Genomic DNA, 57,671 nt, shown 5'->3' on the forward strand with positions numbered 1-57,671 from the left:
GAATAACGCACTCTAAAATATGTCGTTTATAATATTTTTCATCGAACCAGTCTTCATTATGAAATTTATGCATAATTTCATCTTTTTTAAACTCGCTATGCATAGCATGATCAACCGCACTTTCTAATTTTTTCAGACTTTCCTGTGAAAAAAACACGTTTTATCTCCGTTATATTTAAATTATTATCCAAGTATTAAATACTTATTTAGCTAGAATTAAGATTGTTATTAATTAAACTTAAAACAAGCAAATATTATGTTTAAATATATTTTATAAAATGTCAACAAAATATTATTTTTTAGAATTTCTAATTAAAAGAAGTATTATTAATCAAAAATAAAATTAATAAATTAAATTAACAATCAAACAACAAATACTTTAAAACAAATGAATAAATTCCTATTAATATCCATCACCAACAAAATTTAAATAACTTATACTTCATGGAAAAGAAGGAATTTAACAGGGCTATATTATTACAAAAAATAATGTAGAATCCTTGTGCTAAATATATGGAAAAATTAGAAAAGTGAATAATTTAATTATCGGAACCCTATTTGCGCTCTGTGCAGCTGCACTCAATGCCTCTATTGGTGTGATTAGCAAATTACTCATGCATAGTGGTTTAAACCCACAAGATATTGCCTTTTTAAAAACCATTATTGCCTTTTTCTTTTTAAGTGTTTTTTTATTTAAAGTCCCTGTCCGCCAAAAGATTGCCTACATTAGTAGTATTCCGAGCAAGCTCAGTGTTTTTGCTCAAATTGCGATATGTGCTTTTTTAGGGATTTTCTCTCTATTCTTTTTCGAGACCATTGCCTACAACCACGGTGCTGCGGCCAATGTGGTCGTGGTATTAATGGCTTCAGCAGCTATTTCAGCTTTATTTTTTGGCAGATTAGTTTTAAAAGAAAGTATTTATATTCATTCAATTATTGGAACATTATTAGCTGTAACGGGTATTAGTGTAATTTCATGGAAAGGTGAAAATAGTTTATTAATGCTTATCAATGCTTCTATTGCAGGTATTGGCTATGGTTTATTTTCAGTATTAATTAAAAAATTCAGATTAAACGGTGGTTTATTTCTAACCAAATACTTATTACTTTTTGGTAGTGTTTATCTTGCTGTTCCCTTTTTAATCAACTTTCATAGCATAAACTTTAACACTGACATTATTTTAGGTTTGGTTGGCTTAGCAGTCCTACCTACCATTCTAGGCTTTTTCTGTACCACCAAAGCTTTGTCTTACATGAGTGCAGCAAAAGTACAAGTGACTGAGCTTTCTGAACCAATTTTTGCGGCACTCATGGCTTGGGTCTTCATTCATGAACAACCGACTTTATCTTTTTTATATGGCGCGATTTTCATTATTTTAGGCATCTTCTTAATGAATAAAGCACCTAAATCATAATCTGACTAATTTCATTTATATTGCTCTGCGTGATGGCAAGCCACTTGCACCACACTGGCAAAGTTAATTGCCATTTGTGAAGGGGCATGTTTTTTATATGCAAGCGCTAAACCCACCGTAGGTACTGGCGCTTGTAACGACCGATAAGCCACACCCTGTATTTGCAATTGTTTGGTCGACTCTGGAACCAAAGATACCCCCAAGTTTGCAGACACTAACGATAAAATTGACACAATTTGCGGAGCATTTTGTCCAATTTTAGGTTCAAAGCCACAGTCTTGGCAGGCCTGTCGAATCGCATCAAAAAGCCCTGCACTAATTGAAGGTGGAGAGACAATAAAATCAAGCTCTCGCAGAGAAGCTAAATCAATTTCTTTTGATGACTCGTCTAGTTTAAAAGACTCTGAAGGTAAGGCTGCAATTAAAGGTTCAGCCAATAACTCTTGAAGGATTAAGCTCTCTGGAATGTGACTTGGAGGCCGAATAATCACGACATCTAAACGATCTTCAAGCAGTAAATCGATAAGCAGCAAGGTATTAGCTTCTTCAAGCTTTAAATTCACTTTAGGATATTGCTGCTGAAAATAGCGAACGCATTTAGGAATGAGAGGATTCAACATTGAAGTGCCTGTAAAACCTAGTCGTAATTGGCCGACTTCGCCATTAGCAACCTGTTTGACCAAATTTGCTGCATCTTCTACACGCTGCTGTACAGGCTGAATGGCATTTAAAAAGGCAAGCCCAGCTTCGGTCAGTTCCACCCCATGCGGAGAACGAATAAATAAATCCGCGCCGAGTTCTTCTTCTAAGTCTCTTATTTGCATGCTTAAAGGCGGCTGGCTCATGTTTAAGCGATGCGCCGCTCTGGTAAAGTTTTTTTCTTCTGCTACTGCTAAAAAGTAGCGTATATGTCTTAATTCCATCGCTATATATAAAACATATCATGATCCCTTGTTAAATATATTAGAAAAATACCATCTAAATTGCTAATTTTAATTTATCGAATTTTCTCGATGCAGCACGCCTAAGGGCTGTACCTCTTTTCTGTCATGGTCATGATATGAGCTCTTCATCTACATCCAGTACCTTAAGCACTGAAGCAACTTCTGTTCTTTCCCGCGAGTGGATTCACAAAGGTACTAAAGCCTATAAACATGCAGGCTTCGCTTTATTCTTGGTAGGCTTTGCTAGTTTCTCTCTGATTTATTGCGTACAGCCGCTTCTGCCAGCGTTTAGCCAAAGCTTCCAGATTAGCCCTGCAAGCAGCTCTTTAGCCTTGTCTTTAACGACCGCCTTTTTAGCGATTTCAATTGTACTATCGAGCGCTTTTTCACAAGCGATTGGCCGCCGTGGTGTGATCTTCAGCTCAATGCTGTGTGCAGCTATTCTTAATATTGTGGCGATGTTTACACCTAACTGGCACAGTTTACTGATAGCGCGAGCATTAGAGGGTCTGTTACTCGGTGGAGTACCCGCCGTAACCATGGCTTGGATTGCTGAAGAAATCGCACCTGAACACCTTGGTAAAACCATGGGTTTATATATTGCAGGTACGGCTTTTGGTGGAATGATGGGCCGTGTTGGCATGGGCGTTTTGATTGAATATTTTTCTTGGCGCACTGCTTTAGGCTTACTTGGGGCAATCTGTTTTATTTGCTCAATTGCTTTTTTGAATTTACTTCCCCCTTCGCGTAATTTCGTCCAGAAAAAGGGTTTGAATTTAGATTTTCACATGCAAATGTGGCATACCCATTTAAGTAATTTCAAATTGCTACGCCTGTTTGCAATTGGTTTTTTGCTCACGAGTGTATTTGTTACCTTGTTTAACTACGCTACTTTCCGTTTAAGCGGTGCGCCTTATTCACTGAGTCAGACGCAAATTAGCCTTATTTTCTTGTCGTATAGCTTCGGTATGGTGTCTTCCTCATTAGCAGGTGGCCTAGCCGAACGCTTCGGTAAAAAAACTATGATGATGAGTGGCTTTGCCTTAATGATTGTGGGCAGCCTCATGACACTACTCACCTCTCTTTTCGGTATTATTATCGGCATTGCATTTATTACCACGGGTTTCTTTATTACCCACTCACTCACCAGTAGTTCAGTAGGCGCTGAAAGCAAACAAGCTAAAGCCCATGCCAGTTCACTGTACTTACTTTTTTACTATATGGGTTCGAGCATTGTCGGTTCGGCTGGTGGCTGGTTCTGGTTACACGGTGGATGGAGTGCCATAGTGGGTTTAACCGTTGTACTGTCGGTACTTGGAATATTTTTAGCAATTTATACATCACAAGCGAAAGCTCATTAATTTAAAGGAACCTCACATGTCGAGTTTATTTGTTTATGGCACATTAGGCCCAGGGCGACCTAACGCTCATATCCTTGAAAATATTGGCGGACAATGGGCAGAAGGCTGGGTAAGTGGAACCTTACGTAACGAAGGTTGGGGCGCAGATTTAGGCTATCCAGGCATTGTGCTCGATGATGGTGCTAATCAAGTTCAAGGTTTTGTTTTTAGCTCGGAGCATTTAGATTCGAACTGGAAATTGCTTGATGATTTTGAAGGTGAAGAATATGAAAGAGTACCTGTTCAAGTCACTTTAAATAGTGGCGAACATATTGATTCTTTCATTTATGTGTTGAAATCCTAAGTCATTTTTAAGTCAAACTGCATAAGCATTTAAAAATAGAACAAAAAAATTTAAATGCTCATTTTTTGGCTTGTATTTTTTTTAAGAAACTGTAAAATTCATTCCACATCGCCGGCATAGCTCAGTTGGTAGAGCAACTGACTTGTAATCAGTAGGTCCACAGTTCGAATCCGTGTGCCGGCACCATCATTAAACCTCATGAATATTTGATTTATGGGGTTTTTTGTTGCCTGTAGGTTTTGAAATACACAAATACTTATAAGTATTTCCAAAAGAATAGAGTGCAGACGACCTAGTGATCTACACCCCTCAAATTATTTTTCATATTTCTGCAATTCAGTAACCATCTCTTTTGCCGTTGCTATAATTTTAAGCAAAACCTATTAATAATATTTTAAAGAATATCTTTTCGAGAAAAAGATCTTGTCAAAAACTTTATTTTTTAAATTCGATAAACTCTTATTATAAATTTAAACTTCAAAATAACTTTCTAAAACTAATTTATTCTTTTAAAAGCGAAACATGATGCCGCTAATTTATTAAAAAGTATAGGATTAAAATAAGAAATATTAAAAAGATAAGATTATAATGCGCCCCCAAATAAGGTCATGTTAATAAGACCTATTTTATAAACTTTAATTCATTACGATACCAACAAGGAAAAATATGAAACTCCGTTTTATTTTACCTGCTTTATTTCTAACGTTGCCTTTAACAGCATATGCCCAAGACACCACATCTCAAATTCAAAATGTTGCAAACCCACCAATTTGCTTAATTGAGGGTACTCCTTCAGCAGAACACTATAAATCTATTAAACGAGTCAAAGTCGCGAAAGGAACATATGGTGGGTTTGAAGAAATAAAACCTAAATTAGCCATTGTTGCCCGTAAATATGGTGCAGATGTGGTGATTAATTATCATCAAAGCCAAAGATTTGGTTTCTGGCCGTGGCGTATTGTTCGTCCTGTACTTACAGGAACTGCCGTGAAATGGAATACGCCTGTTGATTGTGCAGCCTTAGGTGGAAAAGAAATTCGTTAATACAAAATGAAAAAAGCCCAACATCCTGTTGGGCTTTTTTCGTATTTCGTCACTAGGTACACTTCCTGTAATACCTCACGTCCTGATGCTTAAACTTATTATTGTTGTTTTACGTTTTGGAACTTCCTGTTCCCGTTAAGTGCATCATAGGTAATTTATGAAGTCATAGAAAGACGCAAATTTCCCGAATGAATGTACGAAAAAGCGTACATGGTTCTTTTAAATTTAAAACTCGATTTACCTATTAAAAAAACTGAAAATATGAATTTTCAAAAAGTTCAGTTCGTCAACTAGATAAGAAAAATATATAATGAACCTTTCACTTTATTTCTAAAATAAATTTAAAAACAACAAGGAACGAGATGTGTACTCTACCATCAAATCTTTTTCAACCTTTAGTGATCATACTTACATGCCTAATTATTGTTGTGAGTAAAATGCCTCAGCTAAAATATAGAAAAACTATATTATTTCTAGCGATGAGTAGCGTTATTTTAATCTGTATTTTAGGAATATTTGGCTTCTTTAATTAAGTTTTATTTCTTGCTCTTCTCTATCATTTTTTCAAAGTGCCTAAGGTTTGGGTTGAGCGTATCCCAATTATAGGCTTGGCTCACAAAGACTTCCGCCCTAGGCTGATAGAGACTCGGATCATCCAAAGTACCTGCACGTATTGAAATCATTTCAGGCGCAATTTCAGGTAAGCCAAAAAGCTGAGAACCACAAGTCGGGCAAAATGCTCTTTTAATAGGTCGGCCAGAAGATCCTAAAGTCTCAAAATATTTAAGCTCGCCACTTACTTTCAATTCAGATTGGTGAAAAAAAGCGATTGGTGCATATGCCGAACCCGTCGCCTTCTGGCAATCTCGACAGTGACAATTAAAGCTATAACGTGGCTCCGCTTCGCTTTGATAACTTACAGCTCCACACAAACACGATCCCTGATATTTGGCTGACATAGCTCATCCTATTTTTTTATTGCTGTGATTTGAATATAACGTACATATCCAGCTTGGTAGAGTTGTTGGCATAACTTTGCAGTCATTTGAATTTTAAAATTTGCCAACCCGCCGCTTTGGTTTTGGCCTTGTTGATTTTGAATATATTGCGAAAAACCGAGTAATACAGGTTCTGATAAATCTTCAATTTGAATATCGACAAAACCTTGTTGTTCTAAAGCATTTCTTAGCGTTTTCTCGTTTGGCACATTGTCCCAAACCACGTCTGCCGCTTTAAGCAGATAGCGATACTTTTGTTCTTGTAAGACTGTCATGTTTTGACATGAATCAGCTTTCATTAAGTAATGAAAACCTAAACGTGCATTTGAATTTAAAACTGGAGTGACTGAGTTAAGAAATGAATTTAAAGAACTGTGATAAGCCGCGTCGATACACAACACGACATCGAAGCGTTGTTTGAATTCAAATTGTTTTAAATTTAAAAATGAACCGTAGAAAATTTGGCTTATTTCAGGAATAAGTTTTTGAATTTTATTAACACATTTAGATTGTAGTTCAACTGCACTAAGGCTTTTGGGCTGATAGTGTTTTAACCAGTGCAATAAACTTGCACCCTGTCCACAGCCTAAATCTAATAAATTATCTTTTGAATTTAAATTGACAGCTTGTGCCAAATAGTCGGCCAATTGGCAACAAGCTTCACGGTAGTTTTGGGTGTTTTTCCAAAAACCCAAATTTGTCCAAGCAAGCTCTCCATCATCCCCCAAACTTGATGCATCAATTGCATATTTATGGGGGATTAGTTGCGAGAGTATTGCCCGAACTTTTGTTTTCACAATTTTAGTAACCGAGCTCAGGAGCAACTTCAACCTGAGGCTTTAAACCTATAAATGGTAAAGGTGCACCTAAAATTTCAGCAATGTGCATTGCAGAAGTCACTGCTGACTCTAAAATTGGCAAGCCATCACATGACCATGAACCACAGTAGAATACTTTACGGTTTAAGTCTAAATGACGTTGTTGCAATTCTTTATTTAAAGCAATTGTTTGCGAGTCAACTACTGCACGCGTTAAGGTCACTTTTGAAATAACTTTTTTAGGGTCAATATCAGTGACTGGACGCCAAGTCTGGAATACAGGATTTTTACCAACCAGTGTTGGTTCAACTGCATTCATCCAAACTGTGAATTGCTGACGCGTAAACTTACGATCCATCATATAGCTAAGCACCGACCAGTCTTTACGGCGTGGTGGCATTACTGTGGCATCTGTATGAATCACAAGATCGCCTTGCTCAAAACGGAATTGCTTCAGCAGCTTCATATCTTCAGCAAATTGTTCAGGGTTTAAAAACTCATCAATTTTAGATGTTGGCGTTGCAACAATCACACGATCAAATAAATTCTGTTCACCTTGGCTGTTTTCAACCAGTACTTTTTCGCCTTGTAATTCAACTTTCTTAATCGCGGATCCGCTATGGATGTCGATATCTTTAATTAAGCTATCTACAAATGCAGGTGTACCACCTTTCATACGTAACAGCATGTCGCCATCAGTTAAGTGACGTAAAAACTCAAGTAGATTTTTTGCAGGCCAGTCGCCAATTGTTTTTGGGTTACAAGTACAAATGGTATATAGCACTGGCATTACAACACCATGCCAGAATACTTCTTCTATATCGTTCTGATTAATAAATTCAGCGAGAGTAATATCTTGATTTTTAGATTTGAAAAACTGGTGGATTGCAGTTTTTAATTGCAACATCCCTTTTACAAGACGCCAGCCATATTGCTGGATACCTTTACGGTTATTGATAATCGGGAAATTACCAATACGGCTACGAGATGTGGTTAACCATGTTTCCGTACGATCTTCGAATAACCAGCTACATGACATATAAGTACGAACTGGGAAAGTTTTAATGCCTAAATGAGCAGCAAGACTGAGCGTGTTCTTCCACAAATGTGGATTCATCACACGCAATGGAGCATCAATAATTCCACCGTCGAACTCAATGCTATGGCTATCCATTCCCCTGCCAGGAAGTGCTTCAAATATCGTGATCGTATGCCCTGCATCTTTCAGAATTCTTGCTGCCGCAAGACCTGCCATTCCACTGCCAATAATTGCGATATTCAAAATGATGTCCCATTCTTTGAGAATTTTTTTGATTATCACTCATACCCTAAAAAAACACCGTATTAAAAACTACCAGATTTTTATTTTTTGCATCAATTTATATAGAAAATATTTAGTTTCTCGCCCCACTCATTTTTTATATTTTCTTACAATAACAATGAAACACATAAGACCTTATATTTTTTGAAAATTTAAAAAAAATCTTTTAAATAAAATAAGATAATTTAACTATATTTATATCATTCGTTTTACAACTGTTATTTTTTGGGATATCATTACCCCATAATAATGAGAAGCAAGTCACATAAAACAATGCCGAGACAACAATGACAACCATCATAAAAACAGAACCTTTACAGCGAAAAAGCCCGCTATTCACACTTGATAGCGGGCTTTTTATTACTTTGCTTTAACGGCTAATCGAGAGCAATTTATCCTTCTTGCATGAGTGAACCAAATTTTCCACGATTAAAATCATTAATCGCTTCCATAATTTCAGATTTGGTATTCATGACAAATGGTCCATAACCTTCAATTGGCTCATTAAGCGGTTGACCTGTTAACACCAAAAATTTAGTGTCTTCTTCTGCATTTAGGGTGAACTCAACGCCTTCACGAGATAAAATCGCAACAGTTTTACCTTCAAGACGGTTTGAGTCATTAACCACAATGGCCCCTTCTAACACCACAACAAGCGTCGTATGACCTTCAGGCACATAAAGGGTATGTTTTTGGCCTTTAACCAATTTACCATCCCATACATTTAATGGACTAAAGGTAGTTGCTGCACCTTGTGCATCTGCATATTCACCTGCAATAACACGCAAGTGACTACCGTGCTCGTCTAGTGCAATGTCTGGAATATCTTTGGCTTCAATCGCTTGGTATTTTCCAGGAGTCATTTTTGAATTGGCAGGTAAATTTACCCACAATTGCACCATCTCAAAAAGACCACCATGCTCTGCGAACTCAGGAGAATGGAACTCTTCGTGTAACACTCCTGCACCCGCAGTCATCCATTGCACATCACCAGTTTTAATGGTTCCGCCGCCACCGCTTGAGTCTTTATGCGTAACTTCACCTTGGTAGGCAATTGTTACCGTTTCGAAACCACGGTGAGGATGCGAACCTACACCTTGCTGCTCAGTCGTTGGTGAGAAGGTATAAGGCGCTGCATAATCCAGTAGCAAAAATGGGCTTAGGGTTTGGCCTAAACGGTCATAAGAGAACAGGTTATATACAGGGAAACCATCACCCACCCAATGCATCTGGTTATTTTGATATGCACCAAGAAATTTCTTCATCTGATCTCTCCTATATATGTAGGATTTTCTTGAACTGGGATTGATTTTACGCCTCAATAATTGCAGTTTATAGATCAGGATTAGCAACACATTATTTCATCTATGAGACAATCATGTCTTTTCAGAATATGTCTCGGCTATCGTCCTATTTTTAAAATTCTTAATCCTATTTTTTAGACTTAATCACAACATAAAACTCAACTAGCATAATTTTAGGCAATGATGACCTACTCAATAATTTTTCATCATTCATTTTGATAACATGAGGAAATAAAAAATGGCTCAAGATTACGTGCGTTTAGATAAGGATAATGCCGCAGTTCTTTTAGTTGACCACCAAGCAGGTTTACTTTCTTTAGTTCGAGATATCGATCCGGATAAATTTAAAAATAATGTATTAGCACTTGCAGATGCTGCGAAATATTTCAATTTACCTACTATTTTAACGACCAGTTTTGAAAATGGTCCGAATGGTCCTTTGGTTCCAGAGTTAAAAGAACTTTTCCCAGATGCGCCTTTTATTCCACGTCCTGGTCAAATTAATGCATGGGATAATGAAGATTTTGTAAAAGCTGTAAAAGCGACAGGTAAAAAACAACTGATTATTGCAGGTGTAGTGACTGAAGTTTGTGTAGCATTCCCTGCTTTAGCTGCGTTAGCAGAAGGCTTTGAAGTGTTTGTGATTACTGATGCTTCTGGTACTTTTAATGAATTAACCCGTGATGCTGCTTGGGACCGTATGTCAAAAGCAGGTGCTCAGCTTATGACTTGGTTCGGTATGGCATGTGAGTTACACCGTGACTGGCGTAATGATGTAGAAGGTTTAGGTGCATTGTTCTCAAATCATATTCCTGATTATCGTAACCTGATGACCAGCTATAGCTTTAATACATCGCAAAAATAATGACATGACCAAGATTAGAATGCTTAAGCATTCTAATCTTCTATTTAAATGGATTGATCTGACATTGATAAGCTCTTTTGATGATTTTTATTATTTCTATTTGGTCGTAAAACACGGCGGCTTTAGTGCGGCCAGCGAAGCCGAAAACATTAGCAAATCAAAGCTCAGCCGACGTATTATTGACCTTGAAAATAAATTTAATGTGAGCCTGATTCAAAGAACAACTCGCCATTTTAAAGTGACCGATTTGGGCCAAGAGTTTTATGAGGAATGCTGCAAAGTTATTGCTCAGGTTGAATGTGCAGAAAACGTTTTGTTAAAGCAAAAAAGCGAACCTCAAGGGTTGGTAAAAGTGAGTTGCCCACCGCTTATGATGCATTTTCAAATTAGAAAAATTTTAAATCAGTTTTTAAAAACCTACCCTAAAGTTGAAATATCACTCGAGCTTACAAGCCGTCGAGTAGATATTTTGCATGATGACATCGACCTTGCCATTCGGACCAATTTCGAACCCAATGAAGACTCGAATTTAATTGTTCGTGATGTGATTAAAACTGACCATTGTCTAGTTGCTGCGCCTGAATTGCTCCAAGGTCGTACGATTGAACATTATTCAGAATTACAGGACTTTCCAAGTATTAGTTTGGGTACTCAAAAGCAAAATTATATCTGGCATTTATGCAATATCCGTAATGGCGAATCGGTTGATGTGCCTTATCAACCACGAATAAAAAGTAATGACTTGGCAGGTGTCTATTATGCCGTTATGGATGGTTTAGGAATTGCAGACCTTCCCTTTTTAACCGTTGAATCTGAAATTCGTAAAGGCAAACTTATTCATATTCTTCCTGACTGGAAATCGAATATTGGCATGCTACAACTGGTTTATGTGTCTAGAAAAGGCCAGCGTCTTGTGGTCGAGAAACTCATTGAAACGCTGATTGGAGAACTTCGACGTTTGCCTGAAAGCACTCAAGGTTATTCATTTTCATAATGCATTGAGTACTTCTTTTAGTAGAGCACAGATGCATTCTGTTTAAGTCCTTTAAACTTTTCTACAAGAAAATCAATTAACAACTTTACTGAAGGCAACAATCCACGCCTGCTTGTATACACCAAATGAATCATTTCAGGAGGAAATTGCCATTCAGGCAATACATTCACGAGTGTTCCTTTAGCCAGATCTTCATAGACCACAAGTTCTGGTAATTTTGCTACTCCTAATCCTTGTAATGTGGCGTTTCTTAAAGCTGTTAAATCTGTAGTGGTGAACCGAGGATGACATTTGACTGTGGCTTCTTGTTGGTCTTGAGAATAAAGATGCCATGCATATTCGGGTGCAAAAGTTTCCATCATTAAAATCGGCCAATCGGCTAATTGCTCAGGTCGTGAGATTGAAAAATATCGACTGGTTAAGTTGGGGCTAGCAACAACAAACTGCCTCGCCAAAGCCAGCTCACGAACAATAGAATCACTATCAGGCAAAGGTAAAGGCCGAATTCGAATGGCCAAATCAAATCTTTCATCAATCAGGTCGACTCTTCGGTTTGTCGCCTCTACATGTAGTTTAATTTTAGGATAAAGCGCCAGAAACTCATTGAGCATTTCACTTACATTAATGTGCAGCAAGTTTGTTGGACAAGACAATTTAATTAGGCCACGTGGTTCCGCTGTTAAATATTCAATCGCCTCTTCTGCTGCCTCTGCTTCAATCAGCATTGCCTTACAGTGCTGGTAATAAATCTTGCCGACCTCTGTAATCGAGACTTGGCGGGTTGTTCTATTGAGTAACTTCACGCCAAGCCGATTTTCTAGCTCTGCCATACGTCGGCTTAATAAAGACTTGGTCACCATCAGCTCGTGACTCGCAGCCGAAAAACCACCGCAATCAATAATCTTTACGAAAAAAAAGAGGTCATTTAAGTCTTTCATTTTGCAATCCTCATATTAATCACAGTGTATTTCAGCAAGCTGAATATAAAACATACCATGTTGTTCTTTATGCATGACAATGATTTCTATTTTAGATATTTTTCGCCATTTATCCTATTTGTAATATGAATTACACCCTCATCAAAGAGCACATAACAATGACAACTCCAGCAAACTTCAATGGTCAGCGTCCAGTCATCGATCCAGATGATTCAGTCATGCTTTTGATCGATCATCAAAGTGGTCTATTTCAAACTGTAGCAGACATGCCAATGACCGAATTACGTGCCCGTGCAGCAGCATTGGCTAAAATCGCAAGCTTGTCGAATATTCCAGTGATTACAACCGCTTCTGTTCCACAAGGTCCAAATGGCCCCCTTATTCCTGAAATTCACGCAAATGCACCTCATGCACAGTATGTTGCCCGTAAAGGTGAAATCAATGCTTGGGACAACCCTGAATTTGTTGCCGCAGTAAAGGCTACTGGTCGTAAGACTCTTATTATTGCAGGGACAATTACCAGCGTTTGTATGGCTTTTCCAGCAATTAGTGCGGTTGCAGAAGGATATAAAGTTTTTGCAGTGGTTGATGCTTCAGGAACTTATAGCAAAATGGCGGAAGAAATTACGTTAGCGCGTGTTGTGCAAGCTGGTGTAGTTCCTATGGATACGGCAGCAGTTGCTTCTGAAATTCAAAAAACATGGAATCGAGATGACGCACTTGAATGGGCACAAGTTTATACTCAAATTTTCCCTGCCTATCAGCTACTGATTGAAAGCTATACCAAAGCTCAAGAAGTGATTAAAAATAGCGAAGTTTTAGATTCAGCACTCTAAGTCCAGATCTTATCTAAAAAAAACCGGTCATGAATGGGCATGACCGGTTTTTGTGAAACATCACATACAGCATAGCTGCATGTTTTCGTTCAGAACAAAACGAACTCGCTTTGTTCCTTACTCAGATAAGTCTACGCAGAGATATTTCATTTCAACATATTCTTCAATGCCGAATTTTGAACCTTCGCGGCCTAGACCAGACTGTTTTACACCACCAAACGGAGCAACTTCATTTGAAATTGCGCCCGTGTTAATGCCGACCATACCGTACTCAAGTGCCTCACCAACGCGCCATTGACGAGCTGTGCTTTGAGTAAACAAATAAGCAGCTAAACCGAACTCGGTATCGTTCGCCATTGCCACTGCTTCATCTTCAGTTTTAAAGCGGAAGAGTGGTGCAAGTGGACCAAAGGTTTCTTCTTTTGACACTTTCATGTCTTGCGTTACGCCAGTTAAAACTGTTGGTTCAAAGAATGTGCCACCAAGTGCCGAGCGTTGACCACCAATACGAATTGTTGCTCCTTTCTCAGTTGCATCTGCAATATGAGACTGAACTTTTGCAATCGCATCTTCATCAATTAAAGGCCCTTGAGTTGAACCTTCTTGGCGTCCATCACCAACTTTAAGCTTAGACACCGCTTCAACCAAACGCTCTGCCAATGCATCATAAATACCGTCTTGAACATAAATACGGTTAGCGCACACACAGGTTTGACCGCTGTTGCGATATTTGCTTGCCATAATGCCCTGAACTGCTTGTTCAAGATTGGCATCGTCAAAAACCACAACTGGTGCATTACCACCTAGCTCGAGTGAAAGCTTTTTAATGGTTGGCGCACATTGTTGCATCAAGATACGGCCAACTTGGGTTGAACCGGTAAAGCTTAACTTACGAACGATATCGCTTTCACATAAGGTTTTGCCCACTTCAACCGCATCACCACTAATATTAATTAAAACATCAGCTGGTAAGCCTGCTTGTAATGCCAAAACTTCAAGTGCATAAGCTGTTAACGGCGTTTGCTCTGCTGGCTTAACCAACATTGAACAACCCGCAGCAATTGCCGGACCTGCTTTACGCGTAATCATGGCAGCTGGGAAATTCCACGGCGTAATTGCAGCAGTGACACCAATCGCTTGTTTAATTACTAAAAGACGTTGGTTTGGCAAGGTTGGTGTTAAAACCTCACCATCAACACGGCGAGCTTGCTCAGCAAACCAGCGGATGAATGATGCTGCATAACCAATTTCACCGCGTGCTTCAGCCAATGGCTTGCCTTGTTCAGCCGTTAAAATCTGTGCCAGATTTTCTTTGTGCTCAAGCATGAGGTTGTACCATGCCAATAACACATCAGCGCGAGCCAAGGCAGTTTGCTTTTTCCAAGCAGCTTGCGCTTTTGCTGAACGGTTAATTGCGGCTTCAACCCCTGCGCGGTCATAGGTTTTCACCCATGCCAAAGTTTCACCCGTAGCAGCATCATTTACCTCGATATAATCATTTGATGCAGGCGCTTCTAATGAAATATCAGGATGTTTTAATAAATACTGCAAATTGTTTTGAATCATGCAGATTGCTCCATTGCTTTTGCACTACCTGCCTTGAGTGTCGCAAAACCTTGTTTCAGGATATCAAGGCCTTGACGGAATTGCTCAGCAGGAATGGTTAATGGATATAAGAAACGAATTACATTACCGTATTTACCACAAGTAAGAAGTAACAACCCGTTTTCCATTGCATAGTTTTGTACAACTTTTGCTTGCTCAGCAGTTTCTAGTTCTACTGCAACCATTGAACCTAATGCACGAATATCAGTCACTACATTGCCTGTTGCTTGCTGAATGTCTTTAAGTGAAACAACCAACTCAGCGCCTAGCTCATTTGCACGGTCGCATAAGTTTTCTTCTTCAATCGCATCAATCACTGCGTGCGCAGCAGCAACCGCAATCGGACTACCTGCGTAAGTACCACCTAATCCACCTGGGTTTGGTGCATCCATCACTTCTGCACGACCAACCACACCCGAAATTGGGAAACCACCACCTAAGCTTTTCGCCATCGTGATCAGGTCAGCTTTAGTCTCATAATGGTTCATTGCAAACAATTTACCAGTACGTGCAAAACCAGACTGAACCTCATCTGCTACCAATAAAATACCGTGCTTGTCACAAATAGCGCGTAAACGTTTTAAGAACTCAGCTGGCACAACATGAAAGCCGCCTTCACCTTGTACTGGCTCAAGCACAATCGCTGCAACATCATGTGGTGCAATATCTTCACTGAAAATATCTTCAACGCTTTCAATTGCCGCGTCTACTGAAATACCTTTTGCAGGCACAGGGTAACGTGCGTGGAACACACCAGCTGGCATCACACCAAAATCACGTTTGTAAGGCGCAGTTTTACCTGTCATTGCCATCGTCATGAATGAACGACCATGGAAACCATTACCAAAAGTGATAATGCCGTGACGACCAGTGTAACAACGGGCAATCTTCACCGCATTTTCAACTGCTTCTGCACCTGTTGTGAAAAAAGCAGACTTGGCAGGTCCTGCAATTGGTGCACGCTCATTAATACGCTCAGCTAAAGCGACATAGCTCTCATAAGGAGTTACTTGATAGGCAGTATGAGTAAATTTAGTGAGTTGTTCAGTTACCGCTGCAATCACTTTAGGGTGGCGATGGCCTGTATTTAAAACCGCAATACCACCAGCAAAGTCGATAAATTGATTGCCTTCCTTGTCCCAAAGCGTGGCGTTTTCAGCTTTTTCCGCATACCACTGACACATCACGCCTACACCACGTGGAGTTGCTTGCTGTTTACGTGCGTTAAGTGCAGAATGTTGATTATCCATTTGATTCCCTCATATTTTCATCATCAGTTGCAGCTTTGGTTTTTACATCCTGTGCTTAATTTTCAGGGTGCTTTACAACAACTGCCTATGCATGTAATTTCGCTCGTCTGGCGGCAACTGACGAGAGCCATTTTTTAACTGTAGGAGAGAGCCAATTGCGTAGTTTACTTGGAGATCATTTGTTACAACGGCTCCAACAGGACATCGAGGGTAAACTCCATCAGCGACTTTTTCGTTGTCTACGCGCTGCCATTATTGATGGAGTGGTTCAACCAAAAACGCGCTTGCCCGCTTCACGGGATTTGGCCAGTGAAATTCATGTTTCGAGAAATACAGTTCTTACTGCCTACGAACAACTACAAGCTGAAGGCTACTTAGAAGCACGGACAGGCCATGGCACCTGGGTTGCAGAGAAACTACCCGAAAGCTTTTTAAATACAAAAAATGAAAAAAAGAACACTAATATTCATAAGGTTCAAAACTCTTATGCGCTATCGCAACGTGGTTCAAATTTATTAGGCTATGCAGCAGCCTCTCCACATCAATGGGGGGCATTTGTACCAGGAGCTCCTGACGTTACCGAGTTTCCACATCATATTTTTAGTCGTATTCAAGCAAAATTAAGCCGTGAGCCAGACATTAACCGCCTTATCTATAGCAACGCGGGCGGATGTATTGAACTTCGAAGTGCATTGGCAGACTACTTACGGGTTGCCCGTTCAGTCCAGTGCGATGCCGACCAGATTATTATTACCGAAGGTATTCACCAAGCGATTGATTTAGTCTCACGTGCGCTCAGTGACATTGGTGACCGGATCTGGATTGAAGATCCAGGCTATTGGGGAATGCGTAATACTTTACGTATTAATGGCGTTGATATTCAACCCATGCCAGTCGATGCCGAAGGCATTATCCCCGAAGAAAATCCGGTTAAACCACCTAAACTCATTTTTGTCACTCCCTCACATCAATATCCACTCGGTTCACATTTAAGCCTAGATCGCCGACGCAAATTGATTGAGATTGCCCGCCAGCACAATAGCTGGATTGTAGAAGATGATTACGACAGCGAATTCCGTTTCTCAGGCCAGCCGTATCCATCTTTACAAGGTTTAGAAAATGATGCGCCTGTGCTGTACATGGGCACGTTCAGCAAAACCATTTATCCATCTTTAAGAATTGGCTATTTGGTGGTGCCTAAGCCGCTCTTTTCACCCTTACGGATTGTGGCAGCTGAACTGTATCGTGGTGGGCATTTGCTCGAACAAAAAGCTTTAGCTGAATTTATTCGTGAAGGTCATTACGAGGCACATATTCGTCGTATGCGTCTGCTCTATGGCAAACGGCGTGATTACTTGGTGAGCCTGATTAAACGCTATCTAGGGCCTGAATTTATCCACGAATACGATGAAGCAGCAGGGTTACATCTGGTTTTAAAACTACCAAACTCTTGCGATGATGTCGCGATTGCAGCGACCGCGCTCGAACGTGGTGTCAAAGTTCGCCCACTTTCACAGTATTACATGCAATCACATGCCCACGCGCAACGTGGGTTGCTCATGGGCTTTGCCTGCGTCAATGAAAAAGACATGGTGATGGCTTTTGGTGTCCTACTCCAGTGCTTACGTGAAGCAGGTGTATCAACCCTCAATTAATTCTTTTTTCTGCCCCCAATCAATAAAAAAGAGCCTCATAAAGAGGCTCTTTTGGTTTCTAAAATATTAAACTAACTTTTCTTCTTGAGTATGAGTGAGATGGGTCGTTCTACGGTCTTTACCCCAACCCAGTTTTTCCGACAATATTCCAAAGAACACAATAATACCGAACAATGCTGTGGTGTAAATTACTTCTTTGAAATATGTGCCTTCAATCAGCATGGTGAGAATTGCCCCAATAATTGCAAAGATCACCACATAAGTCAGATAAGGGAACATCCACATTTTAAAGTCAATTTTCACCCCTTCAGCTTCTAGTTTTTTACGCATACGAAGTTGAGAGTAAGCAATGGTCAGGTACACATACAATGTTGCCGCGCCAGTCGTTAGCATAAAAAAGTCATAAACATCCATACTCTTGGTTGCAGTTAAAATCACGGCAATCACAGAGAAAAAGCATGACACAATCACACCAACCCACGGGCTGCTTTTACTGTTCACAGAACCAAAACTTTTCGGTGCATCACCACGTTTAGCTAATGAGAACAACATACGTGAACACGTGTAAAGTGCTGAGTTAAAACAGCTACATACCGACGTTAACACCACAAAATTTACAATATGGCGAGCCCCCGGAATACCAAGTGCACTTAACGTTACGCTATAGGTTCCCCAAGTCGAATCTTTCAAAAGTTCATTGTTGTGAGGAATTAAACATACCGCGACAAACATTGATCCCACATAGAACAAAATAATTCGCCAAACTACTGAGTTAGAAGCTTTACGAATTTCTTTAGAGGGATTTGCCGATTCTGCTGCCGCTACAGTAACAATTTCAGCACCAATATAGGCAAACATGACCCCAAGCAAGGCGGTAATGACTGATGATCCTCCATTTGGCATAAAGCCTTGAGAGGTTAAGTTACTAATACCAGAAGCAGCCGGATTACCCCAAGGCCATAAATGCATGATGGCTAAACTACCGATCACAAGGAAAATAACAATCGCGATAACTTTAATGAGCGCAAACCAGAACTCAAATTCGCCATAGTTTTTCACGTTTTGTAAATTGACTGCGACCAATGCGACAATGACCACGACCATATAGGCCCAGATTGGTATAAATGGGAACCAATTATTTAGAATTTTACCTGCCACATAGGCTTCCCACCCCATGAGCATTGCGAGAGTACACCAGTACAACCAGCCAATTGAAAAGCCTGCCCAACGACCAATCGCGCGGTCTGCATAAGTTGAGAAAGAGCCACTGTCTGGGTTTAAAACGGCCATCTCGCCTAACATCCGCATGATGAACCAAACGAGTAGACCACCTAAAGCATAAGTTAGAAAAACAACAGGGCCCGTATTGTAAATAATGCTACCTGAGCCCACGAATAGAGAACCACCAATAACCCCTGCAATTGAGATCATCGTTAGGTGGCGTGATTTAAGTCCATGTTTTAAACTTTGGGAGTGATTGGCTTCAGAACCACTTTGATGAGCTGCCATATCATTTTCCTTAATATATGGAGGATATCGGCCAATCTCGGAAATCCTCCGAAGCCAACTATATCCCCTAAAAATTTAGCCGTTTTGCCCAATTCCTAAAACAGAAAATTCACTGAGCTTATCCGGCGCTTCCGTATGCATACTTCCAATGGCTTTAATTTGTCGTTTCGGCCCTGAAGAAACGAGAGCCATTTTTGTAATAAAAGAGAGAGCCAATTGCAAAATTTATACGCAAAATTGGCTCTTTTTAGATTGCATGTGGGTAATTGGTTTTTATTTTTTATTTTAAAAATGAATAAGTTTTACTTTAATTAGATTGGAATTATTTAGTTTTGCTCAGAAATTAATAAAGCTTTTGTCCCTTTTTCTAAAGCTCTGAATATATGTTTCTGGTCAGCAGGGTAACAAATATAGTCTCCAACACTGAGTTCAACGGCCTCATCAATTAGACCAACCAGAGCCTTACCTTCCACCACAATAATATGCTCCACAGAACCAACGGGGTGTGGCTCTGAAAGACGGTCTTCACCTGGCTCAACAATGAGTAAATAAACATCTCGACGCGCATGTGGCGGACAAGTCGCCAACAAAATCGCTTTGTAATTGGCAATTTCAGAGCTAACGGTTGGACCATCTCCACAACGAATCACTTGCACCTGATTGCTTGGCTCTTCCATCAAACGCGCAAAAGGAATATTTAGTGCAACACAAAGTGCCCATAAGGTTTCAATGCTTGGGTTACCTTGCCCCGCCTCTAATTGTGAAAGAGTAGATTTTGCAACGCCTGCACGACGAGCAACCTCTGCCAAAGAAAGCCCTGCTCTTTGGCGTTCACGGTTTAAACCTTTGGCAATAATTTCAATTGGCTGAGACATTCACCACATCCGTTCTATAAAAAAAACGATCGTTCGTTTTGACAAAACAATCAGACTTATTCATTATAATGGAAAATCGTTCGTTATATCATACTATGACCACCTACTCTCTCATTAAGAAACTTAGTAAAGACACTACCCGCTCGATTTTCTTTGTGTGTCTAGCGACGAGTGTCGTTGGTATGTCTTTAGGTTCACTCGCAGCAAGCTATGGCTTAGCGCTCTGGATCCCGCTTTGTCTATCAATATTTGTGCTCGCAGGAACTGCTGAATTTATCTTTATTGGTTTTTTAGCGGTAGGTGGCAGCCCGATTGCTGCTGCAATTGCAGGACTATTGGTCAATTTACGGCATTTACCTTTTGGAATTGCGGTTAATGAACTAATCAGAGGTAAATTCTCTCGATATTTCGGGGCTCATATCATGAACGATGAAAGCGTTTTGTTTGGCATGGCACAGCCTGATTTTGAGACTAAAAAAGCTGCTTACTGGTTATGTGGTATAGGCATCATGCTGAGCTGGCCTCTCGGTGTAACGGCGGGTTATTTTATTGGAACCGCTATTCCAGACCCAAAAACATTTGGTCTAGATGCCATTTTCCCTGCCATTTTAATTGCACTTACTTTTAATGCTTTAAAGAATAAATCTACTCGAAAAGCTGCATTTGCCGGATCAACTTTGGCACTGATTACCACACCCTTTTTGGCCTCAGGACTTCCAATTCTGATTTCACTTTTTGGCTTAATATTTGGTAGAAAAAAATGAATCAACAATTACTCATTATTTTGGGCATAGGCTTGCTTGCTCTTGGGACTTACAGCATCCGTTTTGCTGGTTTTCACTTAGGTGCCAAATTTACTTTTTCCGAAAAATATCAAGTTTTATTGTCAAATGGTGCAACTGTTTTGCTATGCGCTATTGCGGTGACGACTACATTTTTTGAAGGACAACATTTCGCTGGATTCGCGCGTATATTGGGTGTTGGATTTGCGCTTTTATTAGTTTGGAAAAAAGTACCCCTGTTATTGGTGATTTGCTTAGCAGCGGCTGGCACGGCCCTGATACGTTTACTCGGAATTGAGTAATAAAAAAGGCGAGATAAACTCGCCTTTTTTAAAATTTTGTACAAGTTAGAACGGTAAATCGTCGTCTAAATCTGCTGGTGCAGAAGCTGGTTGCTGTGGCGCTTTTGGAGCAAAACCACCACCTTGCGGGCTGTTGCCACCATTACCAAAACCAGCTGGGTTGCTACCATAACCGCCGCCACTATTTTGGTTATAACCACCGCCTTGGTTATTATTATTTTGATAACCATTGCCACCTTGTTGAGGTGCATTAAAACGTGGTTGGTTAAAATCATTGCCGCCAGCGAACCCTTGTTCACCTTGTTGACGACCATCTAACATTTGCATCTGTTCGCCACGAATTTCTGTTGTATAGCGCTCTTGGCCATTTTGATCAGTCCACTGACGCGTACGTAATGAACCTTCAATATAAACCTTAGAACCTTTACGTAAAAACTGCTGAGCAATTTCCCCTAAACGGTTATGCAAAACAATACGGTGCCATTCTGTTTGTTCTTTACGCTCACCTGAAGTTTTATCGGTCCAAGCTTCACTTGTCGCGATTGAAAATTGAGTCAGCGAACCCCCATTTGGAAAAGTTTTTGTTTCAGGATCACGACCCAAAGTACCAACCAAAATAACCTTATTTACACCACGCATTAGCTGTCTTCATCCTATACATTTCTATGTTTTACTTTATAAGAGTTATGCTTAAATGGCTACCTCTTTACCGAACAACTGCGTTAAATCACGTCGCGCAGCCTCATCAAGAGTCTGTTTATCGACTTTAATATAAGCAACTTGCTGGTCAGGCATCACCACAACTTCTTCTATACCACGAATTGCCAATAGCTGTGTGGTCCACTCATTCACCTGTTGCACTTGCGGCAATGGCAACACAATCGATGACAAATACCGCGGCTGAGCTAAACCAAAACTAATTAGCAACCATATTATAGCAATCCCTGTTAAGACACTCCATCCAATCGCAGTATTATGTAACATCAATAATTGACCACCTAGTGTGCCACCAAAAAAAGCACCTAAAAACTGACTACTGGCATTTACACCCATAGCGGTTGCTTTTGACTGGATTGGAGCACATTTTGATAACCACGATGGCAATAATGCTTCCATCACATTAAACGCAATAAAGAAAATACCTAGGCCTGCGAGTAATACATATTTTGATTGATAGCCAAATATGAGTAACAGCAAACCTGCAATAATCCCTGTAATTGCCGTTAAGAAAATTCCTCGCATTTTGCGATATTTTTCAGCCACGATAATGCTTGGAAACGCAAAGAACAGACTAATTACTAACAGCGGCAGATACACCAGACCATGACTTGCTAAAGGAATATGTGCAAACTCGATGAGCTGTGAAGGCACATAAATAAACATGGCGGTAAGCAGTAAGTGCAGTGCAAAAACCGAGACATGCAAACGGTTTAAATCGCCCATTTGAATGACTTGCTTAAGCTGAGCCATGTAGCCTTGCTTATAATTACGATGATGACGAGTCACTTTAGGTACAAGCAATAGCATCAAAATCGCGATTAAGCCCATAATTGTCGTGACAAAGAATAGGCCTGAAATACCCACAATGCTTGTGAGCCAAGGTCCAAGACTAAAAGCCACCACAAAAGACAGACCAATACTCATGCCCATAGCGGCCATGGCTTTAGTACGCTGCTCTTCACGTGTGACATCGGCTAAAAGCGCCATGACGACTGCTGAAACAGCACCTGCACCCGCTATGGCACGGCCAATAATCACGCCATAAATCGTGTCAGATAAACCGGCAATTGCACCGCCAAGAGCAAAGAGTAACAAGCCAAGCACCACAAGAGGTTTGCGGCTAAAACGGTCAGCAAGTAAGCTAAATGGAATCTGTAAGATCGCCTGACTTAAACCATAGACACCCACAGCCAAACCAATGAGTGCTGGAGTTGCATATTGATATGACTGCCCGACTACAGAAAAGACAGGAATAATCATGAACAAACCCAACATGCGTAGCGCAAAAATACTACTTAAGGCAAAAGTTGAGCGACGTTCCAAAGCATTCATCATATCAATACACGTTTATCAAACTAGGCAAATTATAAGCCGATTCGTTTCTAAAAATACGGGACACCTTATTTAAATTAACGATTTCAGCTTAAAAAAATAAAGAGGCATTTAGCCTCTTTATTCTAAACATCTTTACTGAAAATTAGCTTAAGACGAGTGTGGATGGCGTTTACTATATTGAATTGAAGCAAATACAGCCCAAACAATAAATGCTACACCAATTAAACCTGTTACCACTTCCGGTACGTGTACGCCTGTACCACTTGCAATCATAATGAATGCTAAAGCACCAATTGCATAATGTGCACCATGTTCTAAGAACACATAAGCATCTAGCGTGCCTTTTTCAACAAGATAAACTGTCATTGAACGGACAAAAATAGCACCAATAGCAAGACCAAGCATAATCACGACAACATCGCTGGTAATTGCAAATGCACCAATCACACCGTCAAAACTAAAAGATGCATCTAACACTTCTAGATATAAGAAGCCACCGATACCTGCTTTAACCACACCAGAAGCAGCACCTGATCCATCTTTCATAACGGCGTTGCCATCTTCATCAATTTCAGGTTCACCGCCTAACATATGGCTTAATACTTCTACACCAATATAAACCACGATGCCCCAAATACCTGCCATAGTCACAACAAGGCGCTGCGACTCATCAACATTTGCTGCCATAATTAACATTGCAATGAGAGCAATAAAAACAGACATTGCAGGTACGCTAGCTAAGCTAGAAAGTTTAGCTTCAAGCCATCTGAACCAATGCGTTTCTTTTTCCTCATCAAAGAAGAAGTTTAAGAAAACCAATAATAGGAATGTTCCACCAAAAGCTGAAATCTCGGCGTGGTGGGCCATTAAACGTTCAGAATACGTTTTTGGATCGTTGAGTGCCAATTTAGCCACTTCAATCATTCCCATATCCGCAGTCACGGCAACAATCGCCACTGGGAAAATTAAACGCATACCAAAAACGGCGATTAAAATACCAACCGTCAAAAACAGCATTTTCCAGAAAGGATCCCAATTACGTAGAACCGATGCATTCACGACAGCATTGTCAAAAGATAAAGAGACCTCCATTACAGCTAAAATGGCTGTAATCGTTAAAGCTTTAAGCATGGTAGACACGCCTGCTTCAGGTCCATGGGTAAAACCCCAATAAGCGGATAGCGCTAAACACACCACCGTAAAAAATATCGAAAATCGGAAATGCTTCATGGATCAGACCTATACCAAGAACTAAATTTAATCTTTCTTAAAACCGTGGCTATTATATCGATAATTAACCACAAAACGATGTTGTTTTGTGCCGTTATTCCCTTTACTTTATCTCTCTGTTTAATAAAGAAATTTATATTTTTTAATTAACTTATTAATCGTATTAAATATTTTTCTAAGATATATCTATCATTATTATTTTTGTATTTTAAAATTGATTTAAAATCTGATTCAGCTGTCTTATTTTAAATGGAATGATTTTATGCTTTTTTCTCAAGAACTCTGGCAACGTAATTTAAATTTATATCAAAAAATTCTAGCCCTGCCTTTTAATCAGGAACTTGCCAGTGGAACTTTAGATAAAGAAGCGTTTTGTCATTATGTTATTCAAGATGCTCAATATCTCGTTGCTTATGGCCGCGTTTTAGCCGTTGCAGCAGCAAAAGCTTTTGAAGCTGACGATATTATGCAATTTTCAGATGCAGCCAAAATTGCGATTGTGGTTGAACGCAGTTTGCATGATGACTTCATGAAAAATTTTGGTGTGACCAAAGAAGAATTTAAAAATACGCCATTAACTTTGGCCGGCCACCATTACACTTCATTTTTAACCGCAACTGCTTGGTCTGAAAGTTATCCTGTTGTGCTGGCAGCACTTTTACCGTGCTTCTGGATTTATGCCGAAGTCGGTAAAGACATTGTAAACAAATCAATTCCAAACAACCCATATCAAGCGTGGGTTGATACCTATGCTGGCGAAGAGTTTCATACGGCGGTACGTAACGTCATTGCGACAGTTGATAAAGTTGCCGCTCGTTGCGATGCTGATACGTTAGAGAAAATGCATGCCGCGTACACCATGGGTGCAAAACTTGAGTGGTTATTTTGGGATAGCGCCTACCACCAAAGACAATGGTTAGGTTTAGATCATATTTAAAACTTCAAAAGAATCGGTCAGATGGTTCAATACTCTGATCGATTTTCAATAAAATGCGAGACAGATATGTATATCGGCGAATTAGCATCTTTAACTGGAGCTACTCCTAAAGCCATTCGGCATTATGAGAAATTAGGCTTGCTACCTGTGGCAAAAAGAAAGGGAAATTATCGTATTTATGAAGAGATTGATGTTAAATCAGTTAAGATGATCCGCCTTGCACAAGCTGTTGGATTTAGTCTTTCTGAGCTTTATGACCTGTCAGCTTTAAAATATAAAAATAATCGATTTCCTGTAGAAGTTGCACAACAGCTCATTCAGAAAAAGAATCAACAAATTATTGAGCAAAAAGCAGCGTTAACCCGTTTACAACAAGATTTAAAGCAACTTGAGAATGAGATTATTGATACTTATATTATCAATAAGATTTCGGCTTAAAATAGCTCATTAAAATTTGAAATAGCTTTCAAAATTAGTGCTTGACTCTGACCTTAGGGTAAAGGTTTATCGTAATGACTTCGTTTATTACGGATAAATAAAATGAGCGCTCATCTTTCTACATTTAAAAATTCAACAGCATTAATTACAGGAGCATCTTCAGGAATAGGCAAAGCCTATGCTCAAAAACTTGCATCTTTAGGGATTCATTTAATTTTGACTGCACGCTCCGAACAAAAGCTGAATGATTTAGCTGATGAACTTAGAAAAAAATATAACGTAAATGTTGAGGTTATCGTTTTAGATTTAGCTCAATTCAATTCAGCTCAAACCTTATTTGATGAAGTGCAGGCTAGAAAATTATCGGTAGAGATTTTAATTAACAACGCAGGATTTGGAAAATGGACTAAATTCCTAGATCAATCTGTATCTACCTATCAAGAAATGATAACGCTGAATATCAGCAGCGTGACGTCTTTATGTTATTTATTCTTGCCTCACATGCTTGCTAACAAAAAAGGCATCATGATTAATATTTCATCGACAGGTGCATTCCAGCCTCTTCCTTATATTGCTGTTTATGGGGCAAGTAAATCTTACGTATTACAATTTACTGAGGCGCTGGCAGGAGAATATTCATCTTCAGGCGTTAAATTTTTGGCAGTTTGTCCGGGCAATACGGAAACCAATTTTACTCAGGTCGCTAATGCCGATACCAGCGGTATGAAAAGCTCTACAGTCGACGATGTTGTATCTGCAACAGTTGCAGCATTAGATAAAAATAAACCAACTCTTGTTGTAGGTTGTAGCAACTATTTAACGTCTCAGCTGCCTCGAATTCTTTCTCGCAAAAAGATGATCAATTTAGTTGAAGGGATGCTCAGAACCCGCGTTATCGATCCGTCATAAAGCTAGTTCAATTTAAAAGATTAAGGGCTATCTCTTAATCTTTTAATGCTGAAATAGTTGCCAGCCATAAATTAAACCTGCCGCGGCAACTACCCAACACAATGTTGCCAAACCTAGACACGACCACATCGACAGACGCGTTGCAAGTACATAGACCGCCACTAAATAAATGGCGTAAGGAATAAGTGACCATAGGCCAAACAGAGCTGTTTTCTGTAAAGCCTCAGCTCCTTTTTGCTGATAAACAATCACATGGGCAATCAAAGCGAATGTAGGAAAAAGCGGGACTAAACCTGCAATATAAAATGCCTTACTTTTCGATAAAATCGAAATGATGAGGACAACCCCAGCCCCCAACATACATTTTAAAAATAACGCCCACATGCGCTTATCCTATCTGGTCATTTCCATATCAAAACGCTGTATTGTGCGCTTTTTAAAGAAAATTAACAGCGACTAAAGCAATCAGTGCTGGAACTGCCTGAATATAAATAATCTTTTTACTGGCAGTCAGACCGCCATAAATACCTGCAATGAGTACACAGCCTAAAAAGAAATTGGCGATTGATGTCGCAAAAGGTGCATCTGCAAATAAAGACCAGAATAAACCCGCAGCCAAAAAGCCATTATAAAGACCTTGGTTTTGTGCCATCACTTTGGTGAGTTTTGCTTTTTCTGCATTATTTCCAAAGGCTTTCATGCCATAGGGCTTGTCCCACAAAAACATCTCTAACACTAAAATATAGACATGTAATATTGCAATTAAACCCACTAAAACTTGTCCGATCATACAATTTTCCTTTTTATTTTAAAGATATGAAAAAAGATCAGTCTCTCGACTGATCTTTTAATGTTTTACGGCTTTAACAATACTTTGCCTTGACGAGCACCTTGTGTTGCTCTTTGAGCAGCTGTTTTAATCTCATCAAAACTAAATACGCCTTCTACAGGAAGGATTAATTTTTTCTGAGTTGCCAGCGTTAATAACTCAACAATCAGTTCCTTTTTGCGTTCTGCTGGCATTTCTTTGTTGACCACACTCGCCCAGAAACCTTTTACAGTTGCTTGTTTAAAGATGAGATCACCAGATGAAATTTGCATGGTTTCACCTGTCATACTGCCAAACGAAACCAATAGGCTATTTTCACTAAGCAAGTTCAGCATTTCACCACTTGCACTTCCGCCAATCGAGTCCACACCAGCAATTAAAGGTTGGTCACCATGAAGCTGTTTAACTTGCTCTTTCCAGTTAGGCTGATCGGTTGCTACAACATGTTGAATGCCTAAAGCTTGCATCTCTGCAATTGCATCAGTACGACGAACTAAATTAATCACGGGTAAACCACGTGCCTGCGCAATCATGGCAACAGTTTTACCTACCGCACCATTCGCTGTATTTTGAATTAACCATTGACCCGGTTGAACATTTACAAAGTCCAACAGCATGAGGGCACTAATTGGCATACCGATCAGCTGTGCTGCTGTTTCGTCATCAATTTCATTATTTAACGGAATAAGCCCTTGAGCTGGTGCAATAAAGTATTCAGCCCAACTACCATGCACAGCTGCAACTGCAATACGTTGTCCTACCTGTACATGAGTAACGCCTTCACCCAGCGCATCTACAATACCAACAGCTTCACTACCACCAATAGCGGGTAAAGTAGGCTTGTAGCCATAGCTTCCACGTACCGTCCATACATCATGATTATGGATTGGAGACATGATTGTTTTAATACGAACTTCACCAGCTTTTGGTTCTGGCTTTGGCATATCCGCCTGCTCTAAAACGTCTACAGGTTCGCCAAAATTACCATGGATAATACTTCGCATGCTTTATTCCTCTATCGGTTTTAAGAGTTGTTGGGTCGTTTCTAAAGCTAGATGTAGATGTGCTTTGTCTTGCGACAATTTTGTGAGTAAAGCAGCACCTAACCATAACTGATACATGACTTGTGCAGTTTTTAAAGGATCAATATGTTTTGGAATTGACCCTTCTTGTTGGCCTTCTTTGAGGAGCAAAGCCAGACGCTGCGTTAATTTGTACACACCGTCATTGAGAATTTGGCGCATATCTTCCGATAAATCGGAAACCTCGGCTGCCAGTTTCACAATCAGGCAGTTTTCAGCCCAGCTACCATTTACTGGGTCATCAATCCATGCCTGCCATAACGCCATTAAACGGGCGTGGGCACTTTGCTCACTGTGCTGCCAAAGCTGTTCCATACGAACTTTATAGTTGGCCATGTATTGCTCTAGCAACGCACAGCCAAACGCCTCTTTCGAAGCAAAGTAGTGATAGAACGAACCTTTAGGTACGTCACAAGCCTTTAAGATTTCTTGTAAACCAACGCCGACAAACCCTTTGTGTAATACCAGCTCAAAACTGGTATCCAAAATGTGTTGTCGCGTGGTTTCACTTTTATTTAATCGTTTCATGCATACACAATACCCCACTATTAGACCAGTCGTCTAGTAAAATTATGTTGCTCATTAAAATTTGCTAAGAGTAGAAATCAAAAGAGAGGAATGTTAAAAATACAACCTGCTTAATTAAACAAATTTTGTCGATTGTCGTTTAACCGTCACAATTTGTCGCTTTAAATCATTTTGTACCACTTGAACAATTTTAAATCGTTATCATATATAGGGTCTGTTGTTTATAACCAGTCACACTGCACGAGACTGATCAATCAACACCTAAATTTTCATTAATACATAATTGAGATGTTTTATGAGCCAAAGTCATATCCGTATTCGAGGCGCACGTACCCATAATTTAAAAAATGTGTCTCTCGATATTCCACGCGATAAATTTGTGGTAATTACGGGGTTATCAGGTTCAGGAAAATCTTCTCTTGCCTTCGATACCCTCTATGCCGAAGGACAACGCCGCTACGTCGAATCACTTTCAGCGTATGCCCGTCAGTTTTTATCGCAAATGGAAAAGCCTGAAGTAGACTCGATTGAAGGTTTATCTCCAGCCATTGCGATTGAGCAAAAATCTACCAGTCATAACCCACGTTCAACCGTTGGTACCATTACTGAAATTTATGACTATTTACGCTTGCTCTATGCGCGTGTCGGTACACCGTACTGCCCTGAACACGACTTGCCGATGGTCGCGCAAACTGTTTCTGAAATGGTCGATGCAGTAAAAACACTTGAAGAAGGCACAGCACTGATGTTGCTTGCCCCTGTAGTTCGTGAACGTAAAGGTGAATACAGCAACTTGTTCGAACAACTACAAGGCCAAGGTTTTGTTCGTGCGCGTGTTGATGGTGAAATCATTGACATTGATACGCCGCCTGAACTCGATAAAAAGAAAAAGCACACCATTGAAGTTGTTGTTGACCGTTTTAAAGTACGCGAAGATTTAGGTAACCGTATTGCCGAATCATTTGAAACTGCATTACGTTTGGGCGGTGATATTGCGGTTTTGTCATGGATGAATGGCGAACACCCAGACCGTGTTTTTTCTGCAAAACACTCATGTCCTAAATGTGATCGTGCTGTGGCAGAACTTGAGCCTCGTTTATTTTCATTTAACAACCCATTTGGTGCCTGCCCTGTTTGTGACGGTTTAGGTACACGCAGTCATTTTAGCTCTGAAAAGCTCATTCCAAATCCTGAACTTGCGATTAGTGAAGGTGCAATTCGTGGTTGGGATCGTCAACGTCCATATTATTATTCGATGCTACAAAAAGTTGCCGACCATTTTGGTTTCCAACTTGATACGCCTTGGAACCAGTTAGATAAAGATACTCAAAAGAAATTTTTACAAGGTACGGGCAAAGAAAAAGTCGATTTAAGCTATATCGACGAACGTGGCCGTAAACATACTCGCGTACAGCCGTTTGAAGGAATTTTGCCACATCTTGAACGTCGTTACCGTGAAACTGAAAGTAACTATGTACGAGACGATTTAGCCCAATATTTATCGAATGCCGCTTGCGATGCCTGCGACGGTTCACGTCTAAATGAGATTTCACGCAACGTTCGAGTCAAAGATAAGACGATTGCACAAATCACCAAGATGTCGATTGGTGATGCTGAAAACTATTATCAAGATCTCAATCTTGAAGGCGCTAAAGGCGAAATTGCAGATAAAATCTTTAAAGAGATTCGCGAGCGTTTACACTTCCTCGTCAGTGTCGGCTTAAATTATCTCAGTCTCGCTCGTTCAGCAGAAACCTTGTCAGGCGGTGAAGCTCAGCGTATTCGTCTCGCTTCGCAAATTGGTGCAGGTTTGATGGGCGTGATGTATGTTCTAGATGAACCATCGATCGGTCTGCATCAACGTGATAATGATCGCCTACTACAAACCTTAATTCGCTTACGCGATCTCGGCAATACCGTGCTTGTGGTTGAGCATGACGAAGATGCGATTCGTGCTGCGGATCATATTATTGATATCGGACCTGGTGCAGGGATTCACGGCGGTGTCATTATCGGTGAAGGTAGCTATGACGAGATTGCAAGCAATAAAGACTCTCTTACAGGTCAATATCTTTCAGGCAGCCTAAAAATTGCGATACCTACGCAACGTACCCAATCGCCACGCCCAGATGAATTCATCAAACTCTCTGGTGCAAGTGGTCATAACCTACAGAATGTCGATCTCACCATTCCACTTGGCATCATGACCTGTGTGACTGGGGTTTCAGGGTCAGGTAAATCGACGCTAATTAACCGTACTTTGCTTCCATTGGCAGCCACACAACTCAATGGTGCAACTACATTAACAGCCGAGAAGTTCGACTCAATTGATGGCCTGCAACATCTAGATAAGGTTGTCGATATTGACCAAAGCCCGATTGGACGTACACCACGTTCTAATCCAGCTACCTATACGGGTCTATTTACGCCTATTCGTGAGTTATTTGCTCAAACGCCAGAGGCAAAAGCGCGTGGTTATAGCGCTGGTCGCTTCTCGTTTAACGTGAAAGGTGGACGTTGTGAAGCCTGTGAAGGCGATGGCATGATCAAAGTCGCGATGCATTTCTTACCTGATATGTATGTGCCTTGTGATGCTTGTCATGGCAAGCGTTATAACCGTGAAACTTTAGAAGTTGGTTATAAAGGCAAGAACATTTCAGACGTATTAGAAATGACCGTTGAAGATGCAGCTGAGTTTTTTAATGCAATTCCTGTGATTCATCGTCGTTTAGATACTTTAATGCAAGTAGGTCTGGGATATATTCGTTTAGGTCAAGCTGCAACGACACTTTCAGGCGGTGAAGCGCAACGCGTTAAATTAGCTCGAGAGTTAGCAAAACGTGATACGGGTAAAACCTTATATATCTTGGATGAGCCGACGACAGGCTTACATTTCCATGATATTGCCAAGCTACTCGACATTTTGTACGAGCTACGCAACAAGGGTAATACCATTGTGGTGATTGAGCATAACCTTGATGTGATTAAAACAGCGGACTGGGTTGTCGACTTGGGCCCTGAAGGTGGTTCAGGCGGTGGTATGATCATTGCGGAAGGCACACCTGAACAAGTGGCTGAGGTTGAGATTTCACATACTGGCCGTTTCTTAAAACCGATGTTGAAGTAATTTTCTGACTCCTTTTCTTCTAACTTCGTTCTTTAATGTGTGAGGTTAGAAGAAAATGGATAATAAATTCTTTAAGTCTTTGTCATTAAATGATTTTCAATAATATCCTGCATATATCTTTTTTTAAATTCTGATTCCTGACCAATTTTCTGTAGAACCCTTACAATTATTGAATCTATAGAATCATCTTCCCTTATTATTAAATATAATCTTTTTAAATACTGTATCAGGCTATCATTTCCCTCAATGAAAAAAGGTTCCTGATAAATTTCTTCAGTCAAATATTTAAACCATTCATCAAATGAAAATTTTCGTAACAGATCCTTATCATTTTCACTTTTAAAATTACCCCACTTTAAAAAATAAGACGCTATCTCACTTAAAGTTTTTTCTTCAATATAATTTTTAGCTAAATCATCAATATATGTATAAAAGATATTGTTTTCATTTCCCCATAGTTCCCGTTCTTTATTTGCACGAACAATAGAGTTTTTTAAATTCGAATCAATATGACTTAGGATCTTTGCTTTGAACTTTTCAGCTTTCGATTTATCAGCTAGATATTTCTTTATAATTTCATACATTGAGGCGGTATTATGAAAGCTTTCAAGTTTTACACACTCTTCAGCAAGGGAAGCAATATATTCCAAATCAGCTTCTTCTAACTTCAAATCATGACGTTTAGCAAAAATATCCCAAATTTTGTTTTTAATATTTTGGTTTTTCTGATATAAGTTCCGAATTAGCCAGCTCCTTTAATTCCAAAAAATCTATCTCATCTTTTTGATCAAACCATTTTTGAAATTCAATTAACCAATTATCATTGTGATTAAATGAATAAGAAACTTTTTGCAAGCTTTCATAAGTTTGTCTTTTCGTATTACTCCAATTTTCTTGTTGTTTTTCTGAGAAATATTTACAATCATCCCAAACATAATCAAGGCCTGAATAATCCTGAATTAAGTAGCCTTGCAGAATTCGAATTAGAATAATTTCTTTTGTTGAGTAGGCAACTTCTTTTGGGAACTCACCAAGAAAATATCTAAATAATTTAATTACTTTCTGGAAAAACCGAAAATTATGAATTTCTAATTTTTCAGCAAAATCTATCATCAAATTAATTAATTGCTCATCGATACCTTTAGTATTTTCCCGAATCAAAGGTTCAACAGAATTTAAGATTATCGTTTCATCAACTAACTTTTCTTTGTAATCACCATATTTTTTCTTATTTTCGGCCTCTGTTTTATCTTCATCTAAGATCAAAATAATCTGACAATTTTTTTCTAACTTTAGATAGTTTGCCAAGCCCATAACATCTTTAACATCTAATTTATTAGACATACGCTCAAAGTCATCAAAGCAAATGATGGCATCTTTGACTTGTGCAAACATTAAGCTATCAATCAACTTAACAGGTGCATTGATTCCTAATTGTGTAATACGAGTATCTTTAAAAATTGAAGGTAGGGTTTTAATCCATTTAGGAATTTCTATTGATGAGTGATAGCTTTCTATACTGCTATAAATCTGAGTTCTAAGATCGCTTAAGGATTCCAATCCAAAAAGTGATACATAAGCATATTTCCGATTGAATACATTATCTTTTTTATAAACTCGCTCATCAGATAATTGTTTATCTAAAAACTTTCTCCAAAAGAAAGTTTTGCCAATGCCCCAAGACCCAGTAATCGCAATGGCCGTACCAATTTTTTCATTTTTGATATTATTTTCTAATAATTCTTTTAATCTTTGTTCTTTATCTAATGTATTCATAATTTAGTATATTTCAAAATAATAGATACCTAATAAACCACAGATAATTTGATTTTTCAAAACAAGGCTCATAAAGGTTTGAATTACCCCTCAACTGCATTTCGCCCTCGGGCTTTAGCTCTTAATAGCGAACGGTCAGCTTTCTCTAAGAGTTCTATCCAACTCGCCGCTCCTATCGCAAAACCAATACTGACAGACACATGCAATTTTTCATCTGAACCTGATAAATCAATTTCTTGTAAAGAAATGGCAATCCGAATTTTTTCTGCCAAAAGGCGAGCATCTACAAATTGCACCTGCTCTAACAATATTAAAAATTCATCTCCGCCATAACGAACAATTAAATCTGAACTTCTTATATTTTGCTTTAATTGCTCAGCAATATTAACAATGACATGATCACCTACAATATGCCCATATTGGTCATTCACCTGTTTAAAACGATCAATATCTATAATCATTAAACAAGTCTGCGTAAATTTTTGAGGGTAACTTTCAACAATTTTTAAATATTCAGATAAAGCTAAACGGTTGGACACACCAGTTAATGGGTCTGTATTGGCTATATTCTTTAATTGAAATTCAAAAGCATCACGTTGTTGCAACATACGCTGTAATCGATCAATCGCCTCAAATAGAGAAAAAAATTCACCTTTTGTAGTTACATTCATCTCATCTGTGCAATGATCAGAACTATGCGATAAATCTAAAATTAAAGTCCTCGCTTTTATTAAAGGAGAAAACACCCTTCTTTGCGCATAATTAAGCGTAAGTAACGCGGTGGCTAGAGAAATTAAAGAAATTAATAACGTTAAGAGAAAATCATTTCGAGCAACTACATTCTCTTGAGTGGCAATTACAACACTTTCATCAAGAATATAACTTTGTAAATCAACCACGGTGGTAAATTTACCCACGATTGCTTCTGTCAATTGAGTGCCATTTAAATAATATGGCTCTCCCTTTTCGCTTTCGTCTAATAACTTTTCTACAATCGGAATACCCTTGTCTATAAATTCTGATTTCACTCGAGAATATAGCCGACGGTATTCTGGAGTCTTTGCCTGTTCAGGCTGCAAGGTATCAACCAAAATCCATAAATATCTAGACTGATGCTGAGTTTGTAGAGAACGCGCACGATTATTACTTGGAATTTCTTCATTAAAGCTCACAGGAGCAATAATATTAGATGCCATACGTCCGGCCTGATCTCGCATATCGGTCAGAACTATAATCAGCGTAAAGTAATTAGAAATACGGCTATCTTTACTTTTTAGCTGCAACATCAATTTTTGCAGTATTTCCCTACAATTATCCCATGCTCCAAACATCCCTAAAATGGCATTATCCATTTGGACGGAAGTTCTCGCTCCATATGGAATTTCACCATAATAGTCGACCACATGCCGAGCTTGTCTAAGGTTTTCTTTGAAGTTGGTTTGCAACTCATTTGCTAATGAAACATAACCTGCTTGTTTTAAGATAAGAATACTTGTATCAATTTGCGCATCGACAATTAAACGAAATTTTTTTAATTCTTGCTGATTCTTTAATAAATCATCAGGACTGCTCGACATCATTTTGTTGGCTGGAGCACGCTCCTTAGAAATTTTATAGGCAATATCGGCTACAGCTCTTAAACTTTTTATTTCGGCTAAGGCTTGTCTAGTTTTTATATAATCCTGATAGCTTCCCACAATGAGGGGAATCGCCATGAATAATAAGGACAAAATAATAATCAGCATAAAAAAGAACAGTCGATTACTAATGTGCTCTGAACGTAACCCTGACATTTCTAGCTGATACTCCGTAAATGTCCTGCCATTTTTACTACGATATAAATTAGGCTTAAATCCATCCTAGCATTTTAATAACTAGAATTTCATCAATAAACCCTTCATTTATCTTTTAATAATTATACGTTTCCTACATTTTAGTAAGCTTAAATAATAAAAGGGATCGAAAAATTAAATGATATTTATAAAAAAACTCTATTTTACAGATTAAAAAATTTTAGCAATGATAGTAAAACATATTTAGTTATCCTCTTGGATGCGCTTCTCCCAGCATCCACTGCCCAGCTTAAAGCTGGGTTCTTTTTGATCTATGATTTTTCAATAAATTTCATATAACTTTTCTTATAATTTTAAGATTTTCTTATAGATAAAAAAAAGCTCAACCTTGGGGAAAGCTGAGCTCGTAAAACCTGATGTGCTAAACACATCGTATCTTGGAAAGCACTTTAAATCCTAAAAACGTTAGGTAGTGAACTTTGCAATTGAATTATGTGACTTATCTCTACTTTTGTAAAGTCGATTAAATTAATCAGAATTTAAAATTTAATCGATTTTTCAACTTAAAATAGAGATTTCTTTTATCTTATTCACTTATATAATAATTAAAAATAGTTAAATTTTTTAGTTAAACTAATCTAAATATTGTTAACTATTCCTCAAAATATTACAAATTCGATAAGAAAACGATGATTTTTTATTCGCATTGTAAACAATATTATACTTTTGTTAATGTTAAAACCGATTAATATAATCTGTTTTTCCAATCACAATTGTAATAACTTTTAAACATTTACTTCTAAATTCCCTATGAAATATAATTATTAGCTTCTTGTAAATGTTCATTTTTTTATCAGGTTGACAATTTACTTTTCATTTGATTAGTTTTTCACCAATTTTAACATAAGTGTCAAATATCTTTAACATTCCTTTTTTTCATTATTGACTTCATAAATTGTTACAATACAATGGCCCCAGCTTTATCTCTTGTTATTGCTGGAAATGATTATGAAAAAACTTGGTTTAGCCACTGCTGTATTATTAGCCATGACCGGTGCTCATGCTTATCAATTTGAAGTTCAAGGTCAATCTGAATATGTTGACACAACTGCGAACGATAAAAACTTCACTGGTGACGTTGCTGGTACATTCTATTTAAAAAATGTTGATACCGCTAAAGGTCCATTAGCTGAAGCAGCTTTCTTGAATCAAGCTTCTAGCGTATCTTTAGGTTATAGCTACCAACAGTATGACCAAAACAATGGTTTAAACTACCACGTTGGTACATACGGCGTTAAAGGTGAGGCTTACGTTCCTACTCCTTACCTTCCTGTATATGCTAGCGCAACTTACAACCACACTGATGTTGATGGTAAAAACGCTATCTCTCATGATGACAACGGTGACCGTTATGCATTAGAAGTTGGTGCTATGTTGTTACCTAACTTCTTGATGACTGTTGGTTATACAAGTGTTGCTAACCAATTCGCTTTAGACAACTTTGGCATCATCAGCAACGGTATCTACTCTGCTGTAAACCAAACTGCTGCGATCAAAAATGACCAAGATGCTATTACTGCACGTGCTAAATATGTAGGTCCAATCGATGGAACTAACATGGCAATCGGTTTTGAAGCTGCTGGTGCTTTCGGTGAAGAAAACCAATACGGTTTAAAAACTGACCTTTACTTAACTCCTAAGTTAAGTGTTGGTGCATCTTTCGTGGGTAACGATGGCGTAGCTGACATCAAAGGTAATGAGCTTGGTGAATTCCGTCAAGCTTGGGGTGGTAACGTAAACTACTTCATTACTCCTGCTTTAGCAGTTGGTGCATCGTACATGAAAGCTGACGTTAAAAATGCGTCTACTAGCTACGATACACAAACTATCGGTTTAAATACTAAATTCCGTTTCTAATTTAATTTAGAAATCGAATTAAAAAAGGACTCTATTGAGTCCTTTTTTTATACCTAAATATTAGCTTCGTACAATATTTAAGAAATACAGATGACGTTCGTATTGATCAATAATGTCTTGAATTAAATCTTCTTGCGTCCAATCCATTACATCATAGTTCTGGCCACCTTCTCGTAAAAAGACTTCAGCCTGAAAATATTGCCCATCTTCTGCTTCTATACGCCCCATAAGAAAACTTGGTGGTAATGTTTCACGTGAAACAACTTTATAAATAAAATTAATTTCATTGTGATGGTCTACCCTAAGCTGCATACCATCTTCAAGCTGACTAATTGAAACTTCTAAATGACGGCGTTTCAACTCATGCTTAATATTTTCAAAAGCACGGCTTACCTGATTTTCAATATATTGCTTTACTTCGTCTTCACTATGAGGATAGTGCATGATTAATCCTAGACGCTGTTGCCAGCTTCGTGGATTATGAATAGCACGCGGTGTAATTCGTGCTTCTTGAATAGCCGTCATTTTAGTGACATCAAGATGCAATGCTTTGATTAATCCCCAGCTCATTAACAGCATGACGACAGTAAATGGTAATGCACTCATAATGATTGAGGACTGAAGTGCAGCCAACCCACCCACTAATAATAAAATAATGGCGAGTACAGCCATAAGCACTGTCCAGAACAGACGTTGCCAAGTCGGTGAGTTTTCTGTTTTTGCAGTTAAATAGTCAGTGACTAATGCACCTGAGTCAGCTGAGGTCACAAAAAATAAAACCACTAAAACAGTTGCCAAGACATTCATTACCCCAGAGAAAGGTAAATGATTTAGAAATTCAAATAATGCGACTGATGAATCTTGTTGAACCGCCTGAATTAAGGTGGTTTGATGCTCATGGATAATGCTAAATAACGCAGCATTTCCTAAAAAGCCCATCCAGATAATAGTAAAGCCTGTTGGGATAAGCAAAACCCCAACAATAAATTCTCGAATGGTACGACCACGTGACACGCGGGCAATAAACATTCCCACAAATGGTGACCACGAAATCCACCATGCCCAATACAAGATCGTCCAGCCCCCAATCCATCCATTTGGCTGATAGGCATATAAATTGAATGTCATGGTAAAAAGGTTAGAGAGGTATTGCCCAGTATTTTGAATAGTGGTTTGGAGTAAATAAATGCTAGGGCCGGCAATAAAAATAAATACTAAGAGAATTACAGCTAAAACTAAGTTTATTTCTGATAAACGTTTTACACCTTTATCCAGACCTAAAAATACGGATAAGGAAGCCAAAATACTCACGAAAATAATGAGTAGAACTTGAACATGAGTACTTTGCTCTACACCAAATAAATAATGCAAACCAGAATTGATCTGGGTTACCCCAAAGCCAAGAGATGTCGCGACACCAAATACAGTTCCAATCGTTGCAAAAATATCAATGCTATCGCCCAATGGGCCATAAATCTTTTTTCCAATCAGAGGATAAAGTGCGGAACGGGTCTTCAAAGGTAAATTATGTCTATAGGCAAAATAAGCTAAAGCCAGTCCGACTACAGCGTAAATCGCCCACGCATGTAACCCCCAGTGGAAAAAGGTTACTCTTAGTGCTTGCTGTGCTGCATCAATGGTTTGTGCCTCACCGCTTGGGGGGTTAACGTAATGCATGACGGGTTCAGCAACACCGAAGAACATCAAACCAATCCCCATCCCTGCTGTAAACAGCATGGCGAACCAGGACCCATTATTATAATCAGGCTGGCTATGATCAGGCCCTAATTTAATACGTCCAATCGATGAACAGGCGATATAAATCAATAAGATGAGAAAGAAAGCAACAGATAAAACATAAAACCAGCTAAATGAATCAGTGATCCATTGTTTTAATTGTTGCGTTAGAAGCTCAAAAGAACTCGGAGCAATCACCACTACTGCTAAAAACAAAACAATAATAATGACGGTACCAAAAAATACGTTAGGATTAACGTTTGCGAACCAACTGGACTGTTTGGAAGGCATAAATCCTCCATGTTATTTTAATGACGAGTGACAGGCTTAAATGCCAATAAGATATTCATAGAATGAACAAAGCTAAGGCTTTCAATAGAGAAAGCCGATAACACTCTAAATAAACTTAAAGAATATTGCAGTTACAAAGGTGTAAATAAATTAAAACACCTTCTACATTATTTATCTGAATTTTTTTTAGGGAGGTGGGTAATATATTGTAAAGCAATTAATCGAGTTACGATTAAAGTTAAATACATGACTCCACAGAACATTTGGAGCATGGCTAAAACACGCGCTGGTGGGCTCAGAGGCATTAAGTCAGATAAACCTGTAGCCGATTGCAAGCTAAAGCTGAGAAATAATAAATCTAGCCAAGTCTGTAAATGCTGAACATTATTTGGATTTTGAAAGCTAGACGGAAAAATAAGCTGACAAATGTTATATAAAAATGCAAAACCCCATGCAATAAGCGTAAAGACTGCTGCTGCTGCAAACAACTCATCTCTTGTTAAATACTGATCGGCAAACATATAACGAAATAAGCCATAAGCTGCTGAAAAGTAGGCTAGTGCTTCACAGCCATGTGCAAAAATCTGAACGTATAAATTGCTATAACCCAATAAAATAAATACCGAAGATATAATCGCCCCACTCACAAATGTTAACCCGAGAAAAGTAAACATTGGGGTTTGACGAATAACCTTGGCAATAATGAGTAAGGCAAGCACGCCTAAAGCCCATGTTAGGGTGCGGTAAAATACATCATGAAAAGTCAGCATGGCCAAAATGAGTAAGATAAATTGCACAAGCAGCAACCATGCAGAAGGTAGCAATCGAAAGCCCGCCCAGAACTCGATGATAGATCGCATTATTATTTTCCTTGTTTCATTATGCTTTTTGAGGTCTAGCAAATCATACTGTACACAAAACAGGGCAAACAAGTTGTTCTTTATTAATATCTAAGCCCTAAATTGAAAATTAAATAAGTATAAAAAAAGCCCCGTAGGGCTTTTTTAAGAATTAGCTAACAATATTGATCTTAGTGATCCGATGCACCAGATGCCCCAATACCTGTCATTGAACGAACATATTGAGCATCGAAAGCAGCACGCTCTTTTTTAGCACGTGCAGAGTTATCAGTCACCGAGAACAACCAGCAGCAAAGGAAAGACAACGGCATTGCGAATAATGCAGGGCCATTGAACGGGTTGATTGGTGTATCAGAGATTTTTAAAGTGTCTACCCAAACTGCTTTAGATAGCACAATCAATACTACTGCTGTTACAAGACCAACCACACCACCAATAACTGCGCCACGAGTCGTTAAACCTTTCCAGAACATTGAAAGAACAAGAACTGGGAAGTTTGCACAGCAAGCTACAGAGAATGCCAAGCCTACCATGAACGCTACGTTTTGCTTTTCAAACAAGATACCCAAGATCATGGCAAAAATAGCCAAACCAAGTGTCGCAATTTTTGACATGCGAAGCTCTGAAGCTGGAGTTGTTTGACCTTTTTTGAATACGTTAGCGTATAAGTCGTGAGAGATTGCAGATGCACCTGAAAGTGTTAACCCAGCAACAACAGCAAGAATGGTTGCGAATGCTACTGCTGAAATGAAGCCCATGAATAAGTCACCGCCTAAAGCGTCACTTAAATGCACGGCTGCCATATTGTTACCACCAACAAGCTCAAGTTTGCCTGTTACTGCCATTTTTGCAACATCAAGGAATTGCGGATTGTTTGATACGAAAAGAATCGCACCGAAACCAATAATGAAAGTTAAAAGGTAGAAGTAACCAATAAAACCTGTCGCAACCACAACTGATTTACGCGCTTCTTTCGCATCTTTTACTGTAAAGAAACGCATAAGAATGTGCGGTAAACCAGCTGTACCAAACATTAATGCCAAACCAAGAGACAAGGCATCAATCGGGTTTGCTGCAAGTTTACCTGGCCCCATAATTTTTGCAGCATCGGTCAAGCTTACATCATGCACTTTACTGAATACTTCAATTGATTGGGTAAACATGTTGCTGAAACTAAAGCCAACTCCTTTCATGACCATGAATGCCATGAAGGTTGCGCCACTGAGTAACATTACCGCTTTGATAATTTGTACCCATGTCGTTGCCAACATACCACCAAAGATTACATAGGCCATCATTAATAGACCAACGATGACTACAGCAATGTTGTAGTTCAAACCAAATAGTAATTTGATGAGCTGACCCGCACCTACCATTTGAGCAATCAAATAGAATGCCACAACAACAAGTGAACTGACCGCAGCTAAAGTACGTACTGGTTTTTCTTCAAGACGAAATGAAACCACATCTGAAAGGTTATATTTACCAAGGTTACGCAAACGTTCTGCAATTAAGAATAAAACGATTGGCCAACCTACCATGAACCCAAGCGAGTAAAGTAAGCCATCAAAGCCCGAACTAAACACAAGTGCAGAAATACCAAGGAAAGATGCAGCAGACATATAGTCACCCGCAATTGCCAGGCCATTCTGGAAACCGCTGATACCGCCACCTGCTGTATAGAAATCTTGTGTTGATTGAGTTTGTTTTGCAGCCCACTTAGTAATGAATAAAGTGAAACCAACAAAAATTAAGAACATGATGATGGCATGCCAGTTGGTTGCTTGTTGTTCAGCTTCTCCCAGATCTGGACTCGCCATAGCCACTGTTGAATATAGCGATGCTGCTGCCAATAAAGCTTTCGCCTTTAATGAATTCCATTTCATATTAGTGTAGTCCTTTCTCATGCGTGATGGCTTCAACTTCCTTCAACGCTTCTGCACTCAACTGGTCAAGGGTCCTATTTGCGATAAAAGAATACACGCCACACAGAAGGAAAGATAAAACGATAATTCCTAAACCTAGCGGGATTCCCCATGTCGTTACACCACCACTAAATGAACTCATCAAAAATTCTTTGTTGTAGCCTACAAGCAGCATAAAACCCACATAAAGAATTAACATAATGATTGTTAGTGTCCAACTTAATGCACTTTTTTTCTTGACCATCTTTTGAAACTTTGGATTGCGTAGAATCTGTTCTACTTGGTTCTGATCCATAACCAAACTCCTTGCCTGTGTCCAGCCTTGGCCACTTTTTTAATAGTAGTTTCTCAGGATTTAAGTTAGCAAAATTCCGTGTAATTCGTAACTTAGACTTTGGTCGTTAAAATTTAATCAATTTATAGCTTTGTTTCTGCTTGGGGTATGATAGGCACAAGGTTTTAATCATGTGAGTCATATGAACAGCTGGCTGATTATTGGGGTACTCACCCTTTATATCGCACTCTTATTTATTTGTGCTTTTTTTGGTGAAAAGCATGCCAGCCGTCTGAGTACACGTGGCCGCATGTTTTTATTCAGCTTAACCTTAGGTGTTTACTGCTCATCATGGACATTTTATGGCGCAACTGGAGCCGCTGTTCGCGAAGGCGTGATTTTCTTACCGATTTACTTAGGTCCACTCTTATTTGTCTGGTTCGGCTATGACATTTGGCGACGTTTAGGTCGAGTACGCCAACACCATGCTATTTCATCAATTGCCGACTTTATTGCTGCACGTTACGGAAAAAGTGGGGTATTGGCATCACTGGTTACCATTTTGGCCGTAATCGCGATTATCCCCTATCTGGCCCTACAGCTACGTGCGATTGCTTTAAGTACGTCTGTCATTATGGAACAGAATGCTCATATCCATACAACCACCAATAGTGTTTTGCTTTTAACTAGTGTACTGGCTATTTTGGCCATGATTTTTGGTACAAGGCAAATTGCCAATACCGAGCAACATGGCGGTCTCATGCTCGCTGTCGCATTTGAATCTTTTGTAAAATTATTCGCACTCATTTGCGTCGCTTTATTTTTTATTTTTGAAACACCAGCGAACCTAGTCCAAGTTACAGCCGATGTAAACCAAACCTTTCAGGAAGTTCAGTTGTTTGGAGTACCTGAAACATTCTGGATTCAGACCTTATTGGCAGGCTTAGCAATTATCTGCCTGCCACGTCAGTTTCATGTAGCAGTGGTCGAGCTGCGTGACGAAAAGCATATTCGCGGTGCGCGTAAATGGTTTGCGGTTTATCTCATTTTAACAATTTTAGCCATTATTCCGATCGCAAGCTGGGCGTTGCATGCAGCACCAAAGTTCTTGACTGTACCTGATGTTGCCGTGTTGTCATTACCCCTTAGCTATAACCAAGAAGGGCTGGCTTTACTGGCTTTTTTAGGTGGATTCTCTGCATCGACAGGCATGTTACTGGTTTCATCAGTTGCCCTGTCTATCATGCTAAGTAATGACTTAATTATGCCTGCGCTCTGGCGTTTTAAAGTGCTCTCGCGCCATGATAAGCATCTTCCTAAAGTTCTTAAGTTTAGTCGCCGTATTAGTATTGTTGCAGTGATGCTACTTGGCTTTTTATTCTTCCATTTCTTTAATGATATTAACCAGCTTTCAGTATTTGGTTTATTGGCTTTTAGTGCTGTGGCTCAATTTGCCCCTGCTCTTATTGGTGGTTTGTACTGGCGTGGTGGAAGTCGTCAGGGCGTATATGCGGGACTCATCATTGGATTTTTAATGTGGAGTTATACTTTACTATTTCCAACGATCTTACGTAGTTTGCCTGAAGCCTATCAGGAAGCGGCTCAGAGTATTTTGCTTTTTGGCCCTTTTGGAATCAATGCGCTACGTCCTGAATCATTATTTGGTTTTGAATCATTTGCACCACTTACACATGGTGTAATTTGGTCGCTTGGTTTAAATATTGTTTTATATATTTGGATTTCCAAACTCTACCGCCCAAGTGTGGCAGAGCAAATTCAGGCTGAAAGTTTCTTCTATTATGAAACAAAACCATTGCCATCACCGCACACCTCTACCGATTTAACCTATTTACCGCATGATGCAGCTCGTTTAAAAGTAGGTGATCTCTTTGCACTTGCCAAAAGAATTACTGGTGAGCAACCAACAACACAAGCCTTTGAAAATTTCTGTGAACAAAATCATTTAATTCTTAATGAAAATAGTATTGCGAATGGTATGTGGTGGCGGTTTACCGAGCAATATCTAGCCGGCATTATTGGAGCAGCCTCTGCACGTACTTTGCTCACTACAGCAATGATTAATAATGGTCTGGCTTTAGGCCAAGTTGCTAATATTTTGGACCAAGCCTCACAGTGGCAACGTTTTAACCAAAACCTGCTCATGACCATGATTGACCACATGACCCAAGGGGTAAGTGTAGTCGATAAAAATATGTGTCTGGTGGCGTGGAACAACCAATATTTAAAACTGTTTGGTTACCCTAAAGACTTAGTGTACGTTGGCTGTCCAATTGCAGACTTAATTCGTTATAACGCTGAACGCGGTGAATGTGGCCCTGGTTCAGTCGAAGAGCATGTACGCAAACGTTTGCACTGGATGAAAGTTGGAAGTGCTCATGAATTTGAACGAATCCGTAAAGATGGTCGGGTAATTCAAATGCGTGGTAATCCTATTTCAGGTGGAGGCTTTGTGACAACATTCGCCGACATTACTCCTTTCCGTACAAATGAGGCAATACTCGAAGCCCGTGTAAAAAACAGAACCCAGCAGCTTGCCGATGCATTAACCGAACAGCAACTTGCACGTGAACAAGCCGATATGGCAAATATGTCAAAAAGCCGCTTTATCGCTGCGGCAAGCCATGACTTATTACAGCCAATGCATGCAGCTCGCCTGTTTAGTACCGTTCTTGAACAGAGCATCGCAACCGAAGAAGACCGTCAGACTTTGCAACAACTTGATCGTGCTCTATATGGTGCAGAAAGCATGCTCTCTGCCCTACTCGATATTGCCCGCTTAGAAGGCGGCAGCATACAGCCAAAAAGACAACCTTATCCTTTGCATGATTTACTCAGCGATCTTGAACTACAGTTTAAATCGATTGCTGCTCAGCGAAATATTTCACTCAAAGTTCATGATGTATCTTTCTGGATTGACACAGATCCACAGTGGATTCGACGTATTATTCAGAACTTTGTCAGCAATGCTTTACGCTATACAGCAAAAGGCCGAGTAGTTGTGGGTGTTCTACGCTCGGCACAACAGTCGGGTCATATTCGTATTGGCGTGTGGGATACAGGTCCCGGAATTGCCGAAGAACAGAGAATTAAACTGTTTCAAGAATTTGAACGTTGTGGACATTTATCACCTTGGGGTGAACAAGGTCTAGGCTTAGGGCTTGCTATTGTGCAGCGTATGACAGGTTTGTTGAATTATCCTGTTCATGTCTACTCAGAGCTCAATAAAGGCTCATGCTTTATGATTGAAGTTCCAGTCGTAGAGGCGCCAAAAGTGATTACCCCAACCGTGCAGACAGTACCATTAAAAACTAAGGCCTACCGTATTTTATGTCTGGACAACGATGAAACTATTTTAGAAGGTATGAGTAGTTTACTAGGTAAATGGGGCTATCAGGTCTTTAAAGCCACCGAGCCAGAACAGGCGCTTGAGATTATTCAAAAGGAAAATATTCAAGTCTGGCTCATTGACCAACACTTGAATCACAACCAACTCGGCGTCGATTTTATTATGCAAAATCGACAGGACGATATTCCAGTTGCTTTAATTACCGCTGACTCTCATCCAGAGTTACCTCAGCAGCTTAAAGAGTTGAATATTGTTTTACTTAAGAAGCCGCTTAAACCAGCTTCATTAAGAGCTTGGTTATCTGGGCTTAAAATTGCCAGCACAGCAGACTAATGATTTGTCTCTCCCAAGCCTTTTATGGGTTTGGGAGAAATTGTTGGCAAAAATTAATGGCTGAATTTAAGCAAATAGGCAGAACTGCTCAAAAAGTCTACTTTTACCCAAGAAATAATTGACCAAACTTTCCAATGCCCCTTTTCCTATGGCAAAGCCCACCTTTTTTGTAAGTGAACACGTGTACACCTAGTTACAATTTAATAAGCTTATATTTTTTAAAAGAAAATAAAACATAAAACCCCATATAAAACTTTAGTCGTATATCACTTGCATTCTTCATGTTCCATAAATAATCGATGTGCATTTTATATGCTTCAAAATTTCGAAACCCATTTCTAATTTATAAAACATCCATACCAACTTATTAATGCAAAGGACAATTGCCATGAATACTTTTGATACATCCCCACAAGGGCAACTCTCATCTCAGCAATTTTATCGTCAATACAGTGCCAATGCGTTACTTCCGGAATTAGATTGGCAAAGCATTTTTCCCAATAGCAAACTCAATGAAGCACATATCAAAGCATTAAATACCATTTATCAGTGTGCCGTTCCGCTTGCGCTCAATATTTTTCATGATTTGAATTTTGATGTCTTTGCCCCAGCAGCTTACCATCCACAAGGTTTGGGCTTATTTGATAAATTAGGGCAACAAGAAGAAAACTTCTTACAAGTCCTCACGGCAGAAAGTGAAAATCTAGATCACGATACGCGTCATCAAATCTGGAGCATGCTGCTTCGCGGTGGTGCTGTGCTTGTTTTCAAAGCTTGGCTTGGTCATGTCAAACTTGGAGAAAATCAATTAGACATGACTCAGTTTGATGAACTCTCTGATTTACTCTTTATTAAGACTCATCCAGATCAACTTGCTGAACGTCTACATGTTGATGAAAAAGCAAAACTCGACCATATCTTCTTAATGTATGGCAACGATATTTTTCTAGATCGATTCAACAGTCTTGAAACAGCTGCACTATTTGTGGATTTGGGTGTTTATGATGCTGCTTTCTTAAGCTTGCGTGATGACCGTGTCGCGGAATATTTAAAAATGAAACGTTATGTGACGCAAGAACAGATCGATGATTTGCAATCTGCACTCAACCCATTGTATTGCGACAGCCTAACCCCAAAACAGGATTGCCTTGCTTAATTCACACATATAAAAAAGACCTCAATCGAGGTCTTTTTTTTTAATTTTTAGATTTTTCTATCTTCAATATTTAATGCACTAATTGCCAGTACCGCCTGTGTCCGGTTTTGTACACCCAATTTTCTAAAGATGGCTGTCACATGGGCTTTAATCGTTGCTTCTGAGACATCGAGCTCGTAGGCAATCTGTTTATTTAATAAGCCTTCTGCAACCATCATCAAAACACGGAACTGCTGTGGTGTTAATGACTGAATACGTTCTGCCAATGCAGTTTCATCTGCCGCTCGCGGGTCAAGATTAAGGTTAGATGGCAAGTTAGGCGGCAACCAGATATCACCTTCTAAGACCTGACGAATCGCTTCACCAATATGACTTGGATGCGCAGATTTAGGAATATAACCCATCGCGCCATGTGCAATCGCACGCTGAATGATTGAAGTTTCTTCATGTGCAGAAACCACAATAATTGGAATAGCTGGATACTGTGCTCGCACATAAACCAAAGCAGAAAAGCCTGAAGCACCCGGTAAATTTAAATCGAGCAATACCAGATCAGGTTCTGCCCCATTTTCCAAACGCTCATAAAACTCATCAACCGAAGCTGTTTCATGAATTTGTGCCTGTGGCAGGCTATAACGTACTGCTTGAATTAAAGCATGACGAAACAAAGGATGATCATCAACGATTAAAATGTTCATAAGCGATTAAAGTAATCTTGAGCATAATTATGGCCTATTGTAACCCTACTATTTAGATGAAAGATACGTTCATCTTATCCATTTTTATGCAAAATGTTGATAAATGCAGAACTTAGCAAAAATTTTCAGATGTTTTTTAACTTTTAATCAAAATTAATCTGTTTTTTATATAAGCTTCCTTTTTATTATAAAAAATATATCACCAATAATTATATAAAATAAAAACAATAACTTAACAAAAAAACAAAGTATAAAAATCCACTATTTATCTTTTATATTTAAAACAGATAAGGTTGACCAATTTCGTTATTTTACAGTTTACCGTCGTTGTTGATTAATAGCTCCAATCACCTTTTTTAGGCTTAGGAACCAAATTATGACTGGTATCACATCACCAAAACCTTTGAATATTGTTGCTGTTTCTGGTGGCTTAAATACCCCATCTAAAACGGAAAGTCTGGTTCAAGCCATTCTTGATGAATTATCTGAAGCAATCGATATTAAAGTTCACTTTATTAAATTAAGCGAAATTGGGCCTTTATTAGGCGGTGCATTTTATCGCAATCAACTTCCACAGCGTGTACAAGATGACCTTGCAGCGGTTGAAGCAGCAGATGCTTTAATTGTAGGTACACCTGTTTACCGTGCTTCTTTCACAGGTCTGTTCAAACATTTCTTCGATTTTGTTGAACAAACAGCTTTGGTTGATGTGCCTGTACTTTTAGCTGCATCTGGCGGTAGTGATCGCCATGCGCTTGTACTAGAGCATCAGCTTCGTCCATTGTTTAGCTTCTTCCAAGCACAAACTTTACCAATTGGCGTATATGCAACAGATCGCGACTTTACCCCTGAATACACGGTTAAAAGTGAGCAATTAGCAGATCGTATTACGCTAGCAGTAGCTCGCGCATTACCAATTTTAGAATGGGCGCCAGCCAAAGGAAAGCGTGCTGAAGTGGTTAAATCTAAATCACAGCAAGCGAACCAAGAGCTTGGGATTAATAAACAGATTGAGCAAGAAGAAGTCTTACCTTCAGCAGCTGTCCCAGATCTTGATGCGGCAGAGTCTCGCTTGCATCACAAGTCTGGCAAATCATTAACGCATGTTGCCTAACCGCAGCATGCTTGAATAAAAATAACGAATTTGGGAGAGCGCACCATGACGCAATTACAACAACCAATTAAATTTGCTTATTGGGTACCAAATGTAAGCGGTGGCCTTGTAGTAAGTAACATCGAGCAGCGTACAGACTGGAGTTACGACTACAATGTTCGACTTGCACAGGCTGCCGAAAAAAATGGTTTTGAATATGCGCTCACCCAAATTCGTTTTACGGCGGGCTATGGGGCAGAAAATCAGCATGAATCAGTCAGTTTCAGTCATGCATTATTAGCAAAAACTGAAAAACTTAAGGTCATTGCTGCTATTCTGCCCGGCCCATGGAAACCGGCACTCGCAGCTAAGCAACTTGCAACAATTGATTATTTAACCGAAGGCCGTATTGCCATTAATGTGGTGAGTGGATGGTTTAGAGGGGAGTTCGATGCGATTGGAGAAGAATGGCCAGAGCATGACCAGCGCTACGTCCGCTCTGAAGAATTCATTCGCACTCTAAAAGGAATCTGGACTACCGATAACTATAGTTTCGATGGTAAATACTACCAATTCCAAAACTACACACTTAAACCGAAGCCTTTACAAAAACCTTATATTGAAGTTTTTCAGGGTGGTAGTTCCCGTGCTGCACGTGACATGGCCTCTCGTGTTTCTGACTGGTATTTTACCAACGGTAATACGGTAGAAGAGATTCAAAAACAAGTCGAAGACATTCGCACTAAAGCGAAAGCCAATAACCATCATGTCAAAATTGGTGTGAACGCCTTCATTATTGCCAGAGATACCGAAGAAGAAGCAAAAGCGGTACTTCAAGAAATTATTGATAAAGCCAATACGGAAGCCGTGAATGCATTTGGCGATGCGACACGTGAAGCAGGTGCAGCCTCACCAGAGCAACAAGGTAACTGGGCGAAATCAAGTTTTGAAGATCTAGTGCAATACAACGACGGTTTTAAAACCAATTTAATTGGTACACCTCAACAAATTGCAGAACGTATCGTAGCGTTTAAAAATGTAGGTGTTGATTTGATTCTTTCTGGATTCTTACATTTCATTGAAGAGGTGGAATATTTTGGAGAAAAAGTTCTACCCCTAGTTCGTGAATTAGAACTTCAACAAGAAAAGGAGACAGAAATTCAAGCCAAATCAGCCTAAAAAACTTCAGTTAAAGCAGCGCAAGACAATAAAAACAATAAATTAAAAATAAAGACTTATTGGCTCCAAGACTCGGCTTGGAGCTTTTATTTTTTAAGATTTCTCAATTTCCCTTACAACTGTTTCAACCGAATAACGACACCATTTTGAAAGTTTTTCAATAAATTCATGTAATTCTGAAAATTCGAAATGGCTAACGATCATATAACATGCATTTCCCATAACTTTAAAGCATTCATCTATTTGTTCATATTGCTTGACTAAATTTTCAATTTCTTCAAATGAGCGTTGTTCATTTAAATGCAAATGAATAAATTGTTTATATCGGTATTGCACGGCAATGGTGTAATTCTTGATAACCCCTGCATCCATCAACTGAGCTATGCGCGCCCCTACAGCCTGCCCTGTCCGGTGAACACGCTGCCCAATCTCTTTATTTGTTAAACGGGAATCTTGCTTGAGTAATGCAATAATTTTTAGATCAATCGGGTCTAATTCAATATTCATTTTTCATGGCGAAAGAAAACTGGCAGTAATGCTTTCATCTGACTATAGCCGATTTTGCGGGCAGAGAATAACCTTGTTTTATCTCATATCAACAAGAGTAATCTCATGAAACAGGCACTATTAATTATCGATGTCCAAAATGATTATTTTAAAAATGGCAAAATGGAATTGGTTGGGCCAGATCAAGCACTAGAAAAAATAAAACAACTCGAACAATATTTTAGCGAGAAAAACTTGCCAATCATTTACGTACAGCATATTAACCCACCACAGGCGAGCTTCTTTCAAGAAAATACCGACGGTGTTTTACTTCATCCTGAACTTAATATTCACGACGCTGCATTAATTGTGATAAAGCATTATCCAAATAGTTTTTTAGAAACCAATTTAGATGAACTTTTAAAAGCACACCAAATTGAGCAACTCGTGATTACAGGCATGATGACGCATATTTGTATCGATTCAGGAACCCGTGCTGCCAAAGAACTTGGCTATCAACCGATCTTAATTGGAGATGCCACTGCAACTCGTGATCTCAGCTATGACGGAAAAACTGTGAAAGCTGAAGATGTACAAACTGCCTTTTTAGCTGCGCTTAGCATGTTTGCCCCTGTACAAAGTACTTCTGATTTCTTGGCAAATTCTTAATACGTCTCAATATAAAAGCCCCATATGGGGCTTTTATAAATTAGTTTTGCTTGTCTGGATAAACCGTTGCAATAAGTTGATCAACCACTGCTGGTTCAGCTAGGGTTGAGGTATCGCCCAAACTATCAAGCTCGTTTGCTGCGATTTTTCTTAAAATACGGCGCATGATTTTACCAGAACGGGTTTTAGGTAATGCTGGTGCCCAGTGTAGTGCATCAGGAGATGCAACTGGTCCAAGTACTTTACGTACCCAGTTAATTAATTCTTTACGCAGCTCTTCCGACTCTGGAACACCCGCTTGTAAAGTCACGAAGGTACAAATACCCTGTCCTTTAATATCATGTGGCATTCCCACCACCGCAGCTTCTGCTACTGATTCATGCGACACCAAAGCACTTTCAATTTCAGCCGTACCTAGACGGTGACCTGAAACGTTTAAGACATCATCAACACGGCCTGTGATCCAGTAATAGCCATCTTCATCACGGCGAGCACCATCACCTGTAAAGTAGTTATTTTTAAAGGTCGAGAAATAAGCCTCGATAAAGCGATCTGGATCACCCCAAATGGTACGCATCTGGCCTGGCCATGAATCTTTAATGACTAGATTACCTTCTGCTACACCTTCTAGCTCATTACCTTCACCATCTACAATGGCAGGTTGAATACCGAATAACGGACGTGTTGCAGAACCCGGTTTTAAAGCTGTTGCTCCCGGCAATGGCGCAATTAAAATACCGCCAGTTTCGGTTTGCCACCATGTATCAACAATTGGGCAACGGCCTTCACCAACTACATTGTAGTACCAGTTCCAAGCCTCAGGGTTAATAGGTTCACCAACCGAACCGAGTAAACGCAAGCTACTACGATTACTTTCGCGCACATAAGTGTCGCCCTCACGCATCATGGCGCGAATTGCGGTAGGAGCCGTATATAAAATAGAGACTTTGTGCTTATCGACCACATGACCAAGACGTGCCCACGTTGGATATTGAGGAACACCCTCAAACATTAAGGTCGTGGTGCCATTTGCAAGTGGTCCATAAACGAGATAACTATGTCCTGTAATCCAGCCGACATCAGCCGTACACCAGTAAACGTCATCTTGTTTCAAGTCAAATACTTCTTTAAAAGTACTTGTAACATAGACCAAATAACCGCCTGTGGTATGCAAGACCCCTTTAGGTTTACCTGTCGAGCCTGAAGTATAAAGAATAAATAATGGGTCTTCTGCCTTCATAGGCTCTGGAGGACAGTTTGCATCAACCTCCATAATAATAAGGTGATACCACAAATCACGACCCGGCTTCATTTCAATCGGGTTCGCATTACGATAAACCACAACTACATTTTCAACACACTCTGTACCCGGCAACTCTAGGGCCAAATCGACATTTTCTTTGAGTGGTAACAACTTGCCCGCACGTAGACTTGAGTCTGCGGTAATCACCAGTTTAGCTTGGCTATCTTCAATACGACTTGCCAAAGAGTCTGGTGAGAAACCACCAAATACCACACAGTGAACAGCGCCAATACGAGCACATGCTAACATGGCAATTGCAGCTTCAGTGACCATTGGCATATACAGCACAACGCGGTCACCTTTACCAATGCCATATTTCTTTAAAACGTTGGCAAAGCGGCAGACTTCATCGTGTAATTCTTTATAAGAAACGATTTTATGGCGAGAAGGATGATCACCTTCCCAAATAATTGCAGGTTTATGAGGATGTTCTTTAAGATGCCTGTCTAGGCAGTTTGCTGACACATTCAACTCACCATCAGCAAACCATTCAATTTTGAAATTGTCTTTGTCAAAACTCGTATTTTTAACTTGGGTAAATGGCTTTATCCAATCGACAATTTTAGCTTGCTCTGCCCAGAACTCATCTGGCTTCTCGATAGAGTGTTGATAACGTTTAAAGTAGTCTGCTTCAACAGTACGAGCTGTTTTTTTAAATTCCTCTGGTACTGGATAGATCTCATTCATACGCAACTTCCTTGATCTTGTGCATCCCATCTCGAGACTGTGGCTATTATTTTACTGGATCTTATTTGCATGCCTTTGCAGTATGATGACTCTTTCAAAGTCCAAACAATGCGACTTTGGTCATATATTAACCACTTACTCAAGCATACGAAATTGTGAACATTTTTATAAAATTAAGTTGATTTAAAACATTTGTCTATAGCTTTTACTTTTATAATTTTTTCAAGATTTGATGGTTTTGATCATCAACAAAGATTATTTTGTCTCTCATATCGAGCACAGGAATAAAATAATATGTTTGCCCAAACAACCTCTTCACGCCCACCACAGCTCCCGTTTAAAGATAGTCCTTTTTCGATTCATGGGCGCTTTAATCGTATGAGCTATTTAGGTGGATATGGACTAATTTATTTAGTCACCCTCGTGGGTTATCTCATTTTGGCCTCATTTCTTGGAAGTTTTCAGCTATCCAGCAATCTATTTAATTTTGAATTTTATAGCTCTCTTTCTGGAGTCAGTGCTTTAGTAGTCTGGGCTTTTTGGCTATTTCTGATCTATCTCAATATTGTTCTTGTTGTTCGACGTTTGCATGATTTAAATAAGAGCGGCTGGATGGGGTTACTGTTGCTCATTCCGGTTGTTCAATTCTTTTTTATGATTTATTTACTGCTTGCCTCAGGTACAGCAGGTACCAATCAATATGGTCCCGTTCGGCCTTCAACATTTATAGAAAAACTCATGGCTCGGCTTATTTTAGTGGCTATTTTAATTAGCCTGATTTCCACAGCAGGAATTTTTTATTATTTCTCAGGGACCGATACCCTAGAAACGCCGACACAAATCTTACAAAAAGGAACGGAATACTTTTAATTAAAAAACACTTTATTATTCAGATGAACTCATTATAGTAGGCGCACATTTTATCTCCTACTATGATGAAAGCTAAAAATCGCTTTCATAAATTTTTTAATTGAGACTTGTCGTGGCTGATGAACAAAAATCCTTAACAGATGTCGCAAAAAATACAGGCGAACTTTTGCAAGAGGCGGGTACGAAAACCACTCAAACGGTTTTAGCCCATACTGAAAAGTATCATGATGCCTATACCACAATCGATAAAATTGTGGATAGCTTCTGGGAACGTGTACCTTATATTTGTATTGCGATTATCGTTTTTATTATTTTTTGGCTTCTAACCAAATTATTTAAGTTCTTTGTTCGTAAAACCTTAGAAAACCGCTCTTACACGCGTCAAAACCTAGTCTTGGTCTTAAACCGTGTAGGCAGTACAGCGATTTTATTCTTTGGTTTCTTAATTGCTTTAGTTATCTCGATTCCTGGGTTTACACCGGGCCAATTAATGAGTGCTCTAGGGATTGGTTCCGTCGCAATTGGTTTTGCATTTAAAGATATTTTCCAGAACTTACTCTCTGGTATTTTAATTTTACTCAGCGAACCTTTCCGTATTGGCGATGACATTATTGTCAACAACATGGAAGGAACCGTAGAAGATATTCAAATCCGTGCGACCTTTTTACGTTCACCTGATGGCCGTCGTATTGTTATTCCTAACGCGACTGTTTACACCAGTGCAGTAACTGTAAATACTGCATATCAACGTCGCCGCTGTGAATTTGTAGTGGGAATCGGCTATGAAGATGATGTCCAAAAGGCAAAAGCAGTCATTCTTAAACTACTCGACAACAGCCGTAATGTGCTTAGCCAACCTGCCTTTTCGGTCAACGTAACGGCTCTTGCAGATTTCTCTGTCAATCTAACCGTTCGTTGGTGGGTCGACACAACGGAAACAACCACCTCTGCTTCGATTAGTGAAATTCAGGAAATGGTTGTAGATGCGTTTGATGAAAACAACATCTCAATTCCATATCCGGTACAAGAAGTAAAAGTGTATCGTGGTGACCAACCAACTGAAGAAACTGTTAAGCCAAATGCTTAAGCTGCAAATAAGCGTCCTAAAATATAAGAAATAGACGTTTCAGTTCTTAAAATACGGTTGCCTAAGCTCACTGCTTGGCAGCCGTTTTTTGTGAGCAAATCAACCTCATAAGGAATAAAACCACCTTCGGGTCCGACCACAATGCTACAGGCATGATCAATATTAATTGGCATACTTTGCTCTGCATATGGATGGGCCACATAAGCAGGACACTCTTCTGAAATAAATGTAGGCAAGACGTCTTCAACAAAAGGCTTAAAGCGTTTATACATTTGAATTTCAGGAACAATCGTGTCCCCTGCTTGCTCAAGTCCTAAAGTAACGTAATTGTCGATTTGCTGTAAAAAGGGAGTCTGCCAGTAACTTTTATCGACCCGATAACTATGTATCAGACTAATTTTTTCAACACCTAATGTCACACTATCCATAATTAAACGGCGTAAAACTTTAGGTCTGGGTAATGCCACAATTAAATGAACCGGAATTTTTGCAGGTACAGTTTCTTCACTGATAGGCCGAAGACAGACTTCTTGCTCGTTAATCGAAACAATTTCCGTGATATAACGTGCGCCGTTACGGATACCAACTTTCAGATTTTGGCCGACTGTAATATCAAGATGTTCACGTAAATGCTGTAATTGGCGCTTTGAGTGAATTGACCACGTGTCTGACTGAATATCTTCAGGCTCTAGTAAAACGATATTCATGGCTTTTCGGCCAAATACCGGTTAATTACTCCAATATGTTTTTGCAATGAACCTTGATTACGTTGTAAGACTTTATGCGCTTGCTCTACCACTTGTTGGGTCTGATCAGGTTCAGCTAAACAAGCCATCCAGATTGCCACAACCTGCTCTGCATTTTGAGCAATCAATACACCATTTTCATCAATAAACTCATCAACAATGGTTTGGAAGTTAAAATAACGAGGTCCAATTACTGTTGGAACATTTAAAACCATAGGCTCTAAAATATTGTGCCCGCCACCCGGCTCATTTAAAGAACCACCGACAAAACACACTTGACTTAAGGCATACCATAACCAAAGTTCACCCATGCTATCGGCTAGATAAACCTGTGTACTGGTATGAATACTTTGGTTCAAACTTCTACGATGAGTAATTAAATCTAAGTTTTGGCAAATTTCAAATACTTCATCGAAACGTTCAGGATGTCGAGGTACAACAATACAAACTAAATCTGGATCTGACTTTAAATAAGGCTGAAGTGCCTGCAAAATTTGTTGTTCTTCGGGTGCGTGTGTACTGGCAATTGTCAGGACTTTGCGTTGCCCCAAATACCATAACTGGTGTAGCTTTGCAGCCTGATTTACAAATGCTTCTGGTGCGTGAATATCAAACTTAATATTTCCAACCACCTGACTTTTTTGTTGGTCTAAGCCAAGTTCTACATAGCGTTGTCGAGTCGCATTATCTTGTGCCAGCACCCAGTCAATTTGTTTCAGCATTCCTGCCGTTAGACCTGAAACTCGGCTATAACCTTTCGCTGATTTTTCTGATAACCGCGCATTTAACAATAAACATGGAACATGCTGCTGTTTGGCTTGATCGATTAAATTTGGCCAAAGCTCTGTTTCAACCAATGCTAAAAGTTTTGGCTGATACAACTCAAAAAATTGTTTTAAAAGATACTTCTGATCAACAGGCAAATAAACTGCTTGAAACAAATCTAAATAAGGGGCTTTTAAAAATAACGATTTGGCACGTGCCTGCCCCGTTTTAGTCGTATTGGTCACTAAAACAGGTTGTCCAAGTTTAAGATAATGCTCGATTAAAGGCTGCGCGGCGTTAGTTTCTCCAACCGAGACAGCATGGAACCAGATTGCTCTCACATTCTTCGGAGATTCAAACGGCCC

50 protein-coding genes, 1 tRNA gene and 1 pseudogene (2 of these 52 cut by a window edge) are annotated in these 57,671 nt (G+C 39.3%); 23 read left to right on the top strand and 29 right to left on the bottom strand.

Annotated features, from left to right (window positions below):
* A protein-coding gene (locus tag BMW38_RS11945) for a hypothetical protein (RefSeq protein ID WP_003653956.1) crosses the window boundary here: on the bottom strand, positions 1-157 show its start. It extends 524 nt beyond the left edge of the window; 157 of the gene's 681 nt are visible here — the first part of the coding sequence; the start codon lies at positions 155-157; its stop codon lies off the left edge, out of view.
* 373 nt (positions 158-530) lie between these two features.
* Between BMW38_RS11945 and BMW38_RS11950 the strand changes: the two genes are divergently transcribed.
* Positions 531-1,415 carry a DMT family transporter gene (locus BMW38_RS11950; RefSeq protein ID WP_092708327.1) on the top strand — a complete coding sequence of 295 codons (885 nt, stop codon included), beginning with the start codon at positions 531-533 and terminating at the stop codon, positions 1,413-1,415.
* A gap of 11 nt (positions 1,416-1,426) precedes the next feature.
* On the opposite strand, the gene BMW38_RS11955 is transcribed toward BMW38_RS11950, so the two are convergent.
* Complete coding sequence (locus BMW38_RS11955; protein ID WP_092708330.1) at positions 1,427-2,338, bottom strand: multidrug efflux pump transcriptional activator SxtR; 912 nt, start codon at positions 2,336-2,338, stop codon at positions 1,427-1,429.
* 137 nt (positions 2,339-2,475) lie between these two features.
* Here BMW38_RS11955 and BMW38_RS11960 point away from each other — a divergent pair, with 137 nt between their 5' ends.
* From BMW38_RS11960 to BMW38_RS11975, 4 genes are all read left to right on the top strand, one after another.
* On the top strand, positions 2,476-3,720 hold the full coding sequence (locus BMW38_RS11960; RefSeq protein WP_092708333.1) for a multidrug efflux MFS transporter SxtP: 1,245 nt from the start codon (positions 2,476-2,478) through the stop codon (positions 3,718-3,720).
* 16 nt (positions 3,721-3,736) lie between these two features.
* Complete coding sequence (locus BMW38_RS11965) at positions 3,737-4,063, top strand: gamma-glutamylcyclotransferase family protein (RefSeq protein WP_092708336.1); 327 nt, start codon at positions 3,737-3,739, stop codon at positions 4,061-4,063.
* A 110-nt stretch (positions 4,064-4,173) separates the two neighbouring features.
* Positions 4,174-4,249, top strand: a tRNA-Thr gene (locus BMW38_RS11970).
* A gap of 480 nt (positions 4,250-4,729) precedes the next feature.
* A complete protein-coding gene (locus BMW38_RS11975; protein WP_092708339.1) occupies positions 4,730-5,107 on the top strand; it encodes a hypothetical protein in 378 nt (125 codons plus the stop codon).
* A 536-nt stretch (positions 5,108-5,643) separates the two neighbouring features.
* Here BMW38_RS11975 and BMW38_RS11980 read toward each other — a convergent pair.
* The 4 genes from BMW38_RS11980 to BMW38_RS12000 all read right to left on the bottom strand — a co-directional run bounded on the left by BMW38_RS11980 (position 5,644) and on the right by BMW38_RS12000 (position 9,509).
* Positions 5,644-6,066: a GFA family protein gene (locus BMW38_RS11980; protein ID WP_092708342.1), complete on the bottom strand. Its 423-nt coding sequence runs from the start codon at positions 6,064-6,066 to the stop codon at positions 5,644-5,646.
* A gap of 8 nt (positions 6,067-6,074) precedes the next feature.
* Positions 6,075-6,902: an SAM-dependent methyltransferase gene (locus tag BMW38_RS11985; RefSeq protein WP_092708345.1), complete on the bottom strand. Its 828-nt coding sequence runs from the start codon at positions 6,900-6,902 to the stop codon at positions 6,075-6,077.
* 4 nt (positions 6,903-6,906) lie between these two features.
* Positions 6,907-8,205, bottom strand: a complete 1,299-nt coding sequence (locus BMW38_RS11990) for an FAD-dependent oxidoreductase (protein ID WP_213031151.1) — start codon at positions 8,203-8,205, stop codon at positions 6,907-6,909.
* 431 nt (positions 8,206-8,636) lie between these two features.
* Entirely contained in the window at positions 8,637-9,509 is an 873-nt protein-coding gene (locus BMW38_RS12000) for a pirin family protein (protein WP_092708351.1), read from the bottom strand.
* Between the two features lie 277 nt (positions 9,510-9,786).
* Here BMW38_RS12000 and ycaC point away from each other — a divergent pair, with 277 nt between their 5' ends.
* Both ycaC and BMW38_RS12010 read left to right on the top strand, forming a co-directional pair.
* Complete coding sequence (gene ycaC, locus BMW38_RS12005) at positions 9,787-10,413, top strand: isochorismate family cysteine hydrolase YcaC (RefSeq protein ID WP_003653981.1); 627 nt, start codon at positions 9,787-9,789, stop codon at positions 10,411-10,413.
* A 19-nt stretch (positions 10,414-10,432) separates the two neighbouring features.
* The gene (locus tag BMW38_RS12010; RefSeq protein ID WP_092708354.1) at positions 10,433-11,407 is read left to right on the top strand and encodes a LysR substrate-binding domain-containing protein; all 975 of its coding nucleotides are present in this window, start codon (positions 10,433-10,435) and stop codon (positions 11,405-11,407) included.
* 17 nt (positions 11,408-11,424) lie between these two features.
* Here BMW38_RS12010 and BMW38_RS12015 read toward each other — a convergent pair whose 3' ends face one another.
* Positions 11,425-12,345, bottom strand: a complete 921-nt coding sequence (locus BMW38_RS12015) for a LysR substrate-binding domain-containing protein (protein ID WP_092708357.1) — start codon at positions 12,343-12,345, stop codon at positions 11,425-11,427.
* A 158-nt stretch (positions 12,346-12,503) separates the two neighbouring features.
* Between BMW38_RS12015 and BMW38_RS12020 the strand changes: the two genes are divergently transcribed.
* Positions 12,504-13,181 carry an isochorismatase family protein gene (locus BMW38_RS12020; RefSeq protein WP_092708360.1) on the top strand — a complete coding sequence of 226 codons (678 nt, stop codon included), beginning with the start codon at positions 12,504-12,506 and terminating at the stop codon, positions 13,179-13,181.
* Positions 13,182-13,298: 117 nt separating this feature from the next.
* Here BMW38_RS12020 and BMW38_RS12025 read toward each other — a convergent pair whose 3' ends face one another.
* Complete coding sequence (locus tag BMW38_RS12025; protein WP_092708363.1) at positions 13,299-14,747, bottom strand: NAD-dependent succinate-semialdehyde dehydrogenase; 1,449 nt, start codon at positions 14,745-14,747, stop codon at positions 13,299-13,301.
* Complete coding sequence (gene gabT, locus BMW38_RS12030; RefSeq protein ID WP_017391017.1) at positions 14,744-16,036, bottom strand: 4-aminobutyrate--2-oxoglutarate transaminase; 1,293 nt, start codon at positions 16,034-16,036, stop codon at positions 14,744-14,746. Before gabT ends, BMW38_RS12025 begins: the two co-directional genes overlap by 4 nt.
* Positions 16,037-16,191: 155 nt before the next feature.
* Here gabT and BMW38_RS12035 point away from each other — a divergent pair, with 155 nt between their 5' ends.
* The gene (locus BMW38_RS12035) at positions 16,192-17,691 is read left to right on the top strand and encodes a MocR-like pyridoxine biosynthesis transcription factor PdxR (protein WP_005038096.1); all 1,500 of its coding nucleotides are present in this window, start codon (positions 16,192-16,194) and stop codon (positions 17,689-17,691) included.
* A gap of 66 nt (positions 17,692-17,757) precedes the next feature.
* Here BMW38_RS12035 and BMW38_RS12040 read toward each other — a convergent pair whose 3' ends face one another.
* Together BMW38_RS12040 and BMW38_RS12045 are read right to left on the bottom strand one after the other, a co-directional pair.
* The gene (locus BMW38_RS12040) at positions 17,758-19,200 is read right to left on the bottom strand and encodes an amino acid permease (RefSeq protein WP_005044197.1); all 1,443 of its coding nucleotides are present in this window, start codon (positions 19,198-19,200) and stop codon (positions 17,758-17,760) included.
* A 326-nt stretch (positions 19,201-19,526) separates the two neighbouring features.
* Positions 19,527-20,075 (bottom strand): helix-turn-helix domain-containing protein, encoded by a 549-nt coding sequence (locus tag BMW38_RS12045; protein ID WP_005044199.1) that lies wholly within the window; start codon positions 20,073-20,075, stop codon positions 19,527-19,529.
* Between the two features lie 68 nt (positions 20,076-20,143).
* On the opposite strand from BMW38_RS12045, the gene BMW38_RS12050 reads away from it, so the two are divergent.
* Together BMW38_RS12050 and BMW38_RS12055 are read left to right on the top strand one after the other, a co-directional pair.
* On the top strand, positions 20,144-20,839 hold the full coding sequence (locus BMW38_RS12050; protein ID WP_092708366.1) for an AzlC family ABC transporter permease: 696 nt from the start codon (positions 20,144-20,146) through the stop codon (positions 20,837-20,839).
* A complete protein-coding gene (locus BMW38_RS12055; protein ID WP_092708369.1) occupies positions 20,836-21,159 on the top strand; it encodes an AzlD domain-containing protein in 324 nt (107 codons plus the stop codon). Before BMW38_RS12050 ends, BMW38_RS12055 begins: the two co-directional genes overlap by 4 nt.
* A gap of 45 nt (positions 21,160-21,204) precedes the next feature.
* Here BMW38_RS12055 and ssb read toward each other — a convergent pair whose 3' ends face one another.
* From ssb to BMW38_RS12070, 3 genes are all read right to left on the bottom strand, one after another.
* On the bottom strand, positions 21,205-21,798 hold the full coding sequence (ssb, locus tag BMW38_RS12060; RefSeq protein WP_004639902.1) for a single-stranded DNA-binding protein: 594 nt from the start codon (positions 21,796-21,798) through the stop codon (positions 21,205-21,207).
* A gap of 51 nt (positions 21,799-21,849) precedes the next feature.
* Complete coding sequence (locus tag BMW38_RS12065; protein WP_092708372.1) at positions 21,850-23,214, bottom strand: MFS transporter; 1,365 nt, start codon at positions 23,212-23,214, stop codon at positions 21,850-21,852.
* Between the two features lie 147 nt (positions 23,215-23,361).
* Positions 23,362-24,444, bottom strand: a complete 1,083-nt coding sequence (locus BMW38_RS12070) for a DUF475 domain-containing protein (protein WP_042895695.1) — start codon at positions 24,442-24,444, stop codon at positions 23,362-23,364.
* 262 nt (positions 24,445-24,706) lie between these two features.
* On the opposite strand from BMW38_RS12070, the gene tenA reads away from it, so the two are divergent.
* From tenA to BMW38_RS12085, 3 genes are all read left to right on the top strand, one after another.
* Positions 24,707-25,381, top strand: a complete 675-nt coding sequence (gene tenA / locus BMW38_RS12075; RefSeq protein WP_092708375.1) for a thiaminase II — start codon at positions 24,707-24,709, stop codon at positions 25,379-25,381.
* A gap of 66 nt (positions 25,382-25,447) precedes the next feature.
* A complete protein-coding gene (locus tag BMW38_RS12080) occupies positions 25,448-25,819 on the top strand; it encodes a MerR family transcriptional regulator (RefSeq protein WP_092708378.1) in 372 nt (123 codons plus the stop codon).
* 102 nt (positions 25,820-25,921) lie between these two features.
* A complete protein-coding gene (locus BMW38_RS12085) occupies positions 25,922-26,728 on the top strand; it encodes an SDR family NAD(P)-dependent oxidoreductase (protein ID WP_092708381.1) in 807 nt (268 codons plus the stop codon).
* Between the two features lie 42 nt (positions 26,729-26,770).
* On the opposite strand, the gene BMW38_RS12090 is transcribed toward BMW38_RS12085, so the two are convergent.
* The 4 genes from BMW38_RS12090 to BMW38_RS12105 all read right to left on the bottom strand — a co-directional run bounded on the left by BMW38_RS12090 (position 26,771) and on the right by BMW38_RS12105 (position 29,167).
* The gene (locus BMW38_RS12090) at positions 26,771-27,112 is read right to left on the bottom strand and encodes a GlpM family protein (protein WP_004639912.1); all 342 of its coding nucleotides are present in this window, start codon (positions 27,110-27,112) and stop codon (positions 26,771-26,773) included.
* Positions 27,113-27,164: 52 nt separating this feature from the next.
* Positions 27,165-27,518 carry a DUF1304 domain-containing protein gene (locus BMW38_RS12095; protein WP_092708384.1) on the bottom strand — a complete coding sequence of 118 codons (354 nt, stop codon included), beginning with the start codon at positions 27,516-27,518 and terminating at the stop codon, positions 27,165-27,167.
* A 65-nt stretch (positions 27,519-27,583) separates the two neighbouring features.
* The gene (locus BMW38_RS12100) at positions 27,584-28,561 is read right to left on the bottom strand and encodes a zinc-binding dehydrogenase (RefSeq protein WP_056482219.1); all 978 of its coding nucleotides are present in this window, start codon (positions 28,559-28,561) and stop codon (positions 27,584-27,586) included.
* Between the two features lie 3 nt (positions 28,562-28,564).
* A complete protein-coding gene (locus BMW38_RS12105) occupies positions 28,565-29,167 on the bottom strand; it encodes a TetR/AcrR family transcriptional regulator (RefSeq protein WP_092708387.1) in 603 nt (200 codons plus the stop codon).
* Between the two features lie 295 nt (positions 29,168-29,462).
* Here BMW38_RS12105 and uvrA point away from each other — a divergent pair, with 295 nt between their 5' ends.
* Positions 29,463-32,294, top strand: coding sequence for an excinuclease ABC subunit UvrA (uvrA, locus tag BMW38_RS12110; RefSeq protein WP_092708390.1), 2,832 nt, complete (start codon positions 29,463-29,465; stop codon positions 32,292-32,294).
* A gap of 71 nt (positions 32,295-32,365) precedes the next feature.
* On the opposite strand, the pseudogene BMW38_RS12115 reads toward uvrA, so the two are convergent.
* Positions 32,366-34,070, bottom strand: a pseudogene (locus BMW38_RS12115) (KAP family P-loop domain protein).
* A gap of 83 nt (positions 34,071-34,153) precedes the next feature.
* The gene (locus BMW38_RS12120) at positions 34,154-35,863 is read right to left on the bottom strand and encodes a GGDEF domain-containing protein (RefSeq protein WP_092708393.1); all 1,710 of its coding nucleotides are present in this window, start codon (positions 35,861-35,863) and stop codon (positions 34,154-34,156) included.
* 1,008 nt (positions 35,864-36,871) lie between these two features.
* Here BMW38_RS12120 and omp33-36 point away from each other — a divergent pair.
* Positions 36,872-37,780 (top strand): porin Omp33-36, encoded by a 909-nt coding sequence (gene omp33-36, locus BMW38_RS12125; RefSeq protein WP_092708396.1) that lies wholly within the window; start codon positions 36,872-36,874, stop codon positions 37,778-37,780.
* A 60-nt stretch (positions 37,781-37,840) separates the two neighbouring features.
* Here the strand turns inward: omp33-36 and betT are convergent, their stop codons facing one another.
* The 4 genes from betT to BMW38_RS12145 all read right to left on the bottom strand — a co-directional run bounded on the left by betT (position 37,841) and on the right by BMW38_RS12145 (position 42,888).
* Entirely contained in the window at positions 37,841-39,808 is a 1,968-nt protein-coding gene (betT, locus tag BMW38_RS12130) for a BCCT family transporter (RefSeq protein ID WP_092708399.1), read from the bottom strand.
* A gap of 167 nt (positions 39,809-39,975) precedes the next feature.
* Positions 39,976-40,668: an ion channel gene (locus BMW38_RS12135; RefSeq protein ID WP_213031152.1), complete on the bottom strand. Its 693-nt coding sequence runs from the start codon at positions 40,666-40,668 to the stop codon at positions 39,976-39,978.
* Positions 40,669-40,838: 170 nt separating this feature from the next.
* Positions 40,839-42,554 carry a cation acetate symporter gene (locus BMW38_RS12140; RefSeq protein WP_092708402.1) on the bottom strand — a complete coding sequence of 572 codons (1,716 nt, stop codon included), beginning with the start codon at positions 42,552-42,554 and terminating at the stop codon, positions 40,839-40,841.
* Between the two features lies 1 nt (position 42,555).
* Complete coding sequence (locus tag BMW38_RS12145) at positions 42,556-42,888, bottom strand: DUF485 domain-containing protein (protein WP_092708405.1); 333 nt, start codon at positions 42,886-42,888, stop codon at positions 42,556-42,558.
* Between the two features lie 181 nt (positions 42,889-43,069).
* Between BMW38_RS12145 and BMW38_RS12150 the strand changes: the two genes are divergently transcribed.
* Complete coding sequence (locus BMW38_RS12150; protein ID WP_092708408.1) at positions 43,070-46,567, top strand: hybrid sensor histidine kinase/response regulator; 3,498 nt, start codon at positions 43,070-43,072, stop codon at positions 46,565-46,567.
* A 388-nt stretch (positions 46,568-46,955) separates the two neighbouring features.
* A complete protein-coding gene (locus BMW38_RS12155; protein WP_198496644.1) occupies positions 46,956-47,723 on the top strand; it encodes a hypothetical protein in 768 nt (255 codons plus the stop codon).
* 47 nt (positions 47,724-47,770) lie between these two features.
* Here the strand turns inward: BMW38_RS12155 and BMW38_RS12160 are convergent, their stop codons facing one another.
* Positions 47,771-48,421: a response regulator gene (locus tag BMW38_RS12160; RefSeq protein WP_003654038.1), complete on the bottom strand. Its 651-nt coding sequence runs from the start codon at positions 48,419-48,421 to the stop codon at positions 47,771-47,773.
* Positions 48,422-48,797: 376 nt separating this feature from the next.
* Here BMW38_RS12160 and msuE point away from each other — a divergent pair, with 376 nt between their 5' ends.
* The gene (gene msuE, locus BMW38_RS12165; RefSeq protein WP_092708413.1) at positions 48,798-49,535 is read left to right on the top strand and encodes an FMN reductase; all 738 of its coding nucleotides are present in this window, start codon (positions 48,798-48,800) and stop codon (positions 49,533-49,535) included.
* Positions 49,536-49,580: 45 nt separating this feature from the next.
* Positions 49,581-50,693 (top strand): dimethylsulfone monooxygenase SfnG, encoded by a 1,113-nt coding sequence (gene sfnG / locus BMW38_RS12170; protein WP_092708416.1) that lies wholly within the window; start codon positions 49,581-49,583, stop codon positions 50,691-50,693.
* A gap of 93 nt (positions 50,694-50,786) precedes the next feature.
* Here sfnG and BMW38_RS12175 read toward each other — a convergent pair whose 3' ends face one another.
* Positions 50,787-51,200 carry an Lrp/AsnC family transcriptional regulator gene (locus BMW38_RS12175; protein WP_092708419.1) on the bottom strand — a complete coding sequence of 138 codons (414 nt, stop codon included), beginning with the start codon at positions 51,198-51,200 and terminating at the stop codon, positions 50,787-50,789.
* A 105-nt stretch (positions 51,201-51,305) separates the two neighbouring features.
* Between BMW38_RS12175 and BMW38_RS12180 the strand changes: the two genes are divergently transcribed.
* A complete protein-coding gene (locus tag BMW38_RS12180) occupies positions 51,306-51,848 on the top strand; it encodes a cysteine hydrolase family protein (protein WP_092708422.1) in 543 nt (180 codons plus the stop codon).
* 40 nt (positions 51,849-51,888) lie between these two features.
* Here BMW38_RS12180 and acs read toward each other — a convergent pair whose 3' ends face one another.
* Positions 51,889-53,838, bottom strand: coding sequence for an acetate--CoA ligase (gene acs, locus BMW38_RS12185; protein ID WP_092708425.1), 1,950 nt, complete (start codon positions 53,836-53,838; stop codon positions 51,889-51,891).
* Between the two features lie 294 nt (positions 53,839-54,132).
* Here acs and BMW38_RS12190 point away from each other — a divergent pair, with 294 nt between their 5' ends.
* Positions 54,133-54,708: a DUF805 domain-containing protein gene (locus tag BMW38_RS12190; protein ID WP_092708428.1), complete on the top strand. Its 576-nt coding sequence runs from the start codon at positions 54,133-54,135 to the stop codon at positions 54,706-54,708.
* A gap of 112 nt (positions 54,709-54,820) precedes the next feature.
* Positions 54,821-55,795 carry a mechanosensitive ion channel family protein gene (locus BMW38_RS12195; RefSeq protein WP_092708431.1) on the top strand — a complete coding sequence of 325 codons (975 nt, stop codon included), beginning with the start codon at positions 54,821-54,823 and terminating at the stop codon, positions 55,793-55,795.
* Here the strand turns inward: BMW38_RS12195 and BMW38_RS12200 are convergent.
* Together BMW38_RS12200 and BMW38_RS12205 are read right to left on the bottom strand one after the other, a co-directional pair.
* The gene (locus BMW38_RS12200) at positions 55,792-56,502 is read right to left on the bottom strand and encodes a 16S rRNA (uracil(1498)-N(3))-methyltransferase (RefSeq protein ID WP_092708434.1); all 711 of its coding nucleotides are present in this window, start codon (positions 56,500-56,502) and stop codon (positions 55,792-55,794) included. The genes BMW38_RS12195 and BMW38_RS12200 overlap by 4 nt on opposite strands.
* Positions 56,499-57,671: the 3' portion of a 3-deoxy-D-manno-octulosonic acid transferase gene (locus BMW38_RS12205; protein ID WP_092708437.1), read on the bottom strand. It continues 120 nt past the right edge of the window; the window shows 1,173 of its 1,293 coding nt (coding positions 121-1,293); its start codon lies off the right edge, out of view — the gene reads right to left on this strand; its stop codon occupies positions 56,499-56,501. Before BMW38_RS12205 ends, BMW38_RS12200 begins: the two co-directional genes overlap by 4 nt.

Origin of the sequence: Acinetobacter sp. yr461, assembly GCF_900110445.1 — a bacterium.
Lineage (GTDB): Bacteria > Pseudomonadota > Gammaproteobacteria > Pseudomonadales > Moraxellaceae > Acinetobacter > Acinetobacter calcoaceticus.

Coding starts and splice junctions, on each gene's coding strand:
- BMW38_RS12050 (WP_092708366.1), top strand. CDS start 20,144: ATGGAAAATCGTTCGTTATATCATACTATGACCACCTACTCTCTCATT.
- BMW38_RS12160 (WP_003654038.1), bottom strand. CDS start 48,421: ATGAACATTTTAATCGTTGATGATCATCCTTTGTTTCGTCATGCTTTA.
- BMW38_RS12150 (WP_092708408.1), top strand. CDS start 43,070: ATGAACAGCTGGCTGATTATTGGGGTACTCACCCTTTATATCGCACTC.
- BMW38_RS12100 (WP_056482219.1), bottom strand. CDS start 28,561: ATGCGAAGTATTATCCATGGTAATTTTGGCGAACCTGTAGACGTTTTA.
- BMW38_RS12020 (WP_092708360.1), top strand. CDS start 12,504: ATGACAACTCCAGCAAACTTCAATGGTCAGCGTCCAGTCATCGATCCA.
- BMW38_RS12140 (WP_092708402.1), bottom strand. CDS start 42,554: ATGAAATGGAATTCATTAAAGGCGAAAGCTTTATTGGCAGCAGCATCG.
- BMW38_RS12180 (WP_092708422.1), top strand. CDS start 51,306: ATGAAACAGGCACTATTAATTATCGATGTCCAAAATGATTATTTTAAA.
- BMW38_RS12200 (WP_092708434.1), bottom strand. CDS start 56,502: ATGAATATCGTTTTACTAGAGCCTGAAGATATTCAGTCAGACACGTGG.
- gabT (WP_017391017.1), bottom strand. CDS start 16,036: ATGGATAATCAACATTCTGCACTTAACGCACGTAAACAGCAAGCAACT.
- acs (WP_092708425.1), bottom strand. CDS start 53,838: ATGAATGAGATCTATCCAGTACCAGAGGAATTTAAAAAAACAGCTCGT.
- ycaC (WP_003653981.1), top strand. CDS start 9,787: ATGGCTCAAGATTACGTGCGTTTAGATAAGGATAATGCCGCAGTTCTT.
- betT (WP_092708399.1), bottom strand. CDS start 39,808: ATGCCTTCCAAACAGTCCAGTTGGTTCGCAAACGTTAATCCTAACGTA.
- BMW38_RS12040 (WP_005044197.1), bottom strand. CDS start 19,200: ATGGCAGCTCATCAAAGTGGTTCTGAAGCCAATCACTCCCAAAGTTTA.
- ssb (WP_004639902.1), bottom strand. CDS start 21,798: ATGCGTGGTGTAAATAAGGTTATTTTGGTTGGTACTTTGGGTCGTGAT.
- BMW38_RS12190 (WP_092708428.1), top strand. CDS start 54,133: ATGTTTGCCCAAACAACCTCTTCACGCCCACCACAGCTCCCGTTTAAA.
- BMW38_RS12025 (WP_092708363.1), bottom strand. CDS start 14,747: ATGATTCAAAACAATTTGCAGTATTTATTAAAACATCCTGATATTTCA.
- tenA (WP_092708375.1), top strand. CDS start 24,707: ATGCTTTTTTCTCAAGAACTCTGGCAACGTAATTTAAATTTATATCAA.
- BMW38_RS12010 (WP_092708354.1), top strand. CDS start 10,433: ATGCTTAAGCATTCTAATCTTCTATTTAAATGGATTGATCTGACATTG.
- BMW38_RS12015 (WP_092708357.1), bottom strand. CDS start 12,345: ATGAAAGACTTAAATGACCTCTTTTTTTTCGTAAAGATTATTGATTGC.
- BMW38_RS11960 (WP_092708333.1), top strand. CDS start 2,476: ATGAGCTCTTCATCTACATCCAGTACCTTAAGCACTGAAGCAACTTCT.
- BMW38_RS12155 (WP_198496644.1), top strand. CDS start 46,956: ATGAATACTTTTGATACATCCCCACAAGGGCAACTCTCATCTCAGCAA.
- BMW38_RS12000 (WP_092708351.1), bottom strand. CDS start 9,509: ATGAAGAAATTTCTTGGTGCATATCAAAATAACCAGATGCATTGGGTG.
- BMW38_RS11965 (WP_092708336.1), top strand. CDS start 3,737: ATGTCGAGTTTATTTGTTTATGGCACATTAGGCCCAGGGCGACCTAAC.
- BMW38_RS12045 (WP_005044199.1), bottom strand. CDS start 20,075: ATGTCTCAGCCAATTGAAATTATTGCCAAAGGTTTAAACCGTGAACGC.
- BMW38_RS12105 (WP_092708387.1), bottom strand. CDS start 29,167: ATGAAACGATTAAATAAAAGTGAAACCACGCGACAACACATTTTGGAT.
- sfnG (WP_092708416.1), top strand. CDS start 49,581: ATGACGCAATTACAACAACCAATTAAATTTGCTTATTGGGTACCAAAT.
- BMW38_RS11980 (WP_092708342.1), bottom strand. CDS start 6,066: ATGTCAGCCAAATATCAGGGATCGTGTTTGTGTGGAGCTGTAAGTTAT.
- BMW38_RS12090 (WP_004639912.1), bottom strand. CDS start 27,112: ATGTGGGCGTTATTTTTAAAATGTATGTTGGGGGCTGGGGTTGTCCTC.
- BMW38_RS11975 (WP_092708339.1), top strand. CDS start 4,730: ATGAAACTCCGTTTTATTTTACCTGCTTTATTTCTAACGTTGCCTTTA.
- BMW38_RS12080 (WP_092708378.1), top strand. CDS start 25,448: ATGTATATCGGCGAATTAGCATCTTTAACTGGAGCTACTCCTAAAGCC.
- BMW38_RS12120 (WP_092708393.1), bottom strand. CDS start 35,863: ATGTCAGGGTTACGTTCAGAGCACATTAGTAATCGACTGTTCTTTTTT.
- omp33-36 (WP_092708396.1), top strand. CDS start 36,872: ATGAAAAAACTTGGTTTAGCCACTGCTGTATTATTAGCCATGACCGGT.
- BMW38_RS11955 (WP_092708330.1), bottom strand. CDS start 2,338: ATGGAATTAAGACATATACGCTACTTTTTAGCAGTAGCAGAAGAAAAA.
- BMW38_RS12095 (WP_092708384.1), bottom strand. CDS start 27,518: ATGATCGGACAAGTTTTAGTGGGTTTAATTGCAATATTACATGTCTAT.
- BMW38_RS12145 (WP_092708405.1), bottom strand. CDS start 42,888: ATGGATCAGAACCAAGTAGAACAGATTCTACGCAATCCAAAGTTTCAA.
- BMW38_RS12070 (WP_042895695.1), bottom strand. CDS start 24,444: ATGAAGCATTTCCGATTTTCGATATTTTTTACGGTGGTGTGTTTAGCG.
- BMW38_RS12065 (WP_092708372.1), bottom strand. CDS start 23,214: ATGATGAATGCTTTGGAACGTCGCTCAACTTTTGCCTTAAGTAGTATT.
- BMW38_RS12135 (WP_213031152.1), bottom strand. CDS start 40,668: ATGCGATCTATCATCGAGTTCTGGGCGGGCTTTCGATTGCTACCTTCT.
- msuE (WP_092708413.1), top strand. CDS start 48,798: ATGACTGGTATCACATCACCAAAACCTTTGAATATTGTTGCTGTTTCT.
- uvrA (WP_092708390.1), top strand. CDS start 29,463: ATGAGCCAAAGTCATATCCGTATTCGAGGCGCACGTACCCATAATTTA.
- BMW38_RS12085 (WP_092708381.1), top strand. CDS start 25,922: ATGAGCGCTCATCTTTCTACATTTAAAAATTCAACAGCATTAATTACA.
- BMW38_RS12175 (WP_092708419.1), bottom strand. CDS start 51,200: ATGAATATTGAATTAGACCCGATTGATCTAAAAATTATTGCATTACTC.
- BMW38_RS12055 (WP_092708369.1), top strand. CDS start 20,836: ATGAATCAACAATTACTCATTATTTTGGGCATAGGCTTGCTTGCTCTT.